Here is a 55,452-nt window from a genome sequence, read left to right on the forward strand (position 1 = left end):
GCACAGGACGGTCCGGCCGGACCGGACGGGGTGCTCGCCGTCGCTCTGCGGGCCCGGCCCGCCGTGCCGCCCGTCGCCGCACACGCGGCCCCGTACGCGGCCGCGGTCGGCGGCCTCGCGGCGCTGCTGCGGGAGGTGGAGGCATCGGGAGCATGGGGCACGCCCGTGGTGCACGACTGGGACGTCCGGGACACCGTCGGCCATCTCATCGCCGCCGACGAGCAGTTGGCCCGCTTCCTCGGTGTGCGGACGCACACGCCGGCCTCCCGGGTCACGCGGGACATGGCGTGGGAGGAGGCCTGGCGGACACGGACCACCGAAGTGATCGCGTACGAACGGTCGCGGGCACCCGGGGAGACGGTGGCTGCGTGGTCCGCCAGGGCCGCCGCGCTGCTGGCCACACCCGAGGCCCGGGATCCCGAACGGGCCGCGCTCGCCACGACGTTGACGGGCGTGCGGCTGCCCGTGGCCGACCATTTCCTCGGGCGCGCCTTCGAGACGTGGATCCACACGCACGACATCGGCCGCGCGCTCGGGATCGCCGTGCCGCCGCTGCCCGGGGACCGTCTGGGGCACCTGGTGCGCCTGGCCGTGCGCATGCTCGGTCTGGCGCTGGGGCCCACGGCGGCACCGGTGCTGCTCACGGTGACGGGCGGCGAGGCCGGCGACCCTCGGGTGCTGGGCTCCGAGGACGAGCCGGTCCGGGGTGAACTCACCCTGGACGTCGTGGACTTCTGTCTGCTGGTGGGAGGACGGCACACGCCCGCCGGGGTGCCCAGGGGTGCGGCGGGCGACGAGAGCGCCGTACGGAACGTCCTGGAGCGGGCGGCGTCACTGGCCTGGCTGTAGGCGCCACTCCCCTGGCACCGGTCCGGCGGTCAGTCCTCGGCGGGGGCCCGGCAGCCGGCCGTCTCCGCAAACAGGTTCGCCTCGACGCGGGAGAGGAGGTGGGCGAGCTGTGCGCGCTCGGCGGGGTTCAGCCCGGCGAGGGTGTGCTCCTCCAGTCCGGCCCAGGCGCCCGCGACCTCGTCGTGCAGCCCGCAGCTCTGCTCCGTCGCCTCGACGAGGACCGCACGGCCGTCCCTGGGATCGGGTCGGCGGCGGACGTGTCCGGCCTGCTCCAGACGCTGGAGCATCTTCGTGACCGTCGACGGGTCGAGGTCCACGGCCTTGATCAGCTCCGCCTGGCGTACGGCGCCCACGTCCCACAGGTGCATCATCACGGACTCCTGGCCGGGGTGGAGCCCGGCCCCGCGCAGCAGCCTGCCCGCCGCGACGCGGTGCAGCCTGGCCACCCTGGCGAGGGCGTGACCGACCGGGCCGCCGCGCGCGGCGGACGGCAGGTCGTCGGTACCGGCAGGCCGGGCCTGCGTGGCCGCGACCTCCTGGAGGGCACTCATCTTCGGCTCCCGGTTCCCACGTACGCATCCTTTCCACCCGGCCTCGGACCGAGCGATGTCCGGCCGCCCACGGGCGGGCCGGACAGACCCCGCGCCGCAAGGCGACCGGCCCGGTGTCCGACTCGTGCGAGTCGGGCACCGGGCCGGTCGCCCTCGGGCGACGGTCACTTCACCGGTGTGAAGTCCCTCGCTCCGATGAACTCGGGCCGGCGCACCGGCGCCGCGAACGGCTCCACCGCCGTGTTCTCCACGCTGTTGAACACGATGAAGACGTTCGAGCGCGGGAACGGCGTGATGTTGTCGCCCGAACCGTGCATGCAGTTGCAGTCGAACCAGGTCGCCGAGCCGGCCCGGCCCGTGAAGAGCTTGATGCCGTGCTGGGAGGCGTACTTGGTGAGCGCCTCGTCGGAGGGCGTGCCCGCGTCCTGCATCTGCAGCGACTTCTTGTAGTTGTCCTTCGGCGTCTCCCCGGAACAGCCGAGGAACGTGTGGTGCGACCCCGGCATGATCATGAGGCCGCCGTTGGTGTCGTGGTTCTCGGTCAGCGCGATCGACACGGACACCGTCCGCATGTTCGGCAGGCCGTCCTCGGCGTGCCAGGTCTCGAAGTCCGAGTGCCAGTAGAAGCCGCTCGCGCCGAAGCCGGGCTTGACGTTGATCCGCGACTGGTGCACGTACACGTCGGAGCCGAGGATCTGCCGGGCGCGGCCCACCACACGCTCGTCGCGCACCAGCTGGGCGAAGATCTCGCTGGTCCTGTGGACCTCGAAGACCGAGCGGATCTCCTGCGACTGCGGCTCGATGATCGAGCGCTCGTCGGCACGGACCGCCGGATCGGCGATCATGCGCTCCAGCTCGGCCCGGTAGAGCGCGACCTCGTCGTCGTCGATGAGCTGCTCGACGGCGAGGAAACCGTCACGCTCGTACGACTGCAGATCGGCGCCCGCGATGGGCCCGGGCGTGCCGGGCTCGCTCCACACCACGGGGTCCTGCCGGGGTACGGACACCTCGCTGGCGCCGCGACTCGGATACAGGTCGGTGATCGTCGTCATCGGGTTCAGACCTCCTCGGGTTCGGTGAGCAGGGGGTAGACGCCGTTCTCGTCGTGGTCCTCCCGTCCGGTCACCGGCGGATTGAAGACACAGATGCAGCGGAAGTCCTCCTTGATCCGCATCGTGTGCCTCTCGTGTCCGTCGAGGAGGTACATGGTTCCCGGCGTGATCGTGTACTTCTCGCCGGTCTCGTCGTCGGTGAGTTCGGCTTCGCCCTCCACACAGACGACGGCCTCGATGTGGTTCGCGTACCACATCGACGTCTCCGTACCCGCGTACAGGGTCGTCTCGTGCACGGAGAAGCCGACCCTCTCCTTGGCGAGGACGATGCGCTTGCTCTCCCAGGTGCCCGACGCGGATTTCACGTGTCGGTCAGTGCCTTCGATCTCCTTGAACGAACGGACTATCACGGTGCTGCGAAGCCTCCTTCAGGCTGTTCTGCGGTTGGGGCGCTTCAGGTGGTTCTGGTGGTTCTGTTGGTTCAGGCCGTCTCTCGTACGGCGCGGGCGAGGGTGCGCAGTCCCTCGTCCAGTTCGTCGGGCGTGATGGTGAGCGCGGGGAGGAGTTTGACGACCTCGCTCTCCGGGCCCGACGTCTCGATCAGCAGGCCGAGTTCGAAGGCGCGGTGGGCCACCCGGCCCGCGCGCTCCTTGTCGTGGAACTCCAGGCCCCAGACGAGGCCGCGGCCGCGGTACTCCTTGACGTCGGCGAGGTTCTCCTCGGTGATGGAGATCATCGCCTGCTCGACCTGCTCGCCACGGGTGCGCGTCTGCTTCTCCATGGCGGGCCCGTCGGACCAGTACGTCTCCAGGGCTGCGGCGGCCGTCACGAAGGCGGGGTTGTTGCCGCGGAACGTGCCGTTGTGCTCGCCCGGCTCCCAGATGTCCAGCTCGGGCTTGAACAGGCACAGGGACATGGGCAGTCCGTAGCCGCTGATGGACTTGGAGACGGTCACGATGTCGGGCACGATCCCCGCCTCCTCGAAGGAGAAGAAGGCGCCCGTGCGGCCGCAGCCCATCTGGATGTCGTCGACGATCAGCAGCATGTCCTGGCGCTCGCACAGCTCGGCGAGGGCACGCAGCCACTCGGGACGGGCGGCGTTGATGCCGCCCTCGCCCTGGACCGTCTCGACGATCACGGCGGCGGGCTTGTTGAGGCCGGAGCCCTGGTCCTCCAGGAGCCGCTCGAACCAGAGGAAGTCCGGGACCTGCCCCTCGAAGTAGTTGTCGAAGGGCATCGGCGTGCCGTGCACGAGCGGGATGCCGGCGCCGGCGCGCTTGAAGGCGTTGCCGGTGACGGCGAGCGAGCCGAGCGACATGCCGTGGAAGGCGTTGGTGAAGGAGACGATGGACTCGCGGCCCTTGACCTTCCGGGCCAGTTTCAGCGCGGACTCGACGGCGTTGGTGCCGGTCGGGCCGGGGAACATGACCTTGTAGGGCAGGTCGCGGGGCCGCAGGACCAGGTTCTGGAACGACTCCAGGAAGCTGCGCTTCGCGGTCGTCGACATGTCGAGACCGTGCGTGACGCCGTCGCGTTCCAGGTAGTCGATCAGGGCGCGTTTCAGTACGGGGTTGTTGTGCCCGTAGTTGAGTGATCCGGCGCCGGCGAAGAAGTCGAGGTACTCGTGGCCGTCCTCGTCGAACATGCGGCTGCCCTGCGCGCGGTCGAAGACGGTGGGCCAGCTGCGGCAGTAGCTGCGCACCTCCGACTCCAGGGTCTCGAAGACGCTCAGGTCGGGCTGGGTGATGGTCACGGCGTTGCTCCTCAGGCGTGGGGGGTTCAGATCGACAGGGGACCGATGCGGTACAGCACTTCGGGGTCGTGCGGTCCGTCGGGGAACTGCCCCGTGTCGAACAGGACCTCACGCTCGACGGTCGCGCCGTGGCGCGCCGCGTACGAAGTGAACAGCCGCTCGGACGCGGTGTTGCCGGGGCTGATCGTGGTCTCCAGACCGGTCAGCTCCTGCTCGCGGCCGATCCGGAGGGTCAGCCCGTCGAGGAGTGCCGCGGCGAGACCGCGTCCACGCTGTGCCGCGTCGACGGCCACCTGCCAGACGAGGAGGGTCCCCGGGCGGTCGGGCCGGATGTAGCCGGTGACGAAGGCGACCGGCTCGCCGTCGGCCGTACGCGCCACCGCCGAGGTGCCGGCGAAGTCACGGCACCACAGGAGGTAGCTGTACGAGGAGTTCAGGTCGAGGGTTCCGGAGTCCTTGGCTATGCGCCAGAGTGCGGCTCCGTCCGCCACGTGCGGACGGTCGATCCGCAGCCCTTCTGGCATTTCCAGGAATTCCGCTTGCAGGTCAGCTTGTGCGGCGGTCATGTCGATTGAATTTACCCAGCGAAAGTCGAAATTGCATCGCCGAACGGGGTTACGGGAATGGGGTTCATGTGTTATCACGCGGGCGCGGGCCGCGCGTGGACCTAGTTGAAACCGCCACTTTGTCCAGAAAATACCGGACGAAACGGACTCCCTGTGTATTGCGTCACAGCCGTGTAATCGCCACGAGACCTGCCCGAATTGTGGGATCGATGTTCGCAAAATCTTGGCGTTTAAGGTCTCGAAAAGCGGGCAGGAGAATACGGGAAGCCGCGCCAAATAGGCGCAGAATTAGACCCTCAGATTAAAGCAGATCAGAATTCGGTAATGAGACGCTGACGCACTGTCGCCCTCTCGGACGCGGCGCACCGCGAGGGCGGCCGAGACACGGGGAAGCGGCGCTCCCGAGGGAGCGCCGCCGTGCGCGGGCTCAGCGGGGCTCAGCTGCCGTCCCGCAGGTCCGCCGGCCAGTCCGGGCGGAACTCGATGTGGTCGTACGTGACCACGCAGCCCTCGCCCATCGGGGACTGGGCCATGAAGCCGACCAGGGCGGCACCGGTGCTCTCCTGGTCGCCCAGGGTGAAGAGGCGGACGAAGGTCCAGCGCTCGCCGTCCCTGGAGGCGTGGAAGGCGAAGGCGCGGCCGGTGCGGCTCATCCGCAGCCAGACCGAGCTGCCTTCGACGGCGAAGGAGTTGGCGTCGTCGGAGTGGCCCCGGGTGACGACCGTGCAGACGGTGGGCACGTCCGGGGAGTACTCCAGGCAGAGCTTGGCCCAGGCCCGCTCGCCCACGTGCGCGTACAGCACGCCCGCGTCGAAGGCCCCGCGGAAACCGACCGTGACGCGGGCGATGAGCTGGAAGTCACCCTCGGGCGCCCCGAGCAGCCGGGGCGCGTCGGAGGCGGGGTCCAGTCCTTCGTCGGTGGGCGGCACGAACCGGTCCTGCCGCGCACCCGCCCATCCGCTGAGCACCCCGTCCTCGTGGGACCAGTGTCCGTCGGGCCCGTAAGTGCGGAGGGGGAAGGGAAGTTCGGGAATCTTTACGTCCATCGCCCGAGTCTGTCAGGTGCGCCCTCGCACCCCCGCACCTTTCAGGGGACGCGGGGCCGGTGGGCGCCCCGTCAGGAGCCCGGGGCCGGTGGGCGCCCCCTCAGAGGCGCGGGGAACTGCGCGACCAGCCACGACGGGCCCGCGGCCGCACAAGCGACCGCGGGCCCGGGGCCCAAGCGTAAAAAGCGGAGCGCTACCGCTCCAGGCGGCCGTCGTAACGCCGCGGCAGCCCCAGCGGGTTGTCGTCCCGCAGCTCCGGCGGCAGCAGCGCCTCGGGGGCGTTCTGGTACGCGACCGGCCGCAGCCACCGCTCGATGGCGGTCCCGCCGACACTCGTCGACGTGGACGTGGTCGCCGGGTACGGCCCGCCGTGGTGCTGGGCCGCGGCCACGGCGACACCCGTCGGCCAGCCGTTCACGAGCACCCGCCCCGCGAGCGGCGTGAGCTCGGCGAGGATCTCCGCGCCACGCCCCTCGCCCGCGGCCTCCTCCGTGGAGAGGTGGACCGTCGCGGTGAGGTTGCCGGGGAGCCGGGCGAGCACCGCGTTCGCCTCGGTCTCGTCCTCGTAGCGCGCGACCACGGTGACCGGGCCGAAGCACTCCTCCAGCAGCAGGTCGTACTCGCCCTCGGCGGCCAGCTTCTGCGCGGGAACCGTCAGGAAGCCGGGGCTCACGGTGTGCTCACCGCCCGCACCCGGCGTCACCGGGGCCTCCACGCCGGGGAGCCCGGCGCGCTCGGCGACACCCGCGACGAAGTTGTCGCGCATGCGGTGGTCGAGGAGGACACCCGACTCGGTGTCGCTCACCGCGTCCGTCAGGGACTTCAGCAGGCGGTCGCCCGCCGCGCCGGCCGGCGCCAGCACCAGACCGGGCTTCACGCAGAACTGGCCGACACCCAGCGTCATGGAGCCCGCGAGCCCCGTACCGATCGCCTCGGCGCGCTCGGCGGCCGCGGCCTCGGTGATGACGACCGGGTTCAGCGACCCCAGCTCACCGTGGAACGGGATCGGCACGGGCCGGGCGGCCGCCGCGTCGAAGAGGGCCCGTCCGCCGCGTACCGAACCGGTGAAGCCGGCGGCCGTGACCAGCGGGTGCTTGACCAGCTCGACGCCCGCCTCGAAGCCGTGGACCAGGCCGAGGACGCCGTCGGGGATGCCGTGCAGGGCGGCGGCCCGGCGCACCACGGAGGCGACCAGCTCGGACAGGCCCGGGTGGTCGGGGTGCGCCTTGACGACGACCGGGCAGCCCGCCGCGAGCGCGCTCGCGGTGTCACCGCCGGCCACGGAGAAGGCGAAGGGGAAGTTCGAGGCCGAGTAGACCGCGACGACGCCCAGCGGCACCTTGTAGCGGCGCAGGTCCGGGATCGGCGGGGTGGCCGTGTCGTCGGGGTGGTTGATCACGACCCCGAGGAACTCGCCCTCGTCGACGATGTCCGCGAAGGCCCGCAGCTGGAAGCAGGTGCGGGCGAGTTCGCCGGTGAGCCGGACCGGGCCGAGCGCGGTCTCCGCGTCGCCGGCCTCGACGAGATGGTCCTTGGCGCCTTCGAGCTCGTCGGCCGCGGAACGCAGGAAGGCCGCGCGGACCGTGCGGTCGGCGAGTGCCCCCCGGGCGGCGTGCGCGGCGCGGACGGCCTCGTCCACCTCCTGGGCTGTGGCTTCCACCGCAACCTGCTCGCGCTGCTTCCCGGTTCGGGGGTCGACACTCCAGACTGGTGCTGCTGCCACCGCGGGTCCCTCCAGATGTAATGCCGCAGTACATGTGCCACTCACCAGGGGCGTTCGATATGCTGAACGCTGTCTCTGGTGGTGAATATGCTGTGGAGACTATTTCCCGGCCAACTAGGGGGTCAAGGCGATGTCGGCAGTCGAGACGGGCGGCGGAGCACAGGTCAAGTCCGCGGTGCGGACCGTTGAATTGCTCGAGTACTTCGCCGGACGCCCCGGCATGCACTCCCTGGCCGCCGTGCAGGAGGCCGTCGGGTACCCCAAGTCCAGTCTCTACATGTTGCTGCGCACTCTTGTCGAGCTCGGCTGGGTCGAGACCGACGCGACGGGCACGCGGTACGGCATCGGCGTGCGGGCGCTGCTCGTCGGCACGTCGTACATCGACGGTGACGAGGTCGTCGCCTCGGCCCGGCCGACGCTGGACCGGCTCTCCGACGACACGACGGAGACCATCCACCTGGCGCGCCTCGACGGCACGAACGTCGTCTACCTCGCCACCCGCCAGTCCCAGCACTACCTGCGTCCCTTCACGCGCGTGGGGCGCCGGCTGCCCGCGCACTCGACGTCACTCGGCAAGGCGCTGCTGGCCACGCACACGGACGAGCAGGTCCGCAAGCTGCTGCCGGAGACGCTCCCCGCGCTGACCGAGCACACGATCACCGACCGGGAGAAGCTCATCGAGGAGCTGAACCTCGTGCGGGAGCAGGGGTTCGCGGTGGACCGCGAGGAGAACACCCTGGGGCTGCGCTGCTTCGGCGTGGCGATCCCCTACCGGACGCCCGCGCGGGACGCGATCAGCTGCTCGGTGCCGGTGGCGCGGCTGACGCCGGCGCACGAGCAGATGGTGAAGGACGCGCTGTTCGACGCGCGGGACCGGCTGACGCTCGCCACCAGGAGGCTCTGACATGGAGATCGCGCTCCGAGCGGTCCACGACAGCGACCTGCCGGTGTTCTTCCGGCAGACGAACGATCCCGAGTCCCTGTCCATGGCCGCCTTCACGGCCAAGGAGCCGACCGACCGGGACGCCTTCGACGCCCACTGGAAGCGGAACCGCGCCTCGTCCGCCGTGATCCGCACGGTCCTTGTCGACGGTGACGTCGTCGGCAGCGCGTCGGTGTACGGCCCGCCGGACGAGCGCGAGGTGACGTACTGGATCGACCGCGCCTACTGGGGGCGGGGGATCGCCACCGCCGCGTTGCGGGCGCTGCTCGCCGCCGTGCCCGAGCGGCCGCTGTACGCGCGGGCGGCGGCGGACAACGCGGGGTCGGTGCGGGTGCTGGAGAAATGCGGGTTCGTCGTGACCGGGCGGGACCGGGGGTTCGCGAACGCGCGCGGCGAGGAGATCGACGAGGTCGTTCTGACGCTGCGGGGGTGAGCGGTGGGGTGGGCGCCGGGTGCGCCCTGTGTGTCGGCGGGGCTGCGGTCGGCTGTCCGGTGCGGGTCTCCCGTGGCTGGTCGCGCAGTTCCCCGCGCCCCTAAAAGACTGCGCCGTGCCCCGCGCCCCTGAAAGACCGGCCGTTCCCCGCGGCCCTCAAGAGGCTGCGCCGGTCCCCTCGCCCTGGATGACCGCGCCGGTCCCCGTTGCCGGTCAAGGGCACGGGTGGGCTGTTGTGGTGCCGAGGCCTCCCCCTTGTGGTGGAGGTGGATCATCGTCTGGCAGGACGTGTTCTGCCGGGAGGTGCGGGAGCCTGGTGGGCATGACGCAGAGGCTCCCCTCCGTTCTCGCCCGGGCCCTGTTCGGGAAATGGGCGCGCCGACGGTGGATCCATCTGGTCCTCGGCGGCGCGCTCGCCATGCCGTACGTCTTCGTCGGCGAACTGCTCGTCGGGCCGTTCACCACGTCCGCGCACCTGTTCAGTTCGCTGTCCCACCAGCTCGTAGCCTTCGGCGCCGGGCTGCCCCTCGCCGCGGTCACCGGGGTGTTCCCGCTGACCCGGCCGATGTCGGTGGCCGTCGTACGGTCCCTGTGCGGGGTCGACGGCGACCGCCTCGCCGACGGGCCGGCGCGGACCCGGCAGGCCAAGGGGCGCACGGCCGCATGGTTCACGCTGCATCTGGGCCTCGGCGCGGTGATCGCGGGGATGTCCCTCGCGACGCCGCCCTTCGCGGTGGTGCTGATCGTGCTGCCGCTCTACGCGGGTCTGCGCGGCTCACAGCTCGACCTGCCCGAACTCTTCGACCACACCTGGGCGTTGGCCCTCTCCCCGGTCGCCGGTGTGGCGATGCTGCTGGCCCTCGCCGGGTGCGCGGCGGGCGCGGGTGCGCTGCTGGCGCACTGGGCGCCCGCACTGCTCGGGCCCACGCCCGAGGACCGGCTCGCCGTCGCCGAGTCGCGGGCCGCCGACCTCGCCGTGCGCAACCGGCTCGCCCGTGAGCTCCACGACTCCGTCGGCCACGCGCTGAGCGCCGTCACGCTCCAGGCGGCCGCGGCCCGCCGGGTGCTGGACAGCGACCCGGAGTTCGTACGCGAGGCGCTGGCCGCGATCGAGGACACCACGCGGCGCACGGTGGGCGAACTCGACGCGGTGCTGGGCGTGCTGCGGGACGCCGACTCCCCCGGTACCGCCCCTTCGCCCGCGCCCACCCTCGCCGCCGACCTCGACGGCCTCCTCCGGCGCACCCGCGCGGGCGGGCTTCCGGTGACCGCCACCGTGGAGGCGGACCCCGGGGCGCTGCCTCCGCTCGTCTCCCGCGAGGCGTACCGCATCGTGCAGGAGGCGCTCAGCAACGCGCTCAGGCACGCGGGCCCCGAGACACCGTTGACCCTGCGCATCGCCCTCACCGGCGGCGAGCTGGACATCACCGCGGAGAATCCGGCGCCGGGGACCTGCGTCCCGCGCCCCGGGGGCGGGCACGGGCTGCGCGGCATCGCCGACCGGGCCCGGCTCCTGGGCGGCACCAGCCGGGCGGGCCCGGTGGACGGGGTGTGGCAGCTGCACGTACGACTCCCCCTGGAAGGACCCGTATGACCATCCGGATCGTCCTCGCCGACGACGAACGCATGGTGCGCACCGCCCTGCGCGCGATCCTGTCCGCCGAACCCGACCTGGAGGTCGTCGGTGAGGCGGCCACGGGCGCCGAGGCCGTGTCCGTCGTCCGGGACCTCGGGCCGGACGTCGTCCTCATGGACGTGCGGATGCCCGGGGTCGACGGCATCCGCGCCACCGAGCAGATCCTGGCGACCCTGGCGGAGCCGCCCCGCGTCGTCGTGGTGACGACCTTCGAGAACGACGCCTACGTGTACGAGGCACTGCGCGCCGGAGCGGCCGGGTTCCTGCTCAAGCGTGCGGAGGCCGACTCCCTGGTCCAGGCCGTACGGCTCGTGGCGCACAGCGACACCCTCCTGTTCCCGGCGGCGGTGCGGGCGCTGGCCACCGAGTACGGGCGGTCGAGGACCGCGCCGCCGGCCTGGGTGGCGCGGCTCACGGGACGCGAGAGCGAGGTCCTGCGGCTGGTGGCGGCCGGGCTCACCAACGCGGAGATCGCGGACCGCATGGGCGTCGGGGCCGCCACGGTGAAGACCCATGTGGCGGCCGTCCTCGCGAAGACGGGGACCCGGGACCGTACCCAGGCGGTCATCGCGGCGTACGAGGCGGGCTTCATGAACGGCGGATGAGAAATCGGGACAGGAGGGAACGATCCGCCGTTCCCCGCTCGTCCTTCAGAGCGGGATGAACAAAACGATCAGGCGCGCCTCCGTCTTCACGCTGCTGCTCGTGCTCGCCCTGCTGGTCAGGGCGACATGGGTGCAGTTCTACGAGGGCCGGGCGCTCGCAGAGGACAAGGACAACCGACGGAACGCGATCGAACAGTACGCGTACCCCCTCGGGAACATCATCGTGGGCGGTGACGCGGTCACCGGTTCCGCGCGGACGAAGGGCAGCGACCTCGAGTACAAGCGCACGTACACCGACGGCAGTCTGTACGCGTCCGTCACCGGATTCAGTTCACAGGTGTACGGGGCCACGCAGCTGGAGGGCATCTACCAGGAGCTGCTCGACGGCACGGACAACCGGCTGAAGAACCCTCTCGACACGGTCACCGGCAAGCGCTCCGACCCGGGCGACGTGGTCACGACGATCGACCCGGACGTGCAGAAGGCGGCCTACGAGGCGCTCGGCGACAAGAAGGGCGCGGCCGTGGCGATCGACCCGAAGACCGGCAGGATCCTCGGCGTCGTGTCCACCCCCTCGTACGACCCCTCGGTGCTCAGCACGGGCGACTCCGACGCCTGGGAGAAGCTGACCAAGAACCCCGACAAGCCCATGACGAACCGGGCGCTGCGCCAGCCCCTGCCGCCGGGCTCGACGTTCAAGCTGGTCGTGGCGGCCGCCGCGCTGGAGGACGGCCTGTACTCCTCGGTGGACGAGCGGACGAAGAGCGAGAACCCGTACACGCTGCCGGGCACGACCCGGGTCCTGGAGAACGAGAACACGTCGGCGCCCTGCGAGGACGCGTCGATCCGTGTCGCGCTCCAGTACTCCTGCAACAACGTCTTCGCGAAGATGGCCGTCGACCTCGGCCAGGACAAGCTGAAGGCGATGGCCGAGAAGTTCGGCTTCAACGACGAGGCGCAGGACGTTCCCGTGCGGGCGTACACGAGCGTGTACCCCTCGGACATGGACAAGTCGTCCACGGCCCTGACGGGTATCGGGCAGTTCGACGTGACCGCGACGCCGTTGCAGATGGCCATGGTGTCGGCCGCCATCGCCAACGGCGGGAAGCTCGTCTCGCCCCACATGGTGTCGCAGATCAGCAACGCCGACGGCGACGTCCTGGAGAACTACGACGACGGGACGGAGAGCAAGGAGATCGTCAGTTCGTCCACGGCCGAGCAGCTCCGGTCGGCGATGCAGACGGTCGTCGACGAGGGCACGGGGACGAACGCGCAGATCTCCGGCGCGACCGTGGGAGGCAAGACCGGTACGGCCCAGCACGGCGAGAACAACAGCAAGACGCCGTACGCCTGGTTCACGTCGTACGCGAAGGACGACTCCAGCGGCAAGGAAGTGGCTGTGGCCGTACTGGTCGAGCAGTCGAACGCGGCGCGGTCCGAGGTGAGCGGGAACGGGCTGGCGGCGCCGGTCGCGAAGGCGATGATGCAGGCCGCGCTGAAGAACTGACGGTTGTGGCCGGGCCGCGCCCCCGAAGAGCGCAGTGTGCCCCGCGTCCCTTCCGGGGCGCGGGGCACAGCGCGAGCTGCCGCGTCGGCTACTTCACGTCCAGGATCTGCTCGATCGGGTCGATGGCGAAGTACACCAGGAACAGCGCCGCCGCTCCCCACAGGAGCCAGTGGACCTCCTTCGCCCGGCCGAGCACCGTCTTGATCAGGACGTAGGCCACGAAGCCCGCCCCGATACCGTTGGTGATCGAGTAGGTGAACGGCATCACGGCGATCGTCAGGAACGCGGGGATGGCGATCTCGTACCTGTCCCAGTCGATGTGCTTGACCTGGGTCATCATCAGGAAGCCGACCGCGACGAGGGCCGGGGCGGCCGCCTGCATCGGGACGATGGTCAGCAGCGGGGTCAGGAAGAGCGCGAAGGCGAACAGCCCGCCCGTGACCAGGTTCGCGAAGCCCGTGCGGGCGCCTTCGCCGACACCCGCCGCCGACTCGATGTACGAGGTGGCCGAGGAGGCGGACGAAGCTCCGCCCGCGACGGCCGCGGCGCCGTCGATGAGCAGGACACGGCCGAGGCCCGGCACCTTGCCCTCCTCGTCCAGCAGTCCGGCCTCGGCGCTGATGCCGACGACGGTGCCCATGGTGTCGAAGAAGTCCGACAGGATCAGCGTGAAGACCAGCAGTACGACGGTGATCACGCTGACCTGGCCGAAGGCACCGAACAGGCTGAAGTCGCCGAGCAGTCCGAAGTCGGGCGAGGCCACGACGTCGTCGGGCACGCTCGGCGTGGTCAGGCCCCAGCTCTTGATGTCGGCGATCTCGTTGATGACGATCGCGACGACCGTCATGGTCACGATGCTGATCAGGATCGCGCCCCTGACCTTGCGGGCGAGCAGCGCGACCGTCAGCAGCACACCGAGGCAGAAGACCAGGATCGGCCAGCCGACGAGCGCGCCGGCAGCGCCCAGCTGCACCGGGACGGTGGTGCCCGCGACGTCCGGTATACGGGTGACGAAACCGGCGTCGACGAAGCCGATGAAGGCGATGAACAGGCCGATGCCGACGCTGATCGCCTGCTTGAGCGGCTGCGGGATGGCGTGCATGACGGCCTCGCGCAGTCCCGTCACCACCAGGACGCAGATCAGCAGGCCTTCGAGGACGATGAGGCCCATCGCGTCGTCCCAGCTCATCAGCGGGGCGATCTGGAAGGCGACGACGGCGTTGAGGCCGAGTCCGGCGGCGAGCGCGAGCGGCAGGTTGCCGCCGACCCCCATGATGATCGTCATGACCGCGGCCACCAGTGCGGTGGCGGTGACCAGTTGGACGCTGTCGAGCTGACGGCCGAACTTGTCCTCGGCGCTGCCCAGAATGATGGGATTCAGGACAAGGATGTACGCCATCGTGAAGAACGTGGCGAAGCCACCGCGTACTTCCCGGCCGAAGGTGGAACCCCTGGCGGAGATCTTGAAGAACCGGTCGACGCTGTTCGCCGGGGGTGGTCCGGCGCCGGGCCGGTCTTCCACCTTCTGTGTTTCGGACATGACTGATGCTCCTCGTTACCTGCGTGATCGGTGTGCGGATGCTGGCTGGATTGTTCCCGCGTTGAACCGTCCTCAGGTTTTCATCGTGTTACGGAATCGAGTTCGGCCTGCCAGATGACGTTCGAAGTGCCATACAGCGTTCGAAGTGCTGTACGAGCGCCTGATACTCTCTCGGATCTCGCCCCACAGGGACACCGTTCCTTCACACCCGCCACAGGGGCCGTATACGTACGTACTCGTGAGGGCCGTCAGGCGTACCGCGCAGGAATCGACAGGGAGAGGTCCGCCCGTGGGCACTGTCGTCGACGACGCCGCCTCCGTGGAGTTCCACGATTTCTTCGAGCGGCACTACGCCGAACTGGCCCGCCTGGCTCATCTGCTGACGGGTGAGCCGGACGCGGCCGACGACCTGGCGGCGGACGCGCTGCTCGCGCTGTGGCACCGCTGGGACCGGGTGCGCGCGGCGGACCATCCGGTGGCGTACGCGCGAGGTGTGGTCGCCAACATGGCGCGCAGCCGGATCCGCAGCGCGGTGCGCGAACGCAGGCGCGTCACGCTGTTCTGGTCGCAGCGCGAGGACAGGACCGAGAATCCCGACATACCCGGCGTGGTGGATGTGCAGGAGGCTCTGCGCGGACTGCCGTTCCGCAAGCGGGCGTGCGTCGTCCTGCGCCACGCCTTCGACCTCTCGGAGAAGGACACCGCGCTCGCCCTCGGTGTCTCGGTGGGTACGGTGAAGAGCCAGACGTCGAAGGGAATGGCGGAGCTGCAGCGGCTGCTGGGTTCGCAGGAGGCTCCGCGGCGGATGCACGCGGCGGCGCTGCGTGCCGGTGGAACCGAGGGGAGGGGACGATGAAGGACGTGCACGAGGAACTGCGCGCCCGGCTGCGGGACTCGGCCGAGGCGTACGAGCCCGATCGCGCGCGCATCCTGGCCCGCGTCGAACGCGGCATGGCCGGCGCGGACAGCGCGAGGCGTCCCTCTCCGCGTCCGTCCGCGCTCGGCTGGTTCCGTGTCGTCGGCGCCACGGCCGCGGTCGCCGGTGTGCTCGCGGTGGGCGGGTACGCGGTCGCGTCGGCGGTGAAGGACGGGGAGACCGCCGATCAGACCGTCGCGGTGACGCCCACCCCTGAGCCCTCGCCGGAGGCGACGAGCCGCGCCCCGGTGCCGCCGGACCCGGCCAGGTCGTCCCGCCCGCCGGACCGTCCGAGCGGCACCCCGGCCTCTCCCACCGCGCGGCCCGAGGACTCGGCGCCGGCGAAGCCGCCCGTGAACGCCGGGGCGGAGGACGGCCCGCTGTGGTCGGACGGCTCGGTCGACCCGCACAGCAACGAGTTCTGGGCGCAGAGCAACGTCACCCTGAAGACGAAGGAGAAACTCACCGCGCTGACCGTCGTGCTGAAGGTCAAGCAGACCGGTGGGATCACCTCGGCGGGTGCCTGGCGTTCCGCGCCCGAGGAAGACTTCACGGTGACCGTCGGCGAGAAGGACGGCTTCCTCGTCCACACGTGGGTGCTCAAGCCGGGCCGCACGGTGTGGCCGGGCGAGTGGGTGTTCGCGGGCCAGTACGACCACGACCGCGGCGGCCGGGACGCAGGCGACGACACGTACACGGCCACCGCCCGCGCCGGGGGCGAGGAACTGGACGTGGCGGGCGACTTCGCACGCACCGACTCCGACGACGGCGACTCGTAGGACGGGAAGGTCCGAAAAAAACTTCGGCCGCGCGGCAACCCGGGGCTCGCGGGTGGCGACCAGGAGACGCAAGGTCTCTCCCCCCACCTGAACATCACGTACCAGTGACGTGACCCGGCATCAGGAGCACCGCACTTGAGCGCGCACCGCAAGCACCTCACCCGTCGCCGACTGCTGGCCGCGTCCTCCCTGGGCGTCGCCGGCACCGCCGCGGCGGTCGGCACCGGAATGCTCTCCCCGGCGTCGGCCGCGACGTTCGGCTACTCGGACGACGGCTCCCACTACGTGATCGACACCGGCGCCTCGCTGGTCCTCAAGGTCTCCAAGTCGAACGGCGACATCAGCTCGCTGGTCTACAAGGGCAAGGAGTACGAGGGCTTCGAGGGCAAGCACTCGCACGTCGAGACCGGGCTCGGCGCGTCCACCGTCACCATCAAGCAGTCCGAGTCGACGATCCTGGTGAAGGTCGCGCACGGGGCGATCACGCAGTGGATCGCGGCCCGCAGCGGCCAGAACAACGTGTACCTGTGGACGGACAAGGCCGACTCGTCGTTCACGGCGACCCGGTTCATCGTCCGCCTGCGGCCCGGGATCTTCCCCACCTCGGACCCCGACGCCTGGACCTCGTCCGACACCGTCATCGAGGCCTCGGACGTCTTCTCCCGCCCGGACGGCACCACGCGCTCCAAGCACTACTCGGGCAAGCGCGTCATCGACTACGACCACATCGGCTACACGAACGGCTCGGCCGCGCTGTGGCTCGTGCGCTCCAACCACGAGAAGGCCTCCGGCGGGCCCTTCTACCGCTCCCTGCTGCGGCACACCAACTCCACCAGCGCCGCGCTCTACGAGATCCTGCACTACAACCAGTCGCAGACCGAGCCCGAGCGGTACGGGCTGCAGGGCCCGTACGTGCTGAGTTTCACCGACGGCGGGGCACCCTCCTCGTCGCTGTTCCACGCGAACCTCGACACGTCCTGGGTGGACGGTCTGGGGATCACCGGATGGGTCGGCAGGTCGGGGCGCGGCCGGGTCGCGGGTGTCGGCCTCAAGGGCATGGACGCCGGCCACGCGTACACCGTCGGATTCGCCAACTCCGCCGCGCAGTACTGGGCGAGGGCCGCCTCCGGCACGGGTGCCTTCTCGTGTCCCGGGATGCTGCCGGGGACGTACACGCTGACCGTCCACAAGGGCGAACTCGCCGTCCACACGGCGTCGGTGACCGTGAGCGCGGGCGGCACCACGACCCTGAACAGCATCACCGTCGGCAACGACCCGAGCACCGCGAACACGATCTGGCGGCTCGGGGACTGGGACGGCACGCCCGGCGAGTTCAAGAACGCGGACCTGATGACGTACGCGCATCCGTCCGACAGCCGCGCGGCGAAGTGGACCGGCAACGTCGTCATGGGCGGCGGCGGCGAGGCGGCGTCCTTCCCCTGCTACATCTGGTCGGGGATCAACGACGGCGTCCTCGTGTACTTCAGGCTGACCGCGGCACAGGCCGCCGCGGCGCACACCCTGCGCATCGGGGTCACGAACGCCTACATCAACGGACGCCCGCGGGTGACGGTCAACGACTGGGTGTCGGCGATCCCGTCGCCGCCGTCGCAGCCCTCGACACGGTCCCTCACCACGGGTTCGTACCGGGGCAACAACCACACGTTCACGTACAACGTCCCGGCGAGTGCCTGGAAGACGGACACCAGTCAGTACAACGTGCTCAAGCTGAACATCGTCAGCGGCTCCACGGGGACCGCCTACCTCAGCGCGGGGACGTCGTTCGACTGCATGGATCTGCTGGCCTGAGCCCCCCTCGGCCGGACAGAGAGCGCCCCCGCCGGTGACGACCGGCGGGGGCGCGCCCCACAAAGCCGGCTCAGTCGGCCCCGTTCCCCTCGGAGCGGTTCCGGGAGAGCCGGGCCGCGCCGTTCACCGGGTCGAAGCCCGCGGAGGCGTTGTCCCGCGCCACGTTGTCGCGGACCACATGGGCCGCCGAGGCGCCCCCGCCGCCGAGTTCGAACCCGTTGCCCTCGCCCTCGAAGGCGCTGTCCTTCCAGCGGTTCCTCCCGTTCCCGTACGCCGACGAGTGCTCGACGGTGACCGGGCTGGAGAACTGCCACAGGTCGAGGCCGTCGTCGGAGTTGTCGAACAGGCGGGCTCCGGTGATCCGGTTGCCGGTGCCCGAGCCGAACTTCACGGCGATGCCGTCGGCGTTGCGGCCGTGGCCCGCGGCGTCGTAGTTGCCGTGACTGTCCACGTTCCGCACGAGGTTGTCCGTGGTGCCGTCACCGCGCAGGGTGAAGCCGGAGTCGCCGTTGCCGGCGGTGACGAGGTTCTCGAAGACACCGCCGACGGACGAGGTGGCGACGAAGCCCTGGGCCGGGGAGTTCTGCCAAGTGATGTTTTGGACGGTCCAGTGGTCGCCGTCGATCGCGGCCAGCGACGAGCCGGGGGCGAGCTTCGAGCCGTCGATCCGCACCTTCTCGCCGTCGTGCGCCCGGAGCGTGATCCGCGCCGAACCGGTGCCGTTCGCCGCCGACCTGAGGGTCCGCGTCGGGTGGTACGTGCCGCCCCGCACCTCGATGAGGGTGCCGGCCGCCGCGTCCCTGACCGCGGACTCCAGTTGCGCCGTGGTGGAGACGGTGACCGCCGAGGTGGCGGCGCCGGCTCCGTCGGGCGCGAGGCCGAGGAAGACACCGCCCGCCCCGGAGGCGACGGCCACCGCCGCGGCGACGGAGAAGGTGCGGGTTCCGCGGTGGCGTCCGGTGCTGAGACGCACGGGGTCGTTCCTTTCCTGGAGGACGGGGACGAGAGGCGGGGCCGGGGCCGCTTCCTTCACCCGGCCCCGCCTCTGCTCCCTGGTCGCCGCCCGGCGGCGGAAGGTTGCCGGGCCGCACGAAACGAATCGAAACTTTCGCTCGCCCGGACCGCGCTTCCACCGATTGACGCCCCCGTCCGCCACTGGTGACACTCCGAGGGCAGTCCATCCCAACAGAATCCACCAGACCCCCACAGGATGTGTCATGCGCCCCCGCACCGTCAGAGCGCTCCTGATCCCGCTGTTCGCCCTCCTTCTGAGCCTGCTCGCCGCCCCACCGAGCCCCGCGGCCCAGCCCGAAGCCCCACCCGGAGCACCACACGTGAGCAAACAGAAGTACGCCGGCTACCTCTTCGCCTACTTCACCGGTGAGGGCACGGCGGACGGCGAACAGATCCGCTACGCCCTCAGCCGCGGCAACGACGCCCTGCACTGGCGGGAGTTGAACGCCGGCAAGCCCGTCCTCACCTCGACGACCGGCGAGAAGGGTCTGCGCGACCCGTTCGTGATCCGCTCCCCCGAGGGCGACAAGTTCTACATGATCGCGACCGACCTGCGCATGTACCGGAACTCCAGCGGCAGTTGGGACGACGTCCAGCGCCACGGCAGCAAGTCGATCATGGTCTGGGAGTCCACCGACCTGGTCCACTGGACCGACCAGCGCCTGGTGAAGGTCTCCCCGGACAGCGCGGGCAACACCTGGGCGCCCGAGGCCTACTGGGACGACAAGCTCGGCGAGTTCGTCGTCTTCTGGGCGTCCAAGCTGTACGCCGACGACGACCCGGACCACACCGGCTCGACGTACAACAGGATGATGTTCGCGACGACGAAGGACTTCCGTACCTTCAGCGAGCCGAAGATCTGGGACGACCCCGGCTACTCGGTGATCGACTCGACGGTCGTGCAGCACAAGGGCACGTACTACCGCTACACGAAGGACGAGCGGGACCCCACCTCCTCCAGCCCCTGCTCGAAGTTCGTCACCGCGGAGAAGTCGACGTCCCTCACGGACACCTCGTACGACTTCGTGTCGGACTGCATCGGCAGCGGGTCGATCGACCGGGGCGAGGGCCCGACGGTCTTCAGGTCCAACACCGAGAAGAAGTGGTACCTGTTCATCGACGAGTACGGCGGCCGCGGCTACGTGCCCTTCGAGACGACCGATCTCGACTCGGGCAAGTGGACGATGTCGAAGGACTACCAGCTGCCCGCGAGTCCGCGGCACGGCACGGTCATGCCCGTGACGCAGGCCGAGTACGACCGGCTGCTCGCCGCGTACCCGGCGACCGGCACCTCGGTCGTGGACGCGACGGTGAAGGACCAGAAGGGGTACGCGGTCGTCACCGAGGCGGCGTCGAAGGTCGTGCTGCCGATGAAGCCGGGAGAGAACCTGGCGCGGCTCGCGCCGAAGCTGTGGCTCGGTGAGGGCGCCCGGGTGAGCCCGGCGTCCGGTACCCGCCGTGACTTCCGCAAGCCGCAGAAGTACACGGTGACGGCGGCCGACGGCACGACCCGCACCTGGACGGTGGAGGCCGTGCCCGCCCGCAGTCCGGTCCTGCCGGGGCTGTACGCCGACCCCGACGTGCAGTACCTGGACGGCCGTTACTGGATCTACCCGACGACGGACGGCTTCCCGGGCTGGAGCGGCACGAAGTTCAAGGCCTTCTCGTCGAAGGACCTGGTCCACTGGAAGGACCACGGGGAGATCCTCGACCTGGGACCCGACGTGTCCTGGGCGGACAAGAACGCGTGGGCCCCGGCGATCGCCGAGCGCGACGGCAAGTACTACTTCTACTTCTGCGCCGAGCAGCAGATCGGTGTGGCGGTGGCCGACTCCCCCGCGGGTCCCTTCAAGGACGCCCTCGGCAAACCCCTGGTGGCGAAGGGCGGTTCGCTCAAGGGCCAGATGATCGACCCGGCGGTCTTCACGGACGACGACGGCACGTCGTACCTGTACTGGGGCAACGGCCACGGCTATGTCGTCCCGCTCAACGACGACATGGTGTCGTTCGACGCGTCGAAGGTCGAGGACATCACCCCGGACAACTTCCGGGAGGGCTCCTTCGTGGTCAAGCGCAAGGGCACGTACTACTTCATGTGGTCCGAGGACGACACCCGCAGCGAGAACTACCACGTCGCCTACGCGACGGGTCCCTCCCCGCTCGGCCCGTGGACCAAGAAGGGCACGATCCTGTCCAAGCGCCCGGAGTACGGCATCCTCGGCACGGGCCACCACTCGGTGGTCAACACCCCGGGCACGGACGACTGGTACATGGTCTACCACCGGTTCGGACTGAACGGGCCCGGCCGTGCGGGCGGCGACGGCACGCACCGGGAGACGACCGTCGACCGCATGAAGTTCGCGGCCGACGGCTCGATCAAGCCGGTGGTGCCGACCCTGGAGTCGGTCAGGCCCGTGAAGCGGTAGCCCCGGCTCAGTCCATCGTCGCGCCGATGGTCGTGCTGCCCGTGGTCAGGAACGTGGTCACGGGCAGCGCGCCGTTCGACTGGCGGGCGTTGTACGTGGTCGACGCGCTGGTGGACCGGAAGGCGGGCGTCGAGATGCCCGAGTCCCAGTTGTTGCCGGACGTAACGACCGACGAGCCCTTGTTCACCGAGCCGCCGCTGTTGCTCACCGCCAGGTTCCTGCCCAGCCTGGCCGCACCCGTAGCGAAGTAGTAGCCCCACTTGGCGTTGGCGTAGGCGGTGGTGCGGTTGATGACGATGGCACCCTTGTTGCTGTTCTCGGTGAAGCCGTTGCCGGCGTTGTCCCAGGCCGCCGAGTTGTTGACGACATGCGCCACGACCTCGCCGTCGCCACCCAGCTTGTAGCCGTTGCCGTCGCCCGCGAAGGCGGAGTCCGACCAGCGGTTCTTGCCGTTGCCCATGGCCCAGGTGTGCTCGACGGTGACCGGGGACGAGAAGGACCAGAAGTCCAGGCCGTCGTCGGAGTTGTTGTAGAGACGCGCTCCGGTGACCAGGTTGCCGCTGCCGGAGCCGAACTTGATGGCGATGCCGTCCGCGTTCTCGCCGTGGTTGGCCGCGTCGTAGTGGCCGTAACTGTCGATGTTCCGGACGGTGTTGTTGGTGGTGCTGTCCCCGGTGAGCGTGAATCCGGAGTCACCCCCGTTGATCGTCTTGATGTTGTCCCAGACCGTCGAGGCACAGGACTGGCAGACGACCGCGCTGTCCGGCGCGTTCTGGAAGGTGATGCCGGAGACCGTCCAGTAGTCGGCGGTGAGCTTGAAGATCCAGCCTCCGGCGGGAAGGTTCGAGCCGTCGATCTTCACGGTCTCGGAGCCGTAGGGCTGCAGGTGGATGCGGCTGGACGACGTGCCGTTGGCCGTCGACTGGAGGGTGGCCGTCGGGTAGTAGGTGCCGGCGCGCACCTGGATGGTGGTGCCGGCGGTGGCGTTCTTGATGGCGTTGGACAGGTCGGTGGAGTTGCTGACGACCACCGTGGCGGCCTGGGCCTGGGTGGGGATCACGGCGAGGCCGGCGCCGAGGGCGAGGGCCGCGACTGCGGACAGAGCGGTACGACGGGACATGGGTGGGGAGCCCTTTCGTCGAGCGGTGCGGGGGGATCGACGGTCACAGGACGGAGTCGAGCCATGCGAGGACCTCGTCCTGCTGAGGCGCGGTGAACACGTGGCCCAGCTCGGGCCAGACCTTGGTGTGCAGCCGCTCCCCGGCATGCCGTGAGCGCCAGACGGCGCGCATCTTCTCGTACGCGACCCGGACGCCCTCCGCGGGGAACAGAGGGTCCTGGGCGCCGTGGAAGAAGAGCATCGGCCTGGGTGCGGCGATGCTCGCCACGTCGGGGAAGTCGAGGTGCCGGGAGAGCCCGGGGTGGAGCATGCAGTAGGAGGACTGGCCGCGCAGGATGTTGTTGCCGGGCACCATGACCTCCTTCAGCCCGGTCATCCAGCACACGCTCGCCGCGGCCGCGAGGTCGTCGCTGAGGGCGGCCGCCTGCCAGGCGCGGAAGGCGCCCATGGAGAACCCGAGGGCCGCGACCCGGTGCCGGTCCACCCGGTCGAGACCGGCCAGGAAGCGGGCGGCCCGCACGTCCTCGCGGGCCATGAGTCCGGCGAGCGACGAACCCAGGTTGAGGAAGTTGCTCGCCAGGGCCTGCTGTTGCTCGTAGGTGACCGGCCCTCGGTCGCCCCAGCCGAGGGCGTCGAGGGCGAGGACCACGTATCCGCGCCGGGCCAGCTCGTCACCGACGAACCGTCCGCTGAAGTACCGGTCGGCCCAGGCCTGCGCGGACGCGAGCCGTGCCTGACCGGCGCCCCAGGGCCTGATCAGCTTCTCCTTCCCGATGTCGAATCTGGAACCGTGGTCGTGCAGCAGCAGGACGGCCGGAAAGGGCCCGGTGCCGTGCGGGGTGAGCAGGGCGCCGCGGACCCGCTCGTACCGGGTGAGGGAGAGGGTCACCGTCTCCCGCGTGTAGCCGTCGCCCTCGGAGCGGTCGCCGGACTCCATGGCGTACGCAGTGGTGTCCCGGCCGACGAACAGGTGCTCCTCGACCGTCGCGCGGGCCGCCCGCCGCCAGGCACGGAAGTCCCGGAGGGGGGAGGTGCCCCAGGCGAGCGGGAACCGGAGCTCGTCCTTGAGGAGGGGGTGGAAGTCGGGGAGGTTGCCCTCCACGATGCCCGCGGCGGAGGCGGCGTGCGCCGGGGACGCGCCGGCCCCCGTCGCGCCGAGCAGAGCGGCCGCCCCCGCGCTCGCCACGAACGCCCGTCGGCCGAGCGGTGGTTGCTCAGGCCCGTCGCTCATACGGCCTCCAGTCGCCGAGGTACGTCCCGCGGGTGTGCGACGCGGCTTCGGCGGGCGTGAGCTTCGGCCGGTTCTCCGGTACCGATGTCACCGCGCCCGGACCGGAGTTGGCGTACTCCCGAAAGCGCATGGTCTGCCAGGGATGGGCCGCGCGCATGTCGGTGTAGGGCGCCACCGCGTCGATGCCCGGCCCCAGCCGGCTGTCGCGCACCACCAGCGACGGCCAGGCGGTCGTCTCGTAGGAGGGCACCCACGGCCGGGCGATCTTGTACGCGCCGTCCTCGGCACCGGAGGTGATCCGGCACCGCACGGCGAGGAAGCCGTACGGATTCGCGCGGGCCGTGGCCGGGGCGAACACCATGCCCTCGGGCTTGAAGTCGACGTCCCGGTCCAGCGTGTGGAGGTGGCACCGCTCGAGGACCGCCCTCGCCCGGCCGAACACGAAGTCCACGTCACCCTCGACATGACAGTCCCGGTAGTACTGCCGGTCGAAGGCGTCGAGCACGGTGGTGTCCGCGAACAGCGTGTCCTGGTGGCCCAGGAAGCGGACCCGCTCGAAGTGCGACCTGTCGCCGGTGACGTACGCGGCCACGGCCTGGGTGCCCGTGATCTCCGGGTGGTCGGCGCGCAGCCAGTCGTTGGCGATCGTCAGGCCGCGCACGGTCAGACCGGGCGCCGCGGACGTGAAGGTCGCGGAGCCCGCGGTGCCGTAGGTGCCGGAGCCGTCCGGTTTCTGCGTCCCGTTGGCGTTGTCGTGGACGATGACCGTGTCCCGCGGGTCACGGCCGGCGCCCAGGAGCGTCAAGTCCCTTGCGTCGGCGGGGATGTTGACGACCTCGCGGTAGGTGCCGGGGTGCACGACGATCGTCCGGCCCGGACCGTCGACCGCGTCGACGGCCGCCTGGACCGAGTCGCCGGGGCGGACGTGCAGCACACGGCGGCGCGGGTCCGCGGCGGCCGGGGACGCGCCGCCGGCCGCCAGAGCGCCCACGGTCCCGGCGATCCCGGTGAGCAGGGTGCGCCGGCGCATCTCAGCACCCCTGCCAGGGGGCCCAGTCGCCGAGGTGGGTCCGGCGGGTGTGGGAGCGGGCCTCGGCGTGGGTGAGCTGGGGCCGGTTCGCGGGGACGGTGATCGCGGCGCCCGGTCCGCTGTTGCGGTACTCGGCGAACCGCTGGTTCTGCCACGGGTGTCCCGCCGCCATGTCGGTGTAGGGCTGCACCGCGTCGATCCCCCCGCCGAGGCGGGTCTCGCGCACGGTCAGCATGGGCCGGGCGGTGAGGTCGGAACTGGGCACCCAGGGGCGGGCCAGTTTGTAGTAGGCGTCCGGCGCCTCACTGGTGACCCGGCCGCCGGTCACCAGATAGCCGCGCGGATTGGCGCCCGCGGTCGAGGGCGCGAAGACGAAGCCGTACGGGGCCCCGGTGAGGTCGGTCCGCTTCAGGGTGTGGAAGTGGCAGTCCTCGAACACGGCGGTGGCCCGCCCGAACACGAAGTCCACGTCCCCTTCGGCGTAGCAGTGCGCGAAGTACTGGCGGGCGAAGGTGCCCAGGGCGATGGAGTCGGCGTACAGCGTGTCCTGGTGTCCGAGGAACCGGCAGTGGAGGAACGCCGACCGGTCGCCCTGCACCTTGATGGCGACGGCCTGCGTGCCGCTGATCCCGGGATGGTCGGCGCGCAGCCAGTCGTTGGAGAAGGTGATGTCTCGGGCGGTGAACCCGTCGGCCTGCACGGTCGTGGTGGCCGAGCCGGTCGTGCCGTAGGTGCCGCCGCCGGGCTTCGGGGTGCCGGCCGCGTTGTCGTACACGATCACGACGTCGCGCGCCCGGCCGGAGGCGCCGATCCAGGTCATCTCCTTGCGGGCGGCGCTGACGGCGACGGTCTCGCGGTACGTGCCCGGGGCGAGGACCAGGGTGTGCCCGACCCCGCTCGCGGCGTTCACGGCGGCCTGCACGCTGGTGTGGTCGCCGAGGCCCGCGGGATGGACGTACAGGGTCCGCTCGTCGAGGCGGGCCGACGGAGAGCCGTACCGCCCGAAGGGGGAGCGCCCCTGTGCGTGGGCCTGGGAGGAGACGCCCAGCGCGAGCGCGGCCCCGGCGCTCGCGACGACGAAGGACCGTCTGCTGACGTGTGCCGGCAGGGTCATGGTCAGCAGACCTTTCCGGCGCCGGCGCGGCTGTTGACGATGCCCGGCACGGCCCGCGGCGAGTCGACCTTCGTGCGGAGGGTGGGCTTCCACCCGGCACCCGACTGGAGGGTCTCGCCGGGGATCTCGGTGTTGTGCACGGCGATGAGGTCGGTGCGCTTTCCGTTGACGTAGTTGTTCTCGGCGGTGAGCGGCGCCTCGTTCCACTTCTTGAGGACCTTGCCGACAGCGGCTCCGGCCGGCAGCGAGATCGCGTTGTCGCTGGCGTACAGCTGCGAGGAGATGCCGACGCCGAAGATGTAGTAGTCGTCCTTCTGCTCCTCGCCGACCACGTAGTGGTTGTTGTAGACGTCGACCTGTCCGAACCGCACCCGCGGAGAGCGCTGCAGGATCCCGTCGAAGCGGTTGTGGTGCATGGTGACCTTGAGCTTGCCCGCGTCGGTCGTGGCGGTGCTGTCGCTGTTCCCGATGAGCATGTTCTTGTCGTGGTCCTGGAAGCGGTTCCAGGACACGGTGACGTGGTTGGCGCCGCGCACGATGTCGGTCAGGCCGTCGTGCTGCTGGAACACCTTGCCGAAGTAGCTCGGGCGCTCGCTGTCGGGGTAGCGCCCGTCGGTGAACGTGTTGTGGTCGATCCACACGTGGTCGGTGCCGAAGACGACCACGGCGTCGTACTCGGAGTTCCAGTTGCCGGTCTTGTTGTCGTCGGTCGGGTCCCACTTCGGGAAGCAGTCGAGCGGGGCCTCGATGGTGAGGTTGCGCAGGATGACGTTCGAGACGCCCTTGATCTGGAGGCTGCCGCCGAGGATGCCGGACTTCTTGCCGACGCCGACGATGGTGGTGTTGCTCGGGATCGCGGCCTTGATCGCCGAGTCCTGGTTGGCGGCGGACGCGACCCGTGCGTCCTCCTGCGGGCCGCTGGCGACCACGTCGTTGCCCCAGACGGCCGGGTCGTAGTCCTTCAGGTACTGCTGGAGGTCGTACCCGCCGGTGGTGAAGGCCTCGCAGCCCTCCGAGACGGCGTCGATCATCCCCTTCACCTTGATGATCTTCGGCGCGGTCCCGCCGGCCTTCAGCGCGGCCTTGAACTCCGCCCAGGTGGTGACGGTATAAACCTGCGAGGAGTCGGCGGCCGAGCCGCCGGTGGTGCCGGCCCCCTCGGACCCCCAGCCGTCACCGGCGGCGAGGGTCTCCCGCCCGAGGTCCCGGCCCTGGGCATGGGCGACGGTCCCGGTCGCGGTGAGGACGAGAGCGGTGCATCCGACGACGGATGTAATGACATGGGCATGCCACATACGAGAACGCATGAGTGCGGGTTCCTTCCGGACAAGAACAAGGGATGACGGCCCCTGTGTCAGGGGCGCGGGGCTGCGACGGGCGCGGCCGCGCCACGAGGGCGCGACCGGCGACGGTGGACCGGCGGCTACGAACCGGCCTTCTGCCGGGGCACTAGGACTCGGGCCAGGTGATCCAGGACTCGGGAATCTCGCGGTCCAGGCGCCGCACGTCCCGGGGCGCGAGCACCCGGCGACGCGACAGCTCCCCCGCCACCAGCCGGGCCACGGCGATGGCACCCGGCGGGTTGAAGTGCGTGTTGTCCTGCTCGGTGGCGGTCCAGTTGAAGTACTTCTTCGTCTCCTCCGCACCGAGCTTCTGCCACAACGCGATCGACAGGGCCTGGATGTCGAGCAACGCCACCCCCTCCTCCTCGGCGAGGGCCTTCATCGCCGCCGGATACTCGCCGTGGGTACCCACGGCGTTCCCGGCTGCGTCGAACTTCCGCCGCTCCACGGACGTGGCGAGCACGGGCCGCGCACCACGCGCCCGCGCCCCGTCGACGTACTGACGGAGGTGGTCCTGGTACGTGGTCCACGGCTCGGTGTAACGGGTGGGATCGGCGCTCTTGGAGTCGTTGTGCCCGAACTGGACGAGCAGGAGGTCGCCGGGCCGGATGGCCGCGAAGACGGCGGCGAGACGTCCCTCGTCGATGAAGCTCTTCGAACTCCGGCCGTTCACGGCGTGGTTGGCGACGGTCAGCCGCTCCTGCAGGAAGAACGGAAGCGCCATGCCCCAGCCCGTCTCGGGCGCGGCGTCGGCGTACTTCTGGGCGGCGGTGGAGTCACCGGCGATGAAGAGGGTGCGCTCACGCGGCCGCCCCTGCGGGGCGGCGGCTGCGGGCCCCGTCGCCGCGACGGCGAGGGGGACGGCGGCGAGCGCCGCGGTGGTGACCTGTCTGCGGGTGAGTGACACGGCGGTGTGCCTTTCTCAACAGCCTTGCGGGACAAGTACGTTCAGTGATGCCTTCAAGGGGCCCCGCGCCCCGAAGGGGCGCGGGGAACTGCGCGGCAAACCCCCACCGGCCGGCGGCCGGGTACGGGCCCGGCCGGCGGGGCCGGACGCGGAGCGTTACCCCTTCTGCTCGTTCCACTCCGTCTGGGCCTCGTTGAGCTGGTCGGCCAGGGTGTTCAGGAAGTCCTTGGCGCTCATGGACCCGTTCATGACCTTCTGGAAGGCCGGCTCGTTGTCCGTCTTCGAGATGGTGTTCCAGTCGGGCAGGTAGTACGGCAGCTGGACGATGGTCGTGGAACCGTCGGTCAGCGCCTCGGCCGCGAGCTTGGTCGGCTCGGCCTTGGAGACCCAGGCGTCCTTCGCGGCGTCGTTGTTCGACGGCACCTGGCCGGCGGACTCGTTGAACTTGGAGTTCTGCGCCTTCTCGGTGGCGAACTCGATGAACTTCCAGGCGGCGGCCTTGTTCTTGGAGCTCTTGAACATCCCCAGTCCGTCGACGGGGTTGGAGACCTGGACGCGCTTGCCGCCGGCGCCGACCGGCTGCGGAATGCCCCGGAACTTGTCGGCTCCGAGCGCCTTCACGTGATCCTGGTAGGAGCCCAGGTTGTGGTTGAGCATGCCGATCGTGCCGGAGTCCCACTGGGCGACCATCTTGGTGAAGTCGTTGTTGAGGTCGGCCGCCGGGGTGACCTTCTTGAACAGGCCCACGTACTTCTCCAGGGCCGCCACGTTCTTCGGGTCGTTGACCGTGGTCTTCTCGTTCGCCGAGTCCCAGAAGGACGTGATGCCGGACTGCCCGTACATCGCGTCCAGCGCCTGGGCGATGGAGCCGGCGCCACCGCGGATGGTGTAGCCGAACTCGTTCTTGTCCTTGTCGGTGAGCTTCTCGGCTGCCTCGTAGAACTTGTCCCAGGTGGTCGGCGCGTCCAGGCCGGCCGCCTTGAACAGGTCGGTGCGGTAGTAGAGGACACCGTTGTTGGCGGAGGTCGGGATCGAGTACAGCGTGCCGTCACCACCGCCGGCGGCCTTCAGCGACTTGAGCATGTCCTCGTTGAGCTTGCCGCTCAGGGAGGACTTGCCGAGGCGGTCGTCCAGCGGCTCCAGCGCGTTCTGCGCGGAGAAGCCCGCGAGCATCGCCGCGCCGACACCACCGACGTCCGGCAGGCCGGCGGCCTGGATGGAGGTGTCGACCTTCGACTGGTACTCGGTGGCCGCGATCGGGACGTACTTGACGTCGATGTCCGGGTTCGCCTTCTCGAATTCGGCGATGATCTCCTTCCAGATGTCGGTGCGGACACCGCCGTTGTTGTCCCAGAAGGTGATCTCACCCTTGCCGCTGCCGTCGGACCCCTTGTCGCCCGTCGAACCGCTGCCGTCGTCACCGCAGGCGGTGGCGGTCAGCGCGAGTACGGCGCTCACGGCGACGGCGGTGGCGGAGCGGCGCGCTCCTCTGCTGCTCCTGCGAATGCTGTTCTTCATGATCGGCTCTCTTCTTCTGGATCCAACGAGGGTTGTGTCGCTGTGAGATGTGAAGCTGTGGGGGTCAGTGGCGGGCGTGGGGTGCCCAGTCGTCGGTCCCGGCGAGGTAGTCGGTGACCGTGTGCGTGGCCGCGTCGGCGCGCGGCAGTTGCGGCCGGTCGGCGGTGACCGCCGCCCCGGGGCCGTGGGTGCGGTACTCGGTGAAGCGCGCGTCCTTCCACGAGAAGCCGCTCATGTCGGTCCACGGCGAGGACTTGATCGCGGCGGGCAGCTCGGTGTCCCGGAAGAGGACCTGGGCGACCGCGTCCGGCTCGCCGCCCGGGTGCCAGGGCCGGCCGAGGTGGAAGGACCCGGCGGGCGCGTCGCTCACGACCTTCGACCTGGTGATCAGGAACCCGTACGGGTTGTTCTTCCAGGTCGAGGCGGCCGTGATGTAGCCGTTGTTGGTCGCCGAACCGCGGCTCAGCGCCTTGATCACGGACCGCTCGACGACGGTGGTCGCCCGTCCGTAGATGAAGTCGACGTCGCCCTCGATGTACGAGTCGCGGACGTAGACCCGGCTGATCACGTCGAGCTTGGGGCTGTCGGTCATCAGCGTGTCCTGGTTGCCCAGGAAGGCCGTGTCCTCGAAGACGATCCGGTCGCCCGTCGTCTTCATCGCGAGGGCCTGCTCGCCGTTCAGCTCGTGCGCGGCCTCGTCGAAGTCGTTGCTGAAGGTGAGGTGGCGCGCGGTGACGTCACTGGCGGCGATCCGTACGGTGGCGCTGCCGTTGGAGCCGCCGTGGGCCGCGGGGGTGTCGAAGACGATCACGGTGTCGGAGCGGTCCCGTCCGGTCCCCTGCAGCACCAGGTGCGGCTTGCCCGCCGGAATGCGGACCTGCTCGCGATACGTCCCGGGCGCGACGCGGATGGTGACCGTGCCGGTGTTGCCGTCGGGCACGGCGTCCACGGCGGCCTGGACCGTCCGGTGATCGGCTGGCACGTTCAGGACGGTGTTCGTGCCGAGTCTCTTCTGCGGGCCGGAGAACCTCGACACGAGCGCGGGCACCGCGGCCGCCGGGTCGAGCCGGTAGTCGTAGAAGTCCCGCGGGTCGAAGGCCGCGCCCCACGCCTCCTGGCGCCCGGTGGTGTTCCGCAGGATGGACCCGCGCTGCACCAGCTCGGCGGTGGCGTCCGCCTGGTAGGGGTGCTGGACGTCCTTGTAGTAGCTGTTCTCGATGACCATCTTCGTCTGCCCGCGCGACCAGTTGCCGTACGTCCACACCGGGTCGCCGGGGTCCGCCTGGGCGGTCATGTAGTTGTTGTAGAGGTGTGCGTAGGCGCAGTTGTCGGCCGACGGGTTGCGCTGCTTCGTGCCGCCGAACCAGTTGTGGTCGATGGTGATCTGCGTCTTCACGTTCGGCGTCCAGCCGATGCCGAAGGTCTTGTTGTTGTTCTCGAAACGGTTGTAGGAGACGGTGACGTACTCGCTGTCCTTGCGGACGTCGAGCTGCCCGTCGCAGATCCGCGAGAAGCGGTTGTGGTCGATCCAGACGTGGTGGACGGTGTCCATCTGGATGCCGTCGAAGTCGGTGTCCTTGCAGTCCCAGTTGCCCTCGACGTACGAGTCGCGGATCGTCAGGTTGCGGATGATCACGTTGTGGGTGCCGGGTGCGAGGTGCAGCTCGCCCTGGACGAGCTCGCCGGCCGTGCCGACGCCGATGATGGTCTTGTCCGAGGCCACGACGACGTTCGCGCCGAACGGCTCGGCCTTGATCGTCCCGGCGACCCGGATGACGTACGGCTCCTCGGCGGCCGCGTACCGCTCCAGGCCGGCCTGGGTGGTGACGGTGACCACCTTGCCGCCGGCGCCGCCCGTCGTGCCGCCTTCGAGGGAGGCGAATCCGTGCGCCGTGTCCGCCCAGCGGGGCGAGGCGGAGGGGGCGGGAGTGGAGACCGGGGCGCTGTCGGAGGCCGCCTCGGCCGGCGTGAGGGCACCGAGTCCCAGCGCGGCCACCAGGGCGGTGACCGTGCACAGGACCCGGCCGGGACCGGAACCGGGACCGGGACCGGACCCCGGTCTCGGCAAGCGCTTGCTACGGAAGTGCGTCATTGCGGCTCCCCACAGGCTTACAACGGTGATGACTTCGAGCGGTCAGGCGAGTGGCGCGGTGATGCGGAACTGCGTGAACGTGGCCGCCCCGGCGTGTCCCCCGCCGGTCGGCGCGGCGCCGAAGAGGCCGAGCAGGGCGCCGACCCAGCGCCAGGGAGTGGCGGCGAAGACCTGCCCGGAGGTCTCCCAGCCGCTCCCGAGGTCGTACGAGAAGCGGCAGCGCGCCCCGGCGCCGGCCTCGATCCGCAGCCGGACCCGCCCCTCGGGGGCCATCCGCGGATGGGCGGCGTCCCGCTCCCGCTCGGCCACCGACTCGGCGAACCGGTGCACGAGGTGGACCGTCCCGTCCGCCCCCCGTTCGAGCCCGATCCAGCTGAACGAGTCGCCCAGCACGGCGAGTCCGGCCCGCGCGCCCGGCTCCTCGGCGTCGAGCCGCAGCTCGGCCTCGACGGTGCAGGCCGTGCCCGGCAGCCGCTGGGTGAGTACGTTCGCCAGCTTGCGCAGATCGTGCGCGTCGGCCGTCCGTACGCAGGTCAGCCGCAGTCCGTCGCCGGAGTGCTGGGTCGCCCAGCCGTCCTGAGGGTTGGCGGTCCACTGCCACTGCCGCCCGAACCGCCCACCGGGGAAGTCGTCGTCGGTGGCGGGCGCCGAGAGCGGCTGCCGCGGCAGGTCGGGCTTGCGGTGCACGGCGACGGGTGTCCCCTCGTCCCCGATGACCGGCCAGCCGTCCGTGCCCCAGCGCATCGGCTGGAGGTGGACGACCCGCCCGTACGGGCCCTTCTCCTGGAAGTGCGCGAACCAGTGCTCGCCGGACGGGGTGGTCACCCAGCCGCCCTGGTGAGGGCCGTTTACGTCGGTGTCACCCTGCTCCAGGACGACCCTCTCCTCGTACGGTCCGAAGAAGTCGCGCGAGCGGAAGGCGCCCTGCCAGCCGGTCTCGACGCCGCCCGCGGGGGCGAAGATCCAGAACCAGCCGTCGTGCCGGTACAGCTTCGGCCCCTCCAGCGTGAACCAGCCGGGGATGCGGTCGCCGTCCACGATCAGCTTGCCGTCGTCGAGCAGGCCGGTGGCGTCGGGGCGCATCCGGTGACCGGTGAGCCGGTTCTTGACGCCGGAGCGGGACTTGGCCCAGCCGTGCACGAGGTACGCCTCGCCGCTCTCCTCGTCCCACAGGGGACAGGCGTCGATGAGTCCCTTGCCCGCCTTGATCAGGTGCGGGCGGGTCCAAGGGCCGCGTATCTCGGGTGCGTTGACCTGGAAGATGCCGTGGTCGGGGTCGCCCCAGAAGATCCAGAACCGGTCGTCGTGGTGGCGTAACGACGGCGCCCAGACACCGCAGTCGTGCCGCGGCTTCCTGAACTCGCGTGCGGGTTCGAGGCGTTGGAGGGCGTGGCCGACGAGGTTCCAGTTGACCAGGTCGCGGGAGTGCAGCAGCGGCAGGCCCGGGGCCCGGCCGAAGCTGGAGGCGGTCAGGTAGTAGTCGTCGCCGACGCGCAGCAGGTCGGGGTCGGACCAGTCGGCGTTCAGCACCGGGTTGCGGTACGTGCCGTCGCCGAGGTCGGCGGTGAAGGCGGGTGCGCTCTGGCCGCTCACGGGCTCACCGCCTTGCGGACGAGCGCCGCCGCCTCGCCGCGGCCGAGGCGGCCGTCGGCGACCACGGTGACGACCCGGCGTACGACGGTCTCACCGGCCGGGACGGGCAGCCGCTCCTCGGGGGCGAGGGACGAGCCGACGCCCGGGTACTCGGCGGTGCGCACGAACCACGGGTCGCGGCGGGTGAGGTCGGTGGCTCCGGCGAACACCAGCGTCCAGTTCGCGCCCGCGAGCGCCACCCAGCCGGTGCGCGCCCCGTGCGCCGCCTCCTCGCCCTCGGTGTCCGCGGTGAACACGGCGGGCGGCTCGGCCTCCTTGCGGGCCCGCCAGAAGAAGCCGCCGTAGGCCGCGCCGGGCCGGCCGTTGGTCGCCGGGCTGCCGATCGACAGGGGTTCGGACGTGGTGTTGGTGAGCGAGAAGGTGAAGTCCAGCGCCCAGGCCGTCTCGGTGAGTTCGGTGGCCGCGACCGTACGCCGCTCGCGCAGCAGCTCGGCCCCCGCGGCCACCCAGCGCAGCTCCTCCACGAAGCCGTCGGGGTCGCGCAGCTGGAAGGCGGAGTGCCGCTGGGCGCCGTGGTTGTCCAGCTCGGTCGGGCCCTGGTCGCGCACGTATGTGCGGCCGCCCCAGAAGTTGTGCCCCTCGACGTCGGGTACGGCGACACCGACGCCGAGGTGATGGAGGTGGTCGGCGGGGCTGAGCTCGGTGACAGCCGTGCCGGCCAGGGTGGTGACGGGGTGCAGGTAGGGACGCGGCGACAGCTTGGGCGCCAGCTCGGGCCGGGTGATGTAACGGCCGACCGGGCGGCCCGCGACGCGCAGGACCAGCGACTCGTTGTTCATCAGGTGCTCACCTCTTTCGGAGGTGCCCAGGAGGCACCCAGCTCGGAGTAGAGGGCGAGGGTGTCGGCGGCGGCCTCGACGAGTCCGTCGACTCCGTGCACGACCCGGCGGTTCTCCTCGGGTTCGAGGTACCAGGCGTCGGCGGGCAGGGCGAGCGGGTCGGGCGCCTGCCGGATCGCTTCGACGACCTTCATGAAGGCGCCCGTCGACTCCGGTGCGACCAGCAGCTCGGCCCGGCCTTCGAGGTGCTCGACGAGGTTCTCCAGCAGGTCGGTCCTTGCGTACGTGTACTCCTGCGGGCCGTGCCCCGAGCGCTGGACGAGGACGCGGTCCTGCTTGTACCAGAAGGTGATCCGGCCGCTGGTGCCGTGCACGAGGACGTACGGATCGCCGGGGTGCTCGGCGCACAGGGTCGCGGCGACGGTGATGCGGCTGCCGGCCGTGGTGGTGACGCGGACGCAGGAGGTGTCGTCGGACTCGATGTCGTTGGCGCGCAGCAGTTCGGTCTCGATGCCGGTGACGTCCTCGGCGCGGGTGGCGCCGTCGAGGGCGAGGGCGGTGGCCACGGCGTGGGCGAGGGGGTTGGTCAGTACGCCGTCGAGGACGTCGACCCCGTTCATCCGGCGTCGTCCCGCCCAGGGTGCGCGGCGGTAGTACTCCTCGGCGCGCGCCCAGGCACCGGCCCCGCCGATGCCGTCCACCCGGCCGATGGTGCCCTGCGCGACCAGCTCCCGGATCGCGGGCACGGCGTGCGAGCCCAGCGACTGGAAGCCGATCTGGCAGACGACGCCGGCCGTGGCGACCCCGTCGGCCATCCGGCGGAACTCCGCGTACGACGGCGCGGGCGGCTTCTCCAGCAGCAGGTGGACGCCCCTGGCGGCGGCCGTCAGCGCGAGGTCGGTGTGGGTGGGGATCGGCGTGCAGATCACGGCGATCGCGGCGCCGGTGGAGTCCAGCAGGGCGCCGAAGTCGGCGGACTGCGCGGGGAGTTCGCCCGGCGCCCCGAAGTCCTCCAGCTCCTCGCCGGTGAGCGGGGTGAGTTCGCAGATCCCCGCGAGGCGTACCAGGCCCTTGTCCTGGAGGCGGCGGATGTTCTGCAGGTGCCAGCGGCCGTGACCGCGGGCGCCCGCGAGGACGACGGGGACGGGGCCTTCGTACGAGGTCGTGGAGGTCATGGACCCCATCGAAGCGGTACCGGGCCCGGTGGCGGCGCTCATCGGATCCTCCCCGCTCCCGCGCCGCGCGCCACGTCACGGTCGGCCTTGGCTGCGCTGTCGACCGTGCCGTGCAGGGCGGGCGTCCAGCCGACGTCGGCGGTCAGATCGCGTTCGCTGCCGGAGTTGTAGGCGTTGTGGATGGTGAGCAGGTCGACGGGGAAGCCGTTGAAGAGCGTGCCGGTCTGGTGCAGGGCCGTGCCGTTCCAGCTCTTCACCAGGTCGGCCGCCTCGATGTGGCCGGGCGTGGTGAAGGCGTTGTTCTCGGCGTAGAGGGCCGACTCGGTGGAGACGCCGAGCGAGTAGCGGTGGTCGTGGGCGTCGGCCGGGACGACGTACCGGTTGTTGTAGAGGTGCACCTGACCGAAGCGGACGCGCGGAGCGCGCTGGACGACGGACTCGAACTCGTTGTGGTGCAGGGTGACGCGGAGCCTGCCGCGGTCGCCGGTGGCCGTGTCGCCGTTGCCGATCAGCATCGCCTTGTCGTGGTCGGCGAACCGGCTCCAGGAGACGGTGACCAGGTCGGAGGCGTTGGTGATGTCCAACAGGCCGTCGTGGCGCAGGTAGTTGCGGCCGAAGTGGGTCGGCTCGTCCTCGTCGGGGTGGCCCTTGTCGGAGGCCGTGACGTGGTCGATCCACACATGGGTGGCGCCGCGCAGCCACAGCGTGTCGTAGGCCGTCTTCCAGTCGCCGAGGCCGCCGGTGTTGGGCTGCCAGACGGGGAAGCAGTCGTAGGCGTCCCGCAGTTCGAGGTTGCGGACGATGACGTTGTCCGCGTCGCGGACCTGGAGGCTCGCGCCCTTCAGTACGGCGCTGTCGCCGAGCCCGACGATCGTGGTGTTGGAGCCGACGGTCAGTTCCACCCGGGCCGCCTGGGCCGCGGCGGAGGCCTGGCGGGCCTCCTCCTGCGGGCCGGCGGGCCTGGCGGAGCCCCAGGTCCGCGGGTCGTACGCGGCGAGGTACTTCTTCAGGTCGTAGCCGCCGGTCGCGTAGTCGTCGCAGTCCAGCCGCCTGCCCGCGTCGTCGGTGTTGGCGTCGATCGTCCCCGCGACCTTGATGATCTTCGGGGTCGCGCTGCCGCCGTCGAGGGCGCGGACCAGTCCGGCCCGGTCGCGCACGGTGAAGACATGGGCGTCGTCTGCGGAGGAACCCCCCGTGGTACCTCCGTCGGCGGCCGCCCAGCCGTCGTTCGCGGGCAGGGTGTCGCGGCTGATGTCGCGCGCCTCGGCGTTCGCGGGTGCCCCGAGGGCGGCCAGCATCGCGCCGGTGAGGCCGGCCTGGAGGGCGCGGCGCCCTCCTCTCGTACGCGGCAGCGGGACGCGTATGCGTCTCATCCCTTCACCGCCCCGGCGCTGAAGCCCGTGATCAGCCACTTCTGGATGAAGGCGAAGACGATCACGACGGGCACGGCCGCGATGATGCCGCCTGCGGCGAGTGCGCCGAGGTCGACGCTGTCGGCGCTCATCAGGCTGTTGAGGCCGACGGGGATCGTCTGCTTCTCCTGGTTGCTGAGGAACATCAGCGCGAACAGGAAGTGGTTCCAGGAGTGCACGAAGGCGAAGGAGCCCACCGCGATCAGCCCGGGCCGCAGCAGGGGCAGGACGACGACCCGGAAACCGGTGAAGCGGTTGCAGCCGTCCACCCAGGCGGCCTCTTCGAGGGAGTACGGCACGTTCCGGATGAAGCCGCTGATCAGGATCATCGACAGCGGCAGCTGGAAGACCGTCTCGGCGATGATGACGCTGCCCAGCGAGTTGATCATCTGGAGCTCGGCGAAGATCTGGAACAGCGGCACCAGCAGCAGCGCGCCCGGCACGAACTGCGAGCAGAGCAGCGCCAGCATGAAGGCACGCTTGATCTTGAAGTCGAAGCGGGCGAGGGCGTAGCCGCCGGCCAGTGCGACGAGCGTGGTCATGAGGAGCGTGGCGATGCCGACGTACACGCTGTTCTCGAAGTACGTGCCGAAGCTGCGGTCGTTCCAGACCTTGTCGAAGTGCTCGAACGTCATCGGCCAGGGCACGAGCGAGGTCGAGCCGGTCGGCCTCAGGGCGAAGAGCAGGATCCAGTAGAAGGGGATGAGCGTGAAGAGCAGGTAGATGCCGAGCGGGAGATAGATCTGCCAGCGCGGCGCCTCGTCCCATGCGCGCCTGGTCTTGTTCGGGCGCTGCGGCGGTTCGTCGGCCACCGGCGCGGGCACGGCCGGAACAACGGTGTCGATGTCCTTGGTGATCACTTGTCCCCACCCACTCCGAACTTGCTCAGCCGCAGATAGACCATCGAACAGAAGAGCAGGATCACGAACGCGACGGTGGTCAGGGCCGAGGCGTAGCCGAAGTTGTGTGCGTCGACACTGGTGTTGGCGATGTAGAGCGGGAGTGTCGTCGTTTCTCCCGCGGGTCCGCCGCCGGTCAGTGTGTAGAGCAGGTCGACGTTGTTGAACTCCCAGACCGCGCGCAGCAGTGTGGAGAGGATGATCGCGTCCTTGAGGTGGGGCAGTGTGATGTGCACGAACTGCTTGAAGCGGCTGGCGCCGTCGACCTCGGCGGCCTCGTAGAGGTCCTTCGACACGGACTGGAGGTCGGCGAGGATGAGGATCGCGAAGAAGGGCACGCCTCGCCAGAGGTCGGCGACCACCGTCGCAGGGAAGACCGTCGAGGTGTCGGACAGCCAGCTCGTGCCGTACTCCCCGATGCCCATGTCGGCGAGGTAACGGGTGATGCCCGTCTGGGAGTTGTAGAGCAGTACCCAGATCGCGGAGGTGAGCACGCCGGAGACGGCCCAGGGCGAGAAGACCATGGCGCGGCCGAGCGAGCGGCCCACGAAGGTCTGGTTGACGATCAGTGCGAGCGCCAGGCCGAACAGCAGCTGGAGTCCGACCTCGACGACGACCCACTTCGCGCTGAAGACCAGCGTGTCCCAGAACATCGGGTCCTCGGTGAAGAGGTGCACGAAGTTGTCGAAGCCCGCGAAGCCGTTCCGCCACGGTTTGGTGGGGTTGAAGTCCTGGAGGCTGTAGTAGAAGACGCTGAGCACCGGGTAGGCGATGAAGCCCAGCATCAGCAGTCCCGCCGGGGCGATCAGCAGATACGGGAGCCTGCGAGGCGTCGCCGAGCCACGGCGCCGCCGGGGTGGCGCGGGCTGCTTCGCCACGGCTGCGGCTTGGGCCATGACTGTTCTCCGTTCTCGGGTGTGCGGGTCGAGCCGGTGGTACGGGCGCCCGGCCTGAGGGCAAGCGCTTTCACGTACGGTGTGCGTGAGCCCGGGCCGCGAGGTGCGCGGCTCCGGGGTGGTTCAGGAGGTACGGGTCAACCCGCGTACGGGTCGGCCACCTTGCCCGGCCGGGCCAGGAAGGCGAAGTCGCAGCCGGTGTCGGCCTGCGTGATCTGTTCGTTGTAGAGCGCGCCGTAGCCGCGCTCGTAGCGCTCGGGCGGCGCGGTCCACTGCGCCCGGCGCCGCTCCAGTTCCTCGTCGTCCACGTTGAGTCGCAGCGTGCGTGAGGCGACGTCGAGGGTGATGGAGTCCCCGGTGCGGACCAGGGCGAGCGGCCCGCCGATGTACGACTCGGGTGCCACGTGCAGCACGCACGCGCCGTAACTCGTGCCGCTCATCCGGGCGTCGGAGATCCGCACCATGTCCCGGACGCCCTGCTTCAGCAGGTGGTCGGGGATCGGCAGCATCCCGTACTCGGGCATGCCCGGGCCGCCCTTGGGGCCGGCGTTGCGCAGCACCAGCACGGTGTCGGCGGTGATGCCCAACTCCGGGTCGTTGATGGTGCGTTGCATGGTCCTGTAGTCGTCGAAGACGACTGCCGAACCGGTGTGCTTGAGCAGGTGGGGCTCGGCGGAGATGTGCTTGATGACCGCGCCGTCGGGGCAGAGGTTGCCGCGCAGGACGGCGACGCCTCCCTCGGCGGCGACGGGGTTCTCCCGGGTGCGGATGACGTCGTCGTTGTGCACCTGCGCGGAGGCGAGCTGTTCGCGCATGCTGTCGTGCGAGACGGTCGGCCGGTCCAGGTGCAGCAGGTCGGTGATCCGCGACAGGAACCCGGGCAGTCCGCCGGCGAAGTGGAAGTCCTCCATGAGGTACGTCCGGCCGCCGGGCCGCACGTTCGCGAGGACGGGCACCGTGCGGGCGATCCGGTCGAAGTCGTCGAGGGTGAGCCGGGCTCCGGCTCGTCCGGCCATCGCGATCAGGTGGATGACGGCGTTGGTGGAGCCGCCGAGTCCGAGGACGGTCGTCACGGCGTCCTCGAACGCCTCCTGGGTGAGGATGGCGGACAACCTGCGGTCCTGGCGGACGAGTTCGACGATCCTGAGCCCCGAGGCAGCGGCCATCCGGTCGTGCCCGGAGTCGACGGCCGGGATGCTGGAGGCGCCCGGCACGGTGACCCCGAGAGCCTCGGCCGCCGCGGTGAGCGTGGACGCCGTACCCATGGTCATGCAGTGCCCGGGCGAGCGCGCGAGACCGCTCTCCAGTTCGGTCATCTCGCAGTCGCCGATGAGTCCGGCGCGCTTGTCGTCCCAGTACTTCCACATGTCGGTGCCCGAGCCGAGGATCTCGTTGCGCCAGTGGCCGGGCAGCATGGGTCCGGCGGGCACGAACACGGTCGGCAGGTCGACGGTCGCGGCGCCCATGAGCAGCGCGGGTGTGGACTTGTCGCAGCCGCCCATGAGGACGGCCCCGTCCACGGGGTACGACCGCAGCAGTTCCTCGGTCTCCATCGCGAGCATGTTGCGGTAGAGCATCGGGGTCGGCTTCTGGAAGGTCTCGCTGAGCGTCGACACCGGGAACTCCAGCGGGAATCCGCCGGCCTGCCACACGCCCCGCTTGACCGCCTGGGCACGGTCCCGCAGGTGTACGTGACAGGGGTTGATGTCGGACCAGGTGTTGAGGATCGCGATGACCGGCTTGCCGAGGTGCTCCTCGGGCAGGTAGCCGAGCTGGCGGGTGCGGGCGCGGTGGCTGAAGGAGCGCAGGCCCTCGGTTCCGTACCACTGGTGGCTGCGCAACTGCCTCGGGGCGTCCGGGGTCAGGTTCTCGTCGGCCGTTGCCGGACCGGCGTCGCCGGCGTCGGTCATATGGACCACCCCGCTGCGATGGCGGCGACCTCGGCGCGTTCGGGCTCGGGGAGCTGCTTGCTCGGTGCGCGGACCTCGCGGCGGCACAGGCCGAGCGAGGCCAGGGCCTCCTTCACGACCGTCACGTTGTTGGCGGAGCCGTTGGCCGCGCGCAGTTCCTCGAAGCGGCGGATCTGCTCCCAGACCTTCATGGCGCCCGCGTAGTCCCCGGCCCGGAGTGCCTCGATCATGTTCAGCGAGACGGCCGGGGCCACGTTCACGAGTCCCGAGGTGAATCCCGTCGCTCCCGCCGAGAAGTACGAGGGGGCGTAGGGCTCCGCGAGACCGGCCACCCACACGAAGCGTTCGAGTCCGGCGTCCCGCGCGAAGGCGGCGAACCGGGCCGCGTCCGGCACGGCGTACTTCACGCCGATGACGTTCGGACAGGCGTCGGCCAGCTCGGCGAGCCGGGTGCCGGCGAGCACCGGGTTGCGGATGTACGGCACGACGCCCAGCTCGGGTACGGCCTCCGCGATGGCCCGGTGGTAGTCGACCCAGCCGCCCTCGGAGACGTACGGGTGCACGGGCTGATGGACCATCACCATCTGTGCCCCGTGGTCACGGGCGTGGCGCGCGGAGGCGACGGCGGTCGGCACGTCGTGCCCCACCCCGACCAGGACGACCGCCCTCTCCCGGGCCTCCTCGATGGTCAACTCCGTGACGACGCGCCGCTCTTCGGGAGACAGCGCGTAGAACTCGCCGGTGTTGCCGTTCGGCGTGAGGATGCGTACGCCGCCGTCGAGGATCCGGCGCAGCAGGACGCGGTGGACGTCCAGGTCGATGGAGCCGTCCTCGGCGAACGGGGTCACGGGGATCGCCACCACGTCGGCGAGGGCGGCCCGCTGGGCCTCGAACGTGGGCGTGGTCGCGGTCATTCCTGCTCATCCTTTCCCTGGACCTCGGGGAAGGCCCGTTGCACGAACGAGGCGATGTGCGAGTGCAGAGCGCGCGCCGCGCCGTCCGAGTCGCCTTCGAGGGCGAGCCGCAGGATCTCCCGGTGCTCGGCCGCCTCGCGTTCCCAGGAGGGGTCGGCGGCCCAGGCGACCGCGGAGACCAGGGCGGCCTGGTCGCGGACCTCGTCGAGCATCCGGCCGAGCAGCGGGTTGCCGCAGCGGACGTAGAGGGAGCGGTGGAACTCGCGGTTGGCGAGGGAGCGTTGGGCGGTGTCGGTGGCGGAGTCGGCGCGTTCGAGCGCCTCGCGCGCCGTGTCGAGGGAGGAGCCGCGCCGGACGGACCGTCGTAGTGCCTCCGGCTCCAGCAGCAACCGTACGTCGTACACCTCGCGCGCCATGTCCGCGTCCACCATGCGCACCGTGACGCCCTTGTACTGGTTCATCACGACGAGCCCGGTGCCGGCCAGGGTCTTGAGCGCCTCGCGCACCGGGGTCTTGGACACCCCGAACTGTGCGGCGAGCTCGGTCTCGACCAGGGCCTGCCCTGGGGTCAACTGCCCGGTGAGGATGCGGTGTTTGATCCCTTCCAGCACGAACTGCGTGCGGGAGGGGATCGGCGTGGGCACAGAGGTCATGCGCGCCTCTCGGTGTCACGGAGTCCCCAGGGAGCGGGGGCTCGCGTATCTGATCTCGCGTATCGCGTCTCATATATGACGTACGAAGTACGACGCGATGAAGCTAGGAGCAGCCCTGTGTTTCGTCAATGCTTCTGACAAAAGAAAACGGAAGTCGGGGTCGGGCGACGCCGGGACGGCCGTCGGCTCAGACGGTCCGCACGTCGCCTTCGCGGGCCATGGACGTGCGCCCGTCGCGGAAGACCGTCGCGGCGCGTCCGGTGGCCGCGGCGGGGGTGAGCGTGGGCCCGACATGGGTGACGAGCAGTTCGCCCACGCGTGCGGCCCGGGCGGCCTCGCCGGCGTCCTCGGGGGTCAGGTGGACCTGTTCGCCTTCGCGATGCCGGTCGATGTCCGCCTCACAGAGGAACAGGTCCGCCCCCTGGGCGAGTTCCACGAGCGCGTCGCACGGGCCGCTGTCCCCCGAGTACGCGAACACCCGTCCCCCGCACTCGGCCCGCAGCCCGTACGCCTCGGTGTCGTGCACGACCGCGCGGGCGGCGAGCAGCAGCCCGCCGAACCGCACCTCGTGCCCGTCCTTCAACTCCCTGACGTCGAAGATCTCGCGCAGGAACCCGTCGTCGGACCGCCCGAAGAACGCCGCCAGCCGTCGGCCGCACCCCGCCGGCGCGTACACGGGGACGGGCGCGGCGGGAGTGAGCCCGCCGTACGCGAGCGCGTAGAACGCCGCCAGGAGATCGGCGCAGTGGTCGGCGTGCAGATGCGAGATCCAGATCGCCGACAGACCCGCCGGATCCGTGTGCCGCTGCAACTCGGCGAAGGTCCCCGGCCCGGCGTCCACCCAGACCTCCGCCCCGCCTCCGCTCAGGAGATAGCCACTGCAGGGGCGCCCGGGCCGGGGATGCGGGGAGGCGGTACCGAGAGTGGTGAGAGTGAAGGCCATGCCGGGAGCGTACGTTTCCGCCGATGCGGGGGCCGGGGACGCGGTGCCCGGGGCCGCCCCGCCACCGCCCGCTCAGCCGGTGGTGGTCCCCCAGCCCGGGTCCCGGCCGCTCAGCCCGATCACCCGGTCGAGGAGGGCCGCCTCGTCCGGTACGGGCACCACCGGGCCGAAGATGCTGTCGCGGTCCGGGTCGTCGGTGGACGCGGCCAGCATCTCGTACGCCACGCGCAGGGCCGCCGCGTCAGGGGTGTACTCCTGACCCGTCGCCCGGGCCAGGTCCCAGCCGTGCACGACGAGTTCGTCGGCCGCGACCACGCCCGCGATCTCGCCCGGCAGGTCCACGCCGCCCGCCCGGGTCTGCCCCGTCCACGCGGCCGGGTCACGCCAGGCCTCGGCCAGCTCCTCGAGCAGCGCGGGCAGTTCGGCGCGCCAGCCGGATGTCACGTCCGGCAGCGGGGAGGAGGTGGGGTCGATGTCCGTCGTGGCCCCGAGGCTCTTGCGCCCGGCGTCCCGGAAGGCCTCGGACAGTCCGGCCAGGTGCCCGAGCAGATGGCGTACCGCGTACTCCGGGCACGGCGTCGCGCCCGCCAGCTGGTCCTCTCGCACCTCCTCGGCGAGTCGCGCCACGATCCGGGCCTGCGGCCCCAGGTCGAGTGTTGCCGGGGTGGTAGCGCCGTCGCCCATGCTGGGCTCCTCTCGTCACGGGGTCTTCGGTGGGTAGACCGCCGGCCGTACGGAAACTCATCGGTCCCGCTCCCACGATCGTGCTCAGGAGTCTGGTCAGGCGTGCGAACCGCCGAGATGCTCGGTGCAGCCGGGACGACCGGTGTCGGGGACCGCGAAGGGGTGCCACGCCATGAAGGCGATCGTTCAGGATGCCTACGGTTCAGCGGACCTCCTCGAACTGCGGGACATCGACCGCCCCGTGCCCCGCGACGACGAGGTGCTCGTCGAGGTGCGCGCGGCCGGCGTCGGCCCCGAGGTGTGGCACCTCATGACGGGCCGGCCCCATGTGGCCCGCGCCGTCCTCGGGCTCCGCAGGCCCAGGAACCCGGTGCGGGGCTGGGACGGCGCCGGACGCGTCGAGGCCGTCGGGGCGAAGGTGACCGACTTCGTCCCGGGCGACGAGGTCTTCGGCAACTGCGAGGGCTCGTTCGCCGAGTACGCGCGCGCCAAGGCCACGAAGCTCGCTCCCAAACCCGCGAACCTCACCTTCGAACAGGCCGCGGCCCTGCCCGTGTCGGGCATGACCGCCCTCCAGGCCCTGAGCGGCAGGGCCCGCCCGCGCGCGGGCCAGAAGGTCCTCGTCATCGGCGCCTCCGGCGGAGTCGGCTGCTACGCCGTCCAGCTCGCCTCGATGTACGGCGCCGAGGTCACCGGCGTCTGCGGCCCCGGCGGGGCCGACTTCGTACGGTCCCAGGGCGCGGCGCACGTCATCGACTACACGCGGGGGGACATCACGGACGGGCCGCACCGCTACGACGTCGTCGTCGACAACGCGGGCCTGCGCCCCCTGCCCGTCCTCCGCCGCGTCCTGACCCCGCGCGGCGCGCTCGTGATCGTCGGCGGCGAGGGTGGGACCGCGTTCTTCGGCGGCATGAGCCGCGGCCTGCGGGCCGTCCTGCTCTCGCCGTTCGTCGGCCACCACCTCGGCAACCTGGTCTCCGTGGCCCGCCGCGAGGACCTCCTGACGCTCAAGGAGCTCGCCGAGAAGGGCGCGGTGACTCCGCCCGTCGACCGTGTCTACCCCCTGGCCGAGGCCGCCGAAGCCGTCCGTCATCTGAAGCAGGGCCACCCCCGGGGCAAGCTCGTCGTCACCGTCACCACCGGGTGAGGTCCGCCGCGCATCGCGGCCCTCGCCGGTCGCCGCGCGGGAACCCTGGCGGCCGGGCGGCGGCCGCCCCCGGCACGTCCACGGGCTAGGGCACCTGCCCGATCCCCGCCCCGGGGCCTTAGCCCCACGATGAACAGCCATGACGACACGACCTGCGCGGACCACACGGACGGCCCGGACGAAGTGGGCGGCGGGGCGCGTGCTGAGGGACCGCAACGCGGGTCTGTACCTGGGCGGGGTCGTCGTCTCAGGATTCGGCACGTCGGCGATGTGGCTGGTGTCCGGGATCTGGGTCAAGGACCTGACCGGCTCGGACGGCCTGGCCGCGCTCTGTGTCTTCGCCCTCTGGGCGCCCACCCTGATCGGCCCCGCCCTCGGCGCCCTCGCTGACCGGACGCGCCGCAGGCCGCTGCTGGTGTGGACGAACCTGGGCCTGGCCGTGCTCCTCCTGTCCCTCCTCGCGGTCGACTCGGCGGGCACCCTGTGGATCCTCTTCGCCGTCCTCCTCCTCTACGGAGCGGCGGGCGTCGTCCATGACGCGGCGGAGTCGGCCCTGGTGGCGCAGGCCGTCGACACAAGGCTCCTCGGTGACTTCAACGGCCTGCGCATGACGGCCAACGAAGGCATGAAGCTGCTCGCGCCGCTCGCCGGGGCGGGGTTGTACGCGGCGTACGGGGGCGCCCGCGTCGCCCTCCTGGACGCGTTCACCTTCGCCCTGGCCGCGGGCCTCTACACGCTCCTGCGCGTCCACGAGCCGAAGCCGCTCACGGCCCCCGCCCCAGCCGGCTGGCGCGCCCGAACGGCCGAAGGCGCACGCTACGTGTGGAGCCACCCGGCCCTGCGCCCGCTCGTCCTCGCGGGCGGCACGACCATGCTCTTCTCGGGCCTCAACGGCGCGTTGGTCTACGCGGTGGCCGAGGGCCTCGGCCACTCGCCCGCGTACGTGGGTGTCCTGTACGTCGCCCAAGGCGTCGGCTCGGTGGCGGTCGGCCTGGCCGCGGGCCCGCTCCTGCGGCGCCTGGGCGAACGCCGGTTCGCGGGGTACGGAATCGCGCTCACGGCCGTGGCGGTGACGGTTCGCTCGCTCCCGTACGACCCGGTGGTCCTCGCCTCGGCCGCGGCGGTCGGCGTCGGGCTCCCCTGCGTGCTGATCGCGGCACTCACCGCTGTCCAGCGCGAAACGCCGGACGCCCTGCTGGGGCGCACGACGGCGACCGCCAACACGCTGCTGTTCGCCCCGACCGCGGTGGGACTCGCACTGGGCGCGGGCCTGGTCGAACTCGTCGACCACCGCGTGTTGTTGGCGGTTCTCGGGATCACACGACTCGTCACGGTCGCGCCCTTGTTGCGGCACCGCGCCCCGGTAGGGGCGCGGGGAACCGCGCGACAGGCCCCCACCGGACCGGCGGATTGACTACCGCGCTCCCAGCCGGGCGAGCGCCTCCGTCACGAGCGACAGGTCCTCGTCGGACGCCAACCCCGCGTGATACAGCCGCACTTCGGTGGCACCCGCCCCGGCCGCCCGGGTCACGTCCTCGACGAGGGTCGCCGGGCTGCCGCCCATCCCGCTCACCACGGGGAAGTTGGCCGCCAGCACGTTCCCCCCGGAGGCGTGCCCGGCGAACGGGGCCAGCGGCTCGGGCCCTGCGGCGCACGGCACGACCACGCCGTCGGCGACCGACAGGATGTGCTCCGGATCCACCCCGGCGTTCGCACCCACGCGGTAGGACTCCGGGTCCGCGTGCAGCAGGATCTGGAAGCCCTCGGGGGCCGCCGCGCGCACGGCGCCGACGACATCCGTCTGGAGCGAGCGGGCGACGGAGTCGCGCCAGGCGCGGGTGGCCGTCGCGAGTTCACCGCCGAGCAGCTTCTCGACGGCCTCCCAGCCCCCGTCGGGGCCCCCGCCGCGCCACACGGGCTCCAGCGAGCGCCGGACCGAGGCCGCCAACTCGTCGGGGTCGAGACCCAGTTGCACGTACCCGTCGCGGCACGAAGGGCAGAAACACAGCGACATCAGGTACGTCCCGGCGTCCCCGAGCGCCACACCCGCCGTCTTGTCGTGGGCGTGGAGGTGCGGGAGCCCGTACCAGCCGAGTGACTCCAGTTCCGTGCCCGCCGCCCCCGGGCGTACCGCCGCCTCCACGGCGAGGTCGGCCAGGTACGCGCGCATGTCGGGCTGCGCGACGCAGGGAGCCCACGGATAGCGGTCCCCGTAGGCGTTGACCACGGAGGTGTCCGGGAACTCCTCGCCCATACGGGAGTTGTGCGCGAGGACCACCCAGGTGTGCACGTCGAGACCGGCCCCGGCGAGCGCCGCGGCGGCCTCCCCGTACGCGTCCCCCGGCGCCCAGTCCCCGGCGGCGTACGGCCGCAGCCGGCGCCCCTGCCAGCGCCCGGCGTCCACCGGGTAGAGCACGGCCGCGTGCAGCGCGGTCACGATGCGACGGCGGGGGTGACGGGGCGTCAGCGCGCGTGTGGAGTGGTACGCGGACGCGAGCGTCGCCTGGCGCACGCCGAGCCCGGCGATGCGCTCTGCCGCCTCGGGGTCGCCGTTGACGTCCCACGGATAGACGAAGGTCGACGCCTTCACATGCCCTCCTCGACCAGCGCGTGGCCCCGCTCGATCAGCTCGGCGAGCCGCTTGACGTGCTCCTCGGCCGGCTCGTGCAGCGGTGGCCGCACCTCGCCCACGTCGAGCCCCCGCAGCCGTACGCCTGCCTTGACCAGCGACACAGCGTACCCACGGCCCAGGGCGCGCAGTTCGACGAGGGGCCGGTAGAAGCCGTCGAGCAGGCGGTTCACGGTGGCGTCGTCGCCCGAGCCGAGGGCCCGGTGGAAGGCGAGCGCGATCTCGGGCGCGAAGCAGAAGACGGCGGACGAGTACAGCGTGATGCCGATGCCGCGGTAGGCGAGGCCGGTGAGCTCGGCGGTCGGCAGCCCGTTGAAGTACAGGAAGTCCCCCGGGACCTCGGTCCGCACGGCGCTCACGATGCGCTGCATCAGGTCGAGGTCGCCGGTCCCGTCCTTGAAGCCGATGATCCCCTCGGTGCGGGCCAGCGAGACGACGGTCTCGGGCGTGAACACGGCGTTGTCCCGCTGGTACACGACGACGTCGAGCGAGGTGGCGGCGGCCAGCTCCGCGTAGTGCCGCAGCAGGCCCTCCTGCCCGGCGACCACGAGGTACGGCGGCATGGCGAGCAGCCCGTCCGCGCCGGCCTCCTCGGCGAGCCGCGCGTACCGCACCGCGAGGGCCGTTCCGTATCCCGCGCCCGCGACGACGGGCACGCGGCCCGCGGTCTCCTCGACGGCCACCCGGACGCACTCCTGGAACTCCTCGGGCGTGAGCGCGTGGAACTCCCCCGTGCCGCAGCAGGCGAAGACGGCGGCGGCCCCGGCTTCGACGCCCCGGCGGACGTGCTCGCGGTAGACGTCCAGGTCGACGGCACCGTCACGGTCGTACGCCGTGACGGGGAAGAACAGCGGCCCGCTCGGGATACTGAGTCGAGCGGCAAGGGGGGCTGACGTCACGGGCTCTCCCTAGAGCAGGCACGCACACGCCACCCGTGCACGTTTCTGATTGGCGTCCATATCTCTGAACACCGCCACGCTAAAGCGCTCTCTTGGGGCCGGTCAAGCGGGCAAACCCGCATTCCCGGAGCAACAGAGGGCCGGAAACGAAGCGGAAGGGGCAGCGGTTCCTCCCGTGTCGCGCGACACTTGACGCGGCCGTGACACATCCCTAGCGTGTCCACAGATGTGAATGCCGTACACGAATACGGCTGCTGATTCAAGGAGACCCGAGGATGCCCGCTCCCCGCACCGTTCTGCTCACCGGCGCCGCCGGCGGCCTCGGCACCCTGATGCGCGGGCTGCTCCCCGCCTACGGTTACGAGCTGCGCCTCCTGGACGTGCTCCCGATCGAGGGCGAGCCGGACGCGATCACCGCGGACCTCGGCGACAAGGAGGCCCTGCGCGAGGCCGTCCGAGGCGTGGACGCCGTCATCCACCTCGCGGGCATCTCCCTGGAGTCCACCTTCGAGAAGATCCTCAAGGCGAACATCCAGGGCACGTACAACCTCTACGAGGCCGCACGCGAGGAAGGCGTCCGGCGGATCGTCTTCGCCTCCTCCAACCACGCGGTCGGCTTCACACCGCGCCCCGAGGGCGAGGCGCCCCACGCACCCGGCGCGCTGATCCCCATCGACACCCCCCGCCGCCCGGACACCTTCTACGGCCTGTCGAAGTCGTTCGGCGAGGACCTGGCGCAGTTCTACTGGGACAAGCACGGCACGGAGACCGTCTCGGTACGCATCGGCTCCTGCTTCCTGGAGCCGACCAGCGTGCGCATGCTGTCGGTCTGGATGAGCCCCGGCGACGGCGCCCGCCTCTTCCACGCCGCCCTGACCGCCGAGGACGTCGGGCACACCGTCGTCTACGGCTCCTCCGCGAACACCCGCCTGTGGTGGGACCTCTCGACCGCCCGCGGACTCGGCTACGAACCCCAGGACGACTCGGAGCAGTACGCCGACAAGCTGATCGCGGAGCAGGGCGAGCTGGACCCGGGGAACCCGGACCACGCCTGCCTCGGCGGGCCCTTCGTGACCAACCCGCCGGTGTGGCCGTACTGACACCGGCGTCGGGCCGCGACCGGCCCCGCCGACACGTCGAACCACTCCACACGACCACCTCACGGGGCGGGCGGGCACCGAACGGGCCCGCCCGTCCCGTCGTTCGGGCATGCCCTCTGCCCGAATTCCGCTCCCCCGCAGGTCCGACGCGGGCAGCGGTCGCGTCGAACGGGCACACACGGGCGCCATCGGAGCCGCAACAGACCTGGTCAGTGACGCGCACCCGCTGTAGAACTTCCCCCATGGGCCCCACCGGGCCCGAACGGGCAGTGGGCGGGTGAGCGGAAGCAGGTGTCGGGCATGAGCGCGGAGGAACGTCAGCGGGAGATCGTGCAGACCGCCCGCCGCACCGGCGCCGTCGACGTGAACGCGCTCGCGGCCGAGCTGGGCGTCGCCAAGGAGACCGTGCGCCGGGATCTGCGCGCCCTGGAGGACCACGGACTGGTCCGCCGTGTCCACGGCGGCGCCTATCCCGTGGAGAGCGCCGGCTTCGAGACCACACTCGCCTTCCGTGCCACCAGCCACGTACCGGAGAAGCGCCGGATCGCGGCCGCGGCGGCCGAGCTGCTCGGGGACGCCGAGACGGTCTTCGTCGACGAGGGCTTCACCCCGCAGCTCATCGCCGAGTCACTGCCCCGGGACCGGCCACTGACCGTGGTCACCGCGTCCCTGGCCACCGCGGGCGCGCTCGCCGAGGCCGACCACACGACGGTGCTGCTGCTCGGCGGCCGGGTCAGGCCCGGCACGCTGGCCACCGTCGACCACTGGACGACGAAGATGCTCGCCGGCTTCGTCATCGACCTGGCGTTCATCGGCGCCAACGGCATCTCCCGCGAACACGGCCTCACCACCCCCGACCCGGCCGTCAGCGAAGTCAAGGCACAGGCGATCCGGGCCGCCCGGCGCACGGTCTTCGCGGGGGTGCACACCAAGTTCGGCGCCGTCAGCTTCTGCCGGTTCGCCGAGATCAGCGCGCTGGAGGCGATCGTCACCAGCACCCTCCTCCCCACCTCCGAGGCCCACCGCTACTCGATGCAGGGCCCTCAGGTCGTCCGGGTCTGAACAAGATCCCGCCACAGAGTCCGCACCTCCGACCGCCCACCCGACCCACTACAGAGGCATCGCACTCCCCCAGGCCATCCGAAATGTACTGATACATCCAGGAGTGATCCATGCGCACCCAGAGCCGACGGAGGCCGCGCGCGCTCGCCGCGGCCGCCGCAGGGACGCTGCTCGCCCCGCTGCTCTCCGGTTGCTGGGCCGGAGCGGGCGGAGCGGGCTCCGGTGGCAACTCCATCAACGTCCTCATGGTCAACAACCCCCAGATGATGGAGCTGCAGAAGCTCACCGCCGCCCACTTCACCAAGGAGACCGGCATCAAGGTGAACTTCACCGTGCTGCCGGAGAACGACGTCCGCGACAAGATCAGCCAGGACTTCGCCAACCAGGCCGGCCAGTACGACGTCGCCACCCTGTCCAACTACGAGATACCGATCTACGCCAGGAACGACTGGCTGCACGAGATGGACTCGTACGTGGCCAAGGACCCGGCGTACGACGAGCAGGACGTCCTCAAGCCGATGCGCCAGTCCCTCACCGGCGAGGACGGCAAGCTCTACGGACAGCCCTTCTACGGCGAGTCGTCCTTCCTGATGTACCGCAAGGACGTGTTCGAGGCGAAGGGCCTCACGATGCCCGAGCGCCCGACCTGGACACAGGTCGCCGCACTCGCCGCCGAGGCCGACGGCGCCGAGTCCGGGATGAAGGGCATCTGCCTGCGCGGCCTGCCCGGCTGGGGCGAGGTGATGGCTCCCCTCACCACCGTGGTGAACACCTTCGGCGGCACCTGGTTCGACAAGGACTGGAAGGCGCGGCTCGACTCCCCCGAGTTCGAGAAGGCGACGAAGTTCTACGTGGACCTCGTCCGCGAGCACGGCGAGTCCGGCGCGGCCCAGGCCGGCTTCGCCGAGTGCCTGAACAACATGACCCAGGGCAAGGTCGCCATGTGGTACGACGCCACGTCCGCGGCCGGATCCCTGGAGTCGGCGAAGTCCCCGGTCAAAGGCAAGATCGGCTATGTACCGGCGCCGATCGAGAAGACGGACTCCTCAGGCTGGCTCTACACCTGGGCCTGGGGCATCCAGGACGCGTCGCGCAACCCCGACAAGGCCTGGAAGTTCGTCTCCTGGGCGTCCGGCAAGGAATACGAGCAGCTGGTGGGCGACAAGGTCGGCTGGTCCGACGTCCCGGCCGGCAAGCGCGCGTCGACGTACACGAACGCCGCCTACCGCAAGGAGGCCGCCGCCTTCCAGGAGATGACCAAGGAGGCCATCGAGGGCGCCCGGCCCACCGACCCGGGGGTGCAGCCGCGGCCCGCGCCCGGCATCCAGTTCGTCGGCATCCCCGAGTTCACCGATCTCGGCACGAAGGTCTCCCAGGAGATCAGCGCGGCCATCGCCGGGCGCCAGTCCGTCGAGTCGGCCCTGAACAAGTCCCAGAAGCTGGCCGAGGAGATCGCCGAGGAGTACGAGGGACGATGACCGCGACAACGACAGCCCCCGTGGCCGCACCATCCGTACGCACGGAGAAGAAGCCCCCCTCCGGCCGCCTGCGCGCCTGGGCGACCCGGGCCCCGCTCCTGCCCGCCCTGATCTTCATGATCGCCGTGACCCAGCTCCCGTTCGTGGCCACGCTGGTGATCTCCTTCTTCGACTGGAACTCCCTCTATCCGGACGCCCGCAGCTTCACGGGCTTCGGCAACTACTCCGAGGTCCTCACCGACGCGGCCCTGCGCAAGTCGGTCTGGACGACCATCCTGCTGACGGCCACCGTCGTCCTCGTCAGCCTCGTCCTGGGCCTCGGCCTCGCCCTCCTCCTCGACCGGAGGTTCCGGGGGCGCGGCCTCGTCCGTACGCTCCTGATCGCGCCCTTCCTGGTGGTCCCCGTGGCGGCGGCCCTGCTCTGGAAGCATGTGCTCTACAACCCCGAATACGGCCTGCTCAATGGGTTGTTGCACTATGTGGGCGGACCACAGCCCGACTGGATCTCCACCACCCCGCTGCTCGCCGTCGAGATGTCCCTCATCTGGCAGTGGACGCCCTTCATGATGCTGATCCTGCTGGCGGGCCTGCAGAGCCGCGACCACCAGCAGATCGAGGCCGCGAAGGTCGACGGCGCGAGCGACTGGCAGGTCTTCCGCTATCTGACCCTCCCCCACCTGCGCCGTTACCTCGAACTGGGCGCCCTGCTGGGCTCGATCTACATCGTGCAGAACTTCGACGCGGTCTTCACCATCACGTCCGGCGGCCTGGGCACCGCGAACCTGCCCTACACCGTCTACCAGAGCTTCTACCAGGCCCACGAGAACGGCCTGGCCTCCGCTGCCGGCGTCCTCGTCGTCATCGGCTCGATCATCATCGCGACCTTCGCCCTGCGCGTGGTCTCGTCCCTGTTCCGCGAGGAGGTGGGCCGCGCATGAGCGCCACCGCTGTACGTGAACGCCCCCGCACCACCGGGTCCGACCGGCCCGGCCCCCGCCGCGTCAAGGGAAGGGGCCTCGGCCTGGTCGCCTGGCTGGCCGGCGTCGTCTTCTTCCTCCCCATCGCGTGGATGGCGCTGACGTCCTTCCACTCCGAGGAGGACGCGGCGACCAACCCACCGTCCATCGGAGCCGCGCTCACACTCGACGGCTACCGCGAGTTCTTCGGCACGGGCGGCGGGGCGAGCCCCTGGCCCGCGCTGATCAATTCCACGGTGGCGTCCCTCGTGTCGACGCTCCTGGTCCTCCTCCTGGCCCTCCCCGCGGCCTACGCGCTCTCCATCCGCCCGGTGAAGAAGTGGACGGACGTCCTGTTCTTCTTCCTCTCCACGAAGATGCTGCCGGTCGTCGCGGGCCTCCTGCCGATCTACCTCTTCGCGAAGAACACGGGAATGCTGGACAACATCTGGCTCCTGGTCATCCTCTACACGTCGATGAACCTGCCGATCGCGGTGTGGATGATGCAGTCCTTCCTCGCCGAGGTGCCGGTCGCCATCATCGAGGCGGCGCAGATCGACGGCGCGAGACTGCCGACGATCCTCGCCCGGGTCGTGGCGCCCGTCGCCCTTCCGGGCATCGCCGCCACCGCCCTCATCTGCTTCATCTTCAGCTGGAACGAACTGCTGTTCGCCCGGGTGCTCACGGGCGTGGTGGCGGAGACGGCCCCCGTCTTCCTCACCGGCTTCATCACCAGCCAGGGCCTGTTCCTGGCGAAGGTGTGCGCCGCCTCGCTCGTCATCTCCCTGCCGGTGCTCGCCGCGGGGTTCGCCGCCCAGGACAAACTGGTCCAGGGCCTGTCGCTGGGAGCCGTGAAATGAAGGCCGCCGTCATCGAGTCCGTGGGAAAGGCCGTCGTCGCCGAGGTCCCGGACCCGACGCCAGGGCCCCGCGAGGTCGTCGTGGAGGTCGCGGCCTGCGGGCTGTGCGGCACGGACCTGCACATCCTCCAGGGCGAGTTCGCGCCCGCGCTGCCGATCGTGCCCGGGCACGAGTTCGCGGGCGAGGTCGTCGGGGTCGGCACGCAGGTCACGGAGCTCTCGGTCGGCGACCGGGTGGCCGTCGACCCCTCCCTCTACTGCTACGAGTGCCGGTACTGCCGTACGGGCCACAACAACCTCTGCGAGCGCTGGGCGGCGATCGGCGTGACCACGGCGGGCGGCGCCGCCCAGTACGCGCTCGCCCCGGTCGCGAACTGCGTGAAGCTCCCCGAGCACATCCGTACGCAGGACGCGGCCCTGGTCGAACCCCTCTCCTGCGCGGTGCGGGGCTACGACGTGCTGAACTCCCGCCTGGGCGCCCACGTGCTGATCTACGGGTCCGGGACCATGGGGCTGATGATGCTGGAGCTCGCCAAGCGGACCGGGGCGGCGAGCGTGGACGTGGTGGACATCAACCCGCAGCGGCTGACCACGGCCGAGCGGCTCGGTGTCTCGGCGACGGCCACCGGTGCCGACGAGCTGGACCGGCCGCAGGGCTGGGACCTGGTGGTCGACGCCACGGGCAACGCGGCGGCGATCCAGGACGGACTCGAGCGGGTCGCGAAGGCCGGCACGTTCCTGCAGTTCGGCGTGGCCGACTACGCGACACGGGTCACCATCGACCCGTACCGCATCTACAACCAGGAGATCACCATCACCGGCTCGATGGCCGTGCTCCACAGCTTCGAGCGGGCGGCGGAGCTGTTCGCGACGGGTGTCCTGGACCCGGACGTCTTCATCAGCGACCGGCTGCCCCTGGACCAGTACCCGCAGGCACTGGAGCAGTTCGCCTCGGGCGTCGGCCGGAAGATCGTGGTGGTCCCGTAGGAGGATCGGCCCCCGCGCCCCGGAAAGGGGCGCGGGGAACCGCCCGACAAGCCACCGGGGGCGAAAACCCTTGGGGCGGCAGGGCCTCGCCCGCCTACCATCCCCCCATGCCCCGCCCACACGGCTTCGCCTACGCCCACCACCCCGACGACACCGTGACGATCACCCACGGAACCCGTCCCGCCACCACCCTCCGTGGTCCGAGGGCCGTCCAGTTCCTCGCGGAAGTGGAGTCCGGCGACCCGCAGCTGGTCATGGCCCGCTGGACGGGCAACTACAAGCGCGGAAACGAACGCACCGCCCGCGACCACCCCCGCAACCGACGCTGACCCAATTGGCCGCTTGGTAAGGGAACGGTAAAGCGGGTCCGCTCGTTCACCCGGCATGACAGCTATGACCCCCGGCTCGAACATCCCTCTCCCCGTCACCCGCGTGACGGTGGACGTCGCCGCCCCGGTGCGGCTCGACGTTTCGGGCCTGCTGCTCACCGCCGACGGCAAGGTGCGCTCCGACGACGACTTCATCTTCTACAACCAGCCGACCGGCCAGGGCGTGACGTACCGCTCCGGCGGCGGCAGCACCCCCGACTCGATCACGGTCGACACGACCGCCGTGCCCCCGGGCATCGAGAAGATCGTCGTCACCGCGAGCCCGGACGCCGCGGGCCAGACGTTCCAGGGCGTCGAACCGACGGCGACCATCCGCAACGCGGACGACGGCTCGGTCCTCGCCTCCTTCACCCCGCCCCAGCTCGGCTCGGAGACGGCCCTGGTGATCGTCGAGGTCTACCTGCGCAACGGCGCGTGGAAGGCCCGAGCGGTCGGCCAGGGGTACGCGAACGGCCTGGCGGGCATCGCCACGGACTTCGGCGTGACCGTCGAGGAACCGGCCGCCCCGGCCCCGGTCGCCCC

General features: G+C 70.7%; 49 protein-coding genes and 1 pseudogene. 20 read left to right on the forward strand and 30 right to left on the reverse strand.

Annotated elements, in window-relative coordinates; all coding sequences use genetic code 11:
• The coding region (locus KUF83_RS07395) for a maleylpyruvate isomerase family mycothiol-dependent enzyme (RefSeq protein ID WP_217453766.1) at positions 1–849 on the forward strand (849 nt) is incomplete at its 5' end.
• A gap of 29 nt (positions 850–878) precedes the next feature.
• Here KUF83_RS07395 and KUF83_RS07400 read toward each other — a convergent pair.
• The 7 genes from KUF83_RS07400 to KUF83_RS07430 form a co-directional block, all read right to left on the reverse strand.
• On the reverse strand, positions 879–1,400 hold the full coding sequence (locus KUF83_RS07400) for a MarR family winged helix-turn-helix transcriptional regulator (protein ID WP_217453767.1): 522 nt from the start codon (positions 1,398–1,400) through the stop codon (positions 879–881).
• A 164-nt stretch (positions 1,401–1,564) separates the two neighbouring features.
• Entirely contained in the window at positions 1,565–2,452 is an 888-nt protein-coding gene (gene thpD / locus KUF83_RS07405) for an ectoine hydroxylase (RefSeq protein WP_217453768.1), read from the reverse strand.
• Positions 2,453–2,457: 5 nt separating this feature from the next.
• Positions 2,458–2,862 (reverse strand): ectoine synthase, encoded by a 405-nt coding sequence (locus KUF83_RS07410; RefSeq protein ID WP_217453769.1) that lies wholly within the window; start codon positions 2,860–2,862, stop codon positions 2,458–2,460.
• Between the two features lie 71 nt (positions 2,863–2,933).
• Complete coding sequence (gene ectB / locus KUF83_RS07415; protein ID WP_217453770.1) at positions 2,934–4,205, reverse strand: diaminobutyrate--2-oxoglutarate transaminase; 1,272 nt, start codon at positions 4,203–4,205, stop codon at positions 2,934–2,936.
• Positions 4,206–4,231: 26 nt separating this feature from the next.
• A complete protein-coding gene (gene ectA / locus KUF83_RS07420) occupies positions 4,232–4,771 on the reverse strand; it encodes a diaminobutyrate acetyltransferase (RefSeq protein WP_217453771.1) in 540 nt (179 codons plus the stop codon).
• 437 nt (positions 4,772–5,208) lie between these two features.
• Entirely contained in the window at positions 5,209–5,817 is a 609-nt protein-coding gene (locus KUF83_RS07425; protein ID WP_217453772.1) for a DUF1349 domain-containing protein, read from the reverse strand.
• A gap of 193 nt (positions 5,818–6,010) precedes the next feature.
• On the reverse strand, positions 6,011–7,540 hold the full coding sequence (locus KUF83_RS07430) for an aldehyde dehydrogenase (NADP(+)) (protein ID WP_217453773.1): 1,530 nt from the start codon (positions 7,538–7,540) through the stop codon (positions 6,011–6,013).
• 130 nt (positions 7,541–7,670) lie between these two features.
• On the opposite strand from KUF83_RS07430, the gene KUF83_RS07435 reads away from it, so the two are divergent.
• The 5 genes from KUF83_RS07435 (at position 7,671) to KUF83_RS07455 (ending at position 12,664) form a co-directional block, all read left to right on the forward strand.
• Positions 7,671–8,444 (forward strand): IclR family transcriptional regulator, encoded by a 774-nt coding sequence (locus tag KUF83_RS07435; protein WP_217453774.1) that lies wholly within the window; start codon positions 7,671–7,673, stop codon positions 8,442–8,444.
• Position 8,445: 1 nt separating this feature from the next.
• Entirely contained in the window at positions 8,446–8,916 is a 471-nt protein-coding gene (locus KUF83_RS07440) for a GNAT family N-acetyltransferase (protein ID WP_217453775.1), read from the forward strand.
• 322 nt (positions 8,917–9,238) lie between these two features.
• The gene (locus KUF83_RS07445) at positions 9,239–10,510 is read left to right on the forward strand and encodes a sensor histidine kinase (RefSeq protein WP_217453776.1); all 1,272 of its coding nucleotides are present in this window, start codon (positions 9,239–9,241) and stop codon (positions 10,508–10,510) included.
• Positions 10,507–11,157, forward strand: coding sequence for a response regulator transcription factor (locus KUF83_RS07450; RefSeq protein WP_217453777.1), 651 nt, complete (start codon positions 10,507–10,509; stop codon positions 11,155–11,157). Before KUF83_RS07445 ends, KUF83_RS07450 begins: the two co-directional genes overlap by 4 nt.
• A gap of 55 nt (positions 11,158–11,212) precedes the next feature.
• On the forward strand, positions 11,213–12,664 hold the full coding sequence (locus tag KUF83_RS07455) for a penicillin-binding protein 2 (RefSeq protein WP_217453778.1): 1,452 nt from the start codon (positions 11,213–11,215) through the stop codon (positions 12,662–12,664).
• Between the two features lie 88 nt (positions 12,665–12,752).
• Here KUF83_RS07455 and KUF83_RS07460 read toward each other — a convergent pair whose 3' ends face one another.
• On the reverse strand, positions 12,753–14,204 hold the full coding sequence (locus KUF83_RS07460; protein ID WP_217453779.1) for an NCS2 family permease: 1,452 nt from the start codon (positions 14,202–14,204) through the stop codon (positions 12,753–12,755).
• 289 nt (positions 14,205–14,493) lie between these two features.
• Here KUF83_RS07460 and KUF83_RS07465 point away from each other — a divergent pair, with 289 nt between their 5' ends.
• The 3 genes from KUF83_RS07465 (at position 14,494) to KUF83_RS07475 (ending at position 17,708) form a co-directional block, all read left to right on the forward strand.
• Positions 14,494–15,060, forward strand: coding sequence for a SigE family RNA polymerase sigma factor (locus KUF83_RS07465; RefSeq protein ID WP_217453780.1), 567 nt, complete (start codon positions 14,494–14,496; stop codon positions 15,058–15,060).
• Positions 15,057–15,899 (forward strand): hypothetical protein, encoded by an 843-nt coding sequence (locus tag KUF83_RS07470; protein ID WP_217453781.1) that lies wholly within the window; start codon positions 15,057–15,059, stop codon positions 15,897–15,899. The genes KUF83_RS07465 and KUF83_RS07470 overlap by 4 nt, the downstream gene beginning before the upstream one ends.
• A gap of 135 nt (positions 15,900–16,034) precedes the next feature.
• Entirely contained in the window at positions 16,035–17,708 is a 1,674-nt protein-coding gene (locus KUF83_RS07475) for a rhamnogalacturonan lyase B N-terminal domain-containing protein (RefSeq protein WP_217453782.1), read from the forward strand.
• A gap of 79 nt (positions 17,709–17,787) precedes the next feature.
• On the opposite strand, the pseudogene KUF83_RS07480 reads toward KUF83_RS07475, so the two are convergent.
• Positions 17,788–18,681: pseudogene (locus tag KUF83_RS07480) on the reverse strand (right-handed parallel beta-helix repeat-containing protein); the annotation flags it as partial.
• Positions 18,682–18,925: 244 nt separating this feature from the next.
• On the opposite strand from KUF83_RS07480, the gene KUF83_RS07485 reads away from it, so the two are divergent.
• Positions 18,926–21,148, forward strand: coding sequence for a family 43 glycosylhydrolase (locus KUF83_RS07485; protein WP_217453784.1), 2,223 nt, complete (start codon positions 18,926–18,928; stop codon positions 21,146–21,148).
• A gap of 7 nt (positions 21,149–21,155) precedes the next feature.
• Here the strand turns inward: KUF83_RS07485 and KUF83_RS07490 are convergent, their stop codons facing one another.
• The 19 genes from KUF83_RS07490 to KUF83_RS07580 form a co-directional block, all read right to left on the reverse strand.
• Complete coding sequence (locus tag KUF83_RS07490; RefSeq protein WP_217453785.1) at positions 21,156–22,268, reverse strand: right-handed parallel beta-helix repeat-containing protein; 1,113 nt, start codon at positions 22,266–22,268, stop codon at positions 21,156–21,158.
• A 43-nt stretch (positions 22,269–22,311) separates the two neighbouring features.
• Positions 22,312–23,499 (reverse strand): dienelactone hydrolase family protein, encoded by a 1,188-nt coding sequence (locus KUF83_RS07495; RefSeq protein ID WP_217453786.1) that lies wholly within the window; start codon positions 23,497–23,499, stop codon positions 22,312–22,314.
• Positions 23,483–24,529: a pectinesterase family protein gene (locus KUF83_RS07500; protein ID WP_217453787.1), complete on the reverse strand. Its 1,047-nt coding sequence runs from the start codon at positions 24,527–24,529 to the stop codon at positions 23,483–23,485. The genes KUF83_RS07495 and KUF83_RS07500 overlap by 17 nt, the downstream gene beginning before the upstream one ends.
• Before the next feature lies 1 nt (position 24,530).
• The gene (locus KUF83_RS07505; protein ID WP_217453788.1) at positions 24,531–25,643 is read right to left on the reverse strand and encodes a pectinesterase family protein; all 1,113 of its coding nucleotides are present in this window, start codon (positions 25,641–25,643) and stop codon (positions 24,531–24,533) included.
• A 2-nt stretch (positions 25,644–25,645) separates the two neighbouring features.
• On the reverse strand, positions 25,646–26,950 hold the full coding sequence (locus tag KUF83_RS07510) for a polysaccharide lyase family 1 protein (protein ID WP_217453789.1): 1,305 nt from the start codon (positions 26,948–26,950) through the stop codon (positions 25,646–25,648).
• A gap of 142 nt (positions 26,951–27,092) precedes the next feature.
• Positions 27,093–27,893, reverse strand: a complete 801-nt coding sequence (locus KUF83_RS07515) for a rhamnogalacturonan acetylesterase (protein ID WP_217453790.1) — start codon at positions 27,891–27,893, stop codon at positions 27,093–27,095.
• A 156-nt stretch (positions 27,894–28,049) separates the two neighbouring features.
• The gene (locus KUF83_RS07520) at positions 28,050–29,411 is read right to left on the reverse strand and encodes a sugar ABC transporter substrate-binding protein (protein ID WP_217453791.1); all 1,362 of its coding nucleotides are present in this window, start codon (positions 29,409–29,411) and stop codon (positions 28,050–28,052) included.
• A 64-nt stretch (positions 29,412–29,475) separates the two neighbouring features.
• Positions 29,476–31,503: a pectinesterase family protein gene (locus KUF83_RS07525; RefSeq protein ID WP_217453792.1), complete on the reverse strand. Its 2,028-nt coding sequence runs from the start codon at positions 31,501–31,503 to the stop codon at positions 29,476–29,478.
• Positions 31,504–31,545: 42 nt separating this feature from the next.
• Complete coding sequence (locus tag KUF83_RS07530; RefSeq protein WP_217453793.1) at positions 31,546–33,096, reverse strand: glycoside hydrolase 43 family protein; 1,551 nt, start codon at positions 33,094–33,096, stop codon at positions 31,546–31,548.
• Positions 33,093–33,935 carry a PmoA family protein gene (locus KUF83_RS07535; protein ID WP_374106011.1) on the reverse strand — a complete coding sequence of 281 codons (843 nt, stop codon included), beginning with the start codon at positions 33,933–33,935 and terminating at the stop codon, positions 33,093–33,095. Before KUF83_RS07535 ends, KUF83_RS07530 begins: the two co-directional genes overlap by 4 nt.
• Positions 33,935–35,110, reverse strand: a complete 1,176-nt coding sequence (locus KUF83_RS07540) for a Gfo/Idh/MocA family protein (RefSeq protein ID WP_254643513.1) — start codon at positions 35,108–35,110, stop codon at positions 33,935–33,937. The genes KUF83_RS07535 and KUF83_RS07540 overlap by 1 nt, the downstream gene beginning before the upstream one ends.
• A gap of 38 nt (positions 35,111–35,148) precedes the next feature.
• A complete protein-coding gene (locus tag KUF83_RS07545; RefSeq protein ID WP_217453814.1) occupies positions 35,149–36,408 on the reverse strand; it encodes a polysaccharide lyase family 1 protein in 1,260 nt (419 codons plus the stop codon).
• A gap of 71 nt (positions 36,409–36,479) precedes the next feature.
• Entirely contained in the window at positions 36,480–37,382 is a 903-nt protein-coding gene (locus tag KUF83_RS07550; RefSeq protein ID WP_217453794.1) for a carbohydrate ABC transporter permease, read from the reverse strand.
• Positions 37,379–38,317, reverse strand: a complete 939-nt coding sequence (locus KUF83_RS07555; protein WP_217453795.1) for a carbohydrate ABC transporter permease — start codon at positions 38,315–38,317, stop codon at positions 37,379–37,381. Before KUF83_RS07555 ends, KUF83_RS07550 begins: the two co-directional genes overlap by 4 nt.
• 137 nt (positions 38,318–38,454) lie before the next feature.
• Positions 38,455–40,227 (reverse strand): L-arabinonate dehydratase, encoded by a 1,773-nt coding sequence (gene araD / locus KUF83_RS07560; RefSeq protein WP_254643508.1) that lies wholly within the window; start codon positions 40,225–40,227, stop codon positions 38,455–38,457.
• A complete protein-coding gene (locus tag KUF83_RS07565; RefSeq protein WP_217453796.1) occupies positions 40,224–41,141 on the reverse strand; it encodes a dihydrodipicolinate synthase family protein in 918 nt (305 codons plus the stop codon). Before KUF83_RS07565 ends, araD begins: the two co-directional genes overlap by 4 nt.
• Entirely contained in the window at positions 41,138–41,794 is a 657-nt protein-coding gene (locus tag KUF83_RS07570; RefSeq protein ID WP_217453797.1) for a GntR family transcriptional regulator, read from the reverse strand. Before KUF83_RS07570 ends, KUF83_RS07565 begins: the two co-directional genes overlap by 4 nt.
• 187 nt (positions 41,795–41,981) lie before the next feature.
• Entirely contained in the window at positions 41,982–42,737 is a 756-nt protein-coding gene (locus KUF83_RS07575) for an MBL fold metallo-hydrolase (RefSeq protein WP_217453798.1), read from the reverse strand.
• A gap of 72 nt (positions 42,738–42,809) precedes the next feature.
• Positions 42,810–43,421: a TIGR03086 family metal-binding protein gene (locus KUF83_RS07580; protein WP_217453799.1), complete on the reverse strand. Its 612-nt coding sequence runs from the start codon at positions 43,419–43,421 to the stop codon at positions 42,810–42,812.
• 172 nt (positions 43,422–43,593) lie between these two features.
• Here KUF83_RS07580 and KUF83_RS07585 point away from each other — a divergent pair, with 172 nt between their 5' ends.
• Together KUF83_RS07585 and KUF83_RS07590 are read left to right on the forward strand one after the other, a co-directional pair.
• Complete coding sequence (locus tag KUF83_RS07585) at positions 43,594–44,571, forward strand: NAD(P)-dependent alcohol dehydrogenase (protein ID WP_217453800.1); 978 nt, start codon at positions 43,594–43,596, stop codon at positions 44,569–44,571.
• Between the two features lie 139 nt (positions 44,572–44,710).
• On the forward strand, positions 44,711–45,985 hold the full coding sequence (locus KUF83_RS07590; RefSeq protein ID WP_217453801.1) for an MFS transporter: 1,275 nt from the start codon (positions 44,711–44,713) through the stop codon (positions 45,983–45,985).
• Here the strand turns inward: KUF83_RS07590 and KUF83_RS07595 are convergent, their stop codons facing one another.
• Together KUF83_RS07595 and KUF83_RS07600 are read right to left on the reverse strand one after the other, a co-directional pair.
• A complete protein-coding gene (locus tag KUF83_RS07595; protein WP_217453802.1) occupies positions 45,986–47,161 on the reverse strand; it encodes a hypothetical protein in 1,176 nt (391 codons plus the stop codon).
• Positions 47,158–48,099: a 5-dehydro-4-deoxyglucarate dehydratase gene (locus KUF83_RS07600; RefSeq protein ID WP_217453803.1), complete on the reverse strand. Its 942-nt coding sequence runs from the start codon at positions 48,097–48,099 to the stop codon at positions 47,158–47,160. Before KUF83_RS07600 ends, KUF83_RS07595 begins: the two co-directional genes overlap by 4 nt.
• 275 nt (positions 48,100–48,374) lie before the next feature.
• Between KUF83_RS07600 and KUF83_RS07605 the strand changes: the two genes are divergently transcribed.
• The 8 genes from KUF83_RS07605 to KUF83_RS07640 all read left to right on the forward strand — a co-directional run.
• Positions 48,375–49,199 carry an NAD(P)-dependent oxidoreductase gene (locus KUF83_RS07605; RefSeq protein WP_217453804.1) on the forward strand — a complete coding sequence of 275 codons (825 nt, stop codon included), beginning with the start codon at positions 48,375–48,377 and terminating at the stop codon, positions 49,197–49,199.
• A 291-nt stretch (positions 49,200–49,490) separates the two neighbouring features.
• Positions 49,491–50,261, forward strand: coding sequence for a DeoR/GlpR family DNA-binding transcription regulator (locus KUF83_RS07610; RefSeq protein ID WP_217453805.1), 771 nt, complete (start codon positions 49,491–49,493; stop codon positions 50,259–50,261).
• Positions 50,262–50,371: 110 nt separating this feature from the next.
• Positions 50,372–51,739, forward strand: coding sequence for a sugar ABC transporter substrate-binding protein (locus KUF83_RS07615; RefSeq protein ID WP_217453806.1), 1,368 nt, complete (start codon positions 50,372–50,374; stop codon positions 51,737–51,739).
• Complete coding sequence (locus tag KUF83_RS07620; RefSeq protein WP_217453807.1) at positions 51,736–52,677, forward strand: carbohydrate ABC transporter permease; 942 nt, start codon at positions 51,736–51,738, stop codon at positions 52,675–52,677. The genes KUF83_RS07615 and KUF83_RS07620 overlap by 4 nt, the downstream gene beginning before the upstream one ends.
• On the forward strand, positions 52,674–53,555 hold the full coding sequence (locus tag KUF83_RS07625; protein WP_217453808.1) for a carbohydrate ABC transporter permease: 882 nt from the start codon (positions 52,674–52,676) through the stop codon (positions 53,553–53,555). Before KUF83_RS07620 ends, KUF83_RS07625 begins: the two co-directional genes overlap by 4 nt.
• Positions 53,552–54,541: a zinc-dependent alcohol dehydrogenase family protein gene (locus tag KUF83_RS07630; protein WP_217453809.1), complete on the forward strand. Its 990-nt coding sequence runs from the start codon at positions 53,552–53,554 to the stop codon at positions 54,539–54,541. Before KUF83_RS07625 ends, KUF83_RS07630 begins: the two co-directional genes overlap by 4 nt.
• A 107-nt stretch (positions 54,542–54,648) precedes the next feature.
• On the forward strand, positions 54,649–54,870 hold the full coding sequence (locus KUF83_RS07635; protein ID WP_217453810.1) for a hypothetical protein: 222 nt from the start codon (positions 54,649–54,651) through the stop codon (positions 54,868–54,870).
• A 55-nt stretch (positions 54,871–54,925) separates the two neighbouring features.
• Positions 54,926–55,452 (forward strand): TerD family protein (locus KUF83_RS07640; protein WP_217453811.1); only part of this gene is annotated, 527 nt, incomplete at its 3' end.

It is taken from the genome of Streptomyces sp. BV286 (assembly GCF_019090165.1).
In the GTDB taxonomy this organism is placed as follows: domain Bacteria; phylum Actinomycetota; class Actinomycetes; order Streptomycetales; family Streptomycetaceae; genus Streptomyces.

What these genes read in the sequence shown, in the direction of transcription:
- KUF83_RS07625 (WP_217453808.1), top strand. Translation starts at nt 52,674, where the DNA reads ATGAGCGCCACCGCTGTACGTGAACGCCCCCGCACCACCGGGTCCGAC.
- KUF83_RS07495 (WP_217453786.1), bottom strand. Translation starts at nt 23,499, where the DNA reads ATGAGCGACGGGCCTGAGCAACCACCGCTCGGCCGACGGGCGTTCGTG.
- KUF83_RS07545 (WP_217453814.1), bottom strand. Translation starts at nt 36,408, where the DNA reads ATGCTGGCCGCCCTCGGGGCACCCGCGAACGCCGAGGCGCGCGACATC.
- KUF83_RS07520 (WP_217453791.1), bottom strand. Translation starts at nt 29,411, where the DNA reads ATGAAGAACAGCATTCGCAGGAGCAGCAGAGGAGCGCGCCGCTCCGCC.
- KUF83_RS07510 (WP_217453789.1), bottom strand. Translation starts at nt 26,950, where the DNA reads ATGCGTTCTCGTATGTGGCATGCCCATGTCATTACATCCGTCGTCGGA.
- KUF83_RS07525 (WP_217453792.1), bottom strand. Translation starts at nt 31,503, where the DNA reads ATGACGCACTTCCGTAGCAAGCGCTTGCCGAGACCGGGGTCCGGTCCC.
- KUF83_RS07535 (WP_374106011.1), bottom strand. Translation starts at nt 33,935, where the DNA reads ATGAACAACGAGTCGCTGGTCCTGCGCGTCGCGGGCCGCCCGGTCGGC.
- KUF83_RS07500 (WP_217453787.1), bottom strand. Translation starts at nt 24,529, where the DNA reads ATGCGCCGGCGCACCCTGCTCACCGGGATCGCCGGGACCGTGGGCGCT.
- KUF83_RS07440 (WP_217453775.1), top strand. Translation starts at nt 8,446, where the DNA reads ATGGAGATCGCGCTCCGAGCGGTCCACGACAGCGACCTGCCGGTGTTC.
- KUF83_RS07490 (WP_217453785.1), bottom strand. Translation starts at nt 22,268, where the DNA reads ATGTCCCGTCGTACCGCTCTGTCCGCAGTCGCGGCCCTCGCCCTCGGC.
- KUF83_RS07575 (WP_217453798.1), bottom strand. Translation starts at nt 42,737, where the DNA reads ATGGCCTTCACTCTCACCACTCTCGGTACCGCCTCCCCGCATCCCCGG.
- araD (WP_254643508.1), bottom strand. Translation starts at nt 40,227, where the DNA reads ATGACCGACGCCGGCGACGCCGGTCCGGCAACGGCCGACGAGAACCTG.
- KUF83_RS07605 (WP_217453804.1), top strand. Translation starts at nt 48,375, where the DNA reads ATGCCCGCTCCCCGCACCGTTCTGCTCACCGGCGCCGCCGGCGGCCTC.
- KUF83_RS07485 (WP_217453784.1), top strand. Translation starts at nt 18,926, where the DNA reads ATGCGCCCCCGCACCGTCAGAGCGCTCCTGATCCCGCTGTTCGCCCTC.
- KUF83_RS07460 (WP_217453779.1), bottom strand. Translation starts at nt 14,204, where the DNA reads ATGTCCGAAACACAGAAGGTGGAAGACCGGCCCGGCGCCGGACCACCC.
- KUF83_RS07565 (WP_217453796.1), bottom strand. Translation starts at nt 41,141, where the DNA reads ATGACCGCGACCACGCCCACGTTCGAGGCCCAGCGGGCCGCCCTCGCC.
- KUF83_RS07630 (WP_217453809.1), top strand. Translation starts at nt 53,552, where the DNA reads ATGAAGGCCGCCGTCATCGAGTCCGTGGGAAAGGCCGTCGTCGCCGAG.
- thpD (WP_217453768.1), bottom strand. Translation starts at nt 2,452, where the DNA reads ATGACGACGATCACCGACCTGTATCCGAGTCGCGGCGCCAGCGAGGTG.
- ectA (WP_217453771.1), bottom strand. Translation starts at nt 4,771, where the DNA reads ATGACCGCCGCACAAGCTGACCTGCAAGCGGAATTCCTGGAAATGCCA.
- KUF83_RS07635 (WP_217453810.1), top strand. Translation starts at nt 54,649, where the DNA reads ATGCCCCGCCCACACGGCTTCGCCTACGCCCACCACCCCGACGACACC.
- KUF83_RS07450 (WP_217453777.1), top strand. Translation starts at nt 10,507, where the DNA reads ATGACCATCCGGATCGTCCTCGCCGACGACGAACGCATGGTGCGCACC.
- KUF83_RS07505 (WP_217453788.1), bottom strand. Translation starts at nt 25,643, where the DNA reads ATGACCCTGCCGGCACACGTCAGCAGACGGTCCTTCGTCGTCGCGAGC.
- KUF83_RS07570 (WP_217453797.1), bottom strand. Translation starts at nt 41,794, where the DNA reads ATGACCTCTGTGCCCACGCCGATCCCCTCCCGCACGCAGTTCGTGCTG.
- KUF83_RS07400 (WP_217453767.1), bottom strand. Translation starts at nt 1,400, where the DNA reads ATGAGTGCCCTCCAGGAGGTCGCGGCCACGCAGGCCCGGCCTGCCGGT.
- KUF83_RS07470 (WP_217453781.1), top strand. Translation starts at nt 15,057, where the DNA reads ATGAAGGACGTGCACGAGGAACTGCGCGCCCGGCTGCGGGACTCGGCC.
- KUF83_RS07455 (WP_217453778.1), top strand. Translation starts at nt 11,213, where the DNA reads ATGAACAAAACGATCAGGCGCGCCTCCGTCTTCACGCTGCTGCTCGTG.
- KUF83_RS07445 (WP_217453776.1), top strand. Translation starts at nt 9,239, where the DNA reads ATGACGCAGAGGCTCCCCTCCGTTCTCGCCCGGGCCCTGTTCGGGAAA.
- KUF83_RS07590 (WP_217453801.1), top strand. Translation starts at nt 44,711, where the DNA reads ATGACGACACGACCTGCGCGGACCACACGGACGGCCCGGACGAAGTGG.
- KUF83_RS07540 (WP_254643513.1), bottom strand. Translation starts at nt 35,110, where the DNA reads ATGACCTCCACGACCTCGTACGAAGGCCCCGTCCCCGTCGTCCTCGCG.
- KUF83_RS07425 (WP_217453772.1), bottom strand. Translation starts at nt 5,817, where the DNA reads ATGGACGTAAAGATTCCCGAACTTCCCTTCCCCCTCCGCACTTACGGG.
- KUF83_RS07555 (WP_217453795.1), bottom strand. Translation starts at nt 38,317, where the DNA reads ATGGCCCAAGCCGCAGCCGTGGCGAAGCAGCCCGCGCCACCCCGGCGG.
- KUF83_RS07435 (WP_217453774.1), top strand. Translation starts at nt 7,671, where the DNA reads ATGTCGGCAGTCGAGACGGGCGGCGGAGCACAGGTCAAGTCCGCGGTG.
- KUF83_RS07615 (WP_217453806.1), top strand. Translation starts at nt 50,372, where the DNA reads ATGCGCACCCAGAGCCGACGGAGGCCGCGCGCGCTCGCCGCGGCCGCC.
- KUF83_RS07580 (WP_217453799.1), bottom strand. Translation starts at nt 43,421, where the DNA reads ATGGGCGACGGCGCTACCACCCCGGCAACACTCGACCTGGGGCCGCAG.
- KUF83_RS07620 (WP_217453807.1), top strand. Translation starts at nt 51,736, where the DNA reads ATGACCGCGACAACGACAGCCCCCGTGGCCGCACCATCCGTACGCACG.
- KUF83_RS07585 (WP_217453800.1), top strand. Translation starts at nt 43,594, where the DNA reads ATGAAGGCGATCGTTCAGGATGCCTACGGTTCAGCGGACCTCCTCGAA.